Source organism: Marixanthomonas spongiae, from assembly GCF_003095375.1.
GTDB classification, from domain to species: Bacteria; Bacteroidota; Bacteroidia; order Flavobacteriales; family Flavobacteriaceae; genus Marixanthomonas; species Marixanthomonas spongiae.
In genome coordinates this window covers 230,687-288,357 of record NZ_QEHR01000003.1, presented here as the reverse complement: position 1 = coordinate 288,357, position 57,671 = coordinate 230,687, and the positions used below count along the sequence as shown (strand labels likewise).

Below are 57,671 nucleotides of genomic sequence, written 5' to 3'. Positions count from 1 at the left end.
TAATGTAAAACTCTTTGTCCACAGGCTCTAAACCGCCATTGGGTTCGACCAAAATAAGGCCATACATACCGTTGGCAATGTGCATGCCCACAGGAGCAGTTGCACAGTGATACACATAAAGACCTGGGTTTAACACCTTAAAGGAAAATACGGTTTCGTGCCCCGGAGCGGTCAGTGACGATACAGCGCCTCCGCCAGGTCCATTGACTGCGTGCAAGTCTATATTGTGTGGCAGTTTGTTTTGTGGATGGTTTTTAAGGTGGAACTCAATTTCGTCCCCAACTACGGTGCGGATAAAGCTACCAGGAACATAGCCATCGAAGGTCCAGTACATATACCGTACGCCATCGGCCAGTTCGCCTTCCAATTCCAAGATTTCCATATCCACGATCAAATTCTTCGCTTTACGCCTGCCTACTGGGGTAGGGACATTGGGCGGAGCGGTGAGCTCGGCACGCATGGTTTGGTTCACGGGAATATCAACCGCATCTTCATATACTTTTGGGGATTTGTCATTTATGCATCCTGAAGTACCGAGGATGACACCGATACCACACATTACTTTAATGGCAATATTTTTGTTTAACTTTAGTTTCATTATTTATTTTTTTAAATAATTAATTTTCATCAATTTTTACAATAAAAATATCTTTTTAACACAAAAATTTCCTCGTTTTGTATTAAAAACATAAAAACAACCTAAAAATCAAAGCTACAAAAATACTCATCGATTGCAAAAAACTTTAAACAAAGTCCAGCCTCAACCTCACTATTTAAATTGATTAAAAAAAGGAAGCTGAATATTACTTCAACTTCCCTTTCTAATTAAACCAAACTTTAAGTGTTAACCCATAAAGGGCGGTACTTAATTCCTTAATGCCTTTTCCAGCTTTAATGCTTTAGGGTGCAAAATGTTATTCTCTAAATGGATGTGGGTATGCAGGTCTTGCTCAAATTCTTCCAGTTTATCGTACAATGCCCTAAAGGTGTTGCAAGCTCCCTCGGGTGGAGTGTAATTGTTGGTCAATCGTGCGATTTCCTTGAATATATCGCCTGCGTCTTCATGTTCGCTTTCCATCATGGCGATGGGGTTTTCCACAGTCCTGAAATGTGGTGTGTCCAGTTTACCGCCTTCTTTTTCGGTCTGTACCATGTTTTTTATGAACGGGAAAAGCACCATTTCTTCTTTTTTCATATGGGCCGAAAGTTCTTCGGAAACTTCTATAAAGAGGTCCCGTATCTTCAGCAGTTCGGTATAGTGGTGCCCGTGCACTTTTGCCACTTTTTTTACATATTGCAACAATAGTGGGATGCTTTCTGCTACATATATATGGTGTACGGCCACAATGTGGTCTATCAATACATCGAGCGGCCAATTAAGGTAATCGTAATCTTCTTCCACATTCATGTCAAAACGGTGGAGTTCTTCGGCCAAGATATTGTAATCAATGCCTTTTTTCTCACAGGCCTTTTGCACGGTTATCCCACCCCCACAACAGAAGTCGATTCCGTGTTTTTTGAATATATGGGAGGTTTTTATGTTTTCAGCAACGATATCGGCAATCGTTTTTTCTTCGGATATGCTCATAATTATAGTTTTAAATGTTATACGGTCATGGAAAATAGTTGGGTGTCCGGTTGCTTACGCTGCAACAACAGATCGAATGCCATACAAGCATTGCGAACAAAAGGCCTTCCTTTCTCGGTAATGTGCAGTGCATTGCGTTCTATGTGCAATAGCCCGTCGGCTTCCATTTCTTTTAAGTTGATCAATACATCCGCTAGTTCGGCAAACCAGCCTTGTTCTTTGCTCCAAGTGGTAGTTAGTTTGCACATCAAATTTAAAATGTGTTTGCGGATTGTTAGGTCTTCTTGGGTTAATATGTGACCTTTGAATACTGGGATTTTGCCTTCTTCCACCTGTTTTTGGTATGCTTCCACCGTTTTTACGTTTTGTGCAAAACTGTACCAGCTATCGCTAATGGCCGAAACGCCCAGACCGATCATGGCTTGGGTTTTTGAAGCGGTGTAGCCCATAAAATTACGGTGTATGGTCTTGTTTTCAACGGCTTTGTAAAGGCTGTCGGTCTTTAATGCAAAATGGTCCATCCCAATTTCCACATACCCCGCTTCGAGCAGCATTTGTTTGCCAATTTCATATTGTTCCCTTTTTTCTGAAGCAGTAGGCAGGTCGGCCTCTTTAAACCCGCGTTGGCCGTTGCCTTTTATCCATGGCACGTGAGCGTAGCTGTAAAAGGCGATACGGTCTGGCATGAGTACTTTGGTGCGCTCAATGGTGTGGATAATATGCTCTTTTTTCTGAAACGGAAGCCCAAAAATGATATCGTGCCCTACCGAAGTATAACCGGCCTTTCTTGAATTTTCGGTTGCTTTTTTAACATTTTCGAACGGTTGAATACGGTGAATGGCCTTTTGTACCGTTTCATTATAATCTTGAACCCCAAAACTTACCCGGTTAAACCCTAACGAAGCGAGCATATGCAAATGGGCCTCGGTGGTATTGTTGGGATGGCCTTCAAAGCTCAGTTCGGCGCCATCGGCTTTAATGGAATGTTCAAAAATACCGTCGAGCAAGGATTTTAAATTTTCCGCAGAAAAAAAAGTGGGGGTACCGCCACCCAAATGCAGTTCTTTTATTATCGGCTTTTCGTTAAAAAGGGCGCGGTAGAGCTGCCATTCTTTTAAAACAGATTGCAGATAAGGAATTTCTACGCCATGGTTTTTGGTTATGCGTTTGTTGCAACCGCAAAAGGTGCACAAACTTTCGCAAAACGGTAAGTGGATGTAGAGGCTGATTCCTTCGGTGGCATTGGTTTCTTTAAAACTTTGCTGAAGGGTTTGGGTCCAAGCGTCACTGGTAAACGATTCGTTTTTCCAATAAGGAACGGTGGGGTAGCTCGTGTACCGCGGTCCCGCGACATTATATTTTTGTATTAGGTTTGACATACAAAGAAATTTACTTCGCAAAAATAACAAGCAAGCGTTTTGTATAAAATGACAATTATCAGTTATAAAAGACTAAAAGGTCTGTTATTGTTAAAAAACTGATTTTAAGCCTATTTCAATAAAAAGGGTCTGGGTTTTGGCATCCCTATCCTTATTGTTAGTTTTGCAGCTGTTTAAAAACCAGTGTTAAATACTATTAAAATAGTTGACCTTTTTTATGAGAACTTTATGGCTTTTTATTTTTATCCCTTTTTTGTTGACTTCCGTTTGCAATGGGCAGGATTTGATAGAACCGGATCCTAATCTGAAACTGCTTGTGGAGGTCAGTAACCCTTCAAAAGAAATAAATAACGGTGTAGCTAAGGTTCGTGTTAAAGGAGGTAAAGCACCTTTTATATATAAATGGAGCAACCAAGCCACTGCTTTGGATGCAAAAAAATCGGTGAACTTGATTGAAGGGATGGAACATTCGATTACCGTTACCGATGCCAATGGAACCACAGCTTCAAAAACATTTATCATCCCTTCGGAATCCATTCCTGAAATTTTCAACAGCAATGTGCAACCGGCCGTGGATTTTTTGGGCAACGTCCTGTTCTGGGATCCTTTTTCAACTTTCGGAATTTATGACCCCGTGGTCTATACCGACAATAAACAGGTTCCCATTCCCAATTGGGATGCCACTACTAACGAAAAGTATGTTTTAAAAGAATGGGTGGTGCCCGAACATGAGCGTGTGGAAGAAGGGCAGAAAATCGCCATTGTAAAAAGCACCAATGGAAAACCTAAAGCTGTATTTGCTTCGGCTAACGGAACCCTAAAACACTTAGTTGCTGAAGGTGGTGTTATTTTCAATCCTGAAAACACCACCGATGTCATAGAACAAGGCGCCCATTTTCTCGCTCAAATAGATTTTGACAGTCCGCAGCCGTTGCTGTACCCTAATGGCGATATAAAGACCAATACCATTCCGTTTATTGTAATTTGGTTAATACTGGGCAGTATCTTTTTCACCTTTAGGTTGGGTTTTGTTAACATTCGCGGTATTCGCCATTCCATAGACTTGGCAAGGGGGAAGTTTGACGATCCCAATGCGCCGGGGACCATAACGCATTTTCAGGCGATGGCCACGGCTGTTTCGGCCACCGTGGGCTTAGGGAACATCGCCGGGGTTGCAGTGGCCATCTCGTTAGGTGGCGCCGGGGCGACTTTCTGGATGTTTATGGCGGGATTTTTCGCTATGTCGCTAAAATTCGCTGAATGTACCTTAGGGGTTAAATATCGCTTTATCAACAAAGAAGGCCGCATTTTTGGCGGACCGATGAACTATCTACGCTACGGCTTGGAAAAACGGAACATGAAAGGATTGGGTAAGTTTTTGGCGGCGCTTTTTGCTGTTTTGGGCGTAGGTGCTTCTCTGGGCGGCGGAAATATGCTGCAATCCAATCAGGCGTTTAAAATAGTGGCCGAGCAATTGCCGTTGCTGGAAGGACAAGGATTTTGGTTTGGGATTATTTTTGCCATATTGATTGGAGCTGTAATTATAGGCGGTATCAACAGTATTGCACGGGTTACCGGAAAAGTAGTGCCTTTTATGGCCGTTGTATATGTTTTGGGCTGTTTGGTCGTTATTGGAACAAATATCGAGAATATTGGTGGGGCCTTTGCCGCTATTTTTAACGGTGCTTTCTCTGCCGATGCGCTAAAAGGCGGTTTTATTGGCGTATTGATCATAGGGCTGCAACGTGCTGCCTTTTCCAGTGAAGCAGGCGTGGGTTCTGCGGCTATTGCCCACAGTGCTTCCAAAACCAATAACCCCATAGCCGATGGCTTTACCTCTTTGGTAGAACCTTTGATAGATACCATGTTGGTGTGTACCATGACCGCACTGGTATTGATTTTCACGGGTATGCACGAAGTAGGCGGTTTAGGAGGGGTCGAGCTTACCTCCGATGCTTTCGGGAGTGTGATTTCATGGTTTCCGGCCGTGCTCGCTTTTGCTGTCTTGCTGTTTGCTTTTTCTACCATGGTTTCTTGGTCGTATTACGGTATGCGCTCTTGGACCTATTTATTCGGCAGGAGCAAGCAATCTGAAATGGTTTATAAAGTCCTGTTTTTGGCATTCGTTGTTCTTGGGGCTTCGGTAAGCTTGGGAGCTGTGCTCAGTTTTTCAGATATGATGATCTTGGCCATGTCCTTCCCCAATATTATAGGCCTCTATATTATGTCGCCAGAAATACGGGCCGATATGATAGCCTATTGGGAAATGCTCAAAAACTCCCAGTTGTACATTAACCCGAAGTTTAGGGAAGCTAAGGCTGAAACAGGAGCAGATTGAGAATAGCTGGTATTCAAAATGCAATCATGGAAAGATCGCCCAAACTTGTCGTAAACTGAAACTATTGACAGATACGTGGATTGCGGTTGTGGTTTCTTCGGAAATATTAAGAAATTTACAACTTTAGCACTTCATTGTTTCAATTGTGCAAAAAAGCCTGCTGAACTAAACCCAACACAATCCAATGCGCAAACAGGTGTCGTCGTAGGCGGGAGTATTTCTTAAAAAATAGTTGAAGATTGAAAATGTCTTTGACCTTAGCGATACGATGCAAGGGTCTAAACAGTCACAGTTTTTCACCAAAGGCCAAATCGCCGGCATCGCCCAATCCTGGCAGGATATAACCACGGCTGTCTAATTTTTCATCTACAGCGGCTATCCAAAGATGGGTGTTTTCGGGAAATTTATCCTTGATATATTCAATTCCTGGTTTTGCGCCTATGATGGAAAGAATATGGATTTGCTTTGGGGTACCGTGACTTTTAAATGCCTTTAAAACATTTTCCAAGGTTTTTCCTGTTGCTAACATTGGGTCGGTTAGCAGTAACGTTTTACCTTCAATAGATGGCGATGCCAAATAATTAACGATCACTTCAAAATCGTCACCGCCATCAGGGTGGTGCCGATAGGCCGAAATATAAGCGTTTTCTGCTTTGTCAAAAAAGTTGATAACGCCTGTATGCAAAGGTATTGCCGCCCGTAAAATGGAACATACCACTACGTCGTTTTGGGGTATTTTCATTTCTTTCTTCCCCAATGGGGTTTTCACAACTTCGGTTTTAAAGTGCAATGTCTTACTCATTTCATAACTGAGTATTTCGCCAATACGTTCTATGTTTTTGCGAAAGCGCATGGCATCTTTTTGGATGGAAACATTGCGCATTTCCATAATAAATTGGTTGAGAATGGAATTTTCGTTGCTGAAGTCGTGAACAATCATAATTTTATAGAATTGTTACGAAGTTATCATTTCTTATTGATGAAAGATATAATGAAGCATTATTTTTTCTTCGAACCTTAAATTAAACACCTTTATTATCCTATCATAAACGGGCTTTTACTCACAGCATACAATTTGGTGTGGTATGATTTATATCAGCTTTTAAGTCAGAATTTTGGGTTAGTTTTGATAGCTGTTAATTTTTCTTAATAATGAAAACAATACTCATTCCGGTAGATTTTTCAAAAGAATCTGAAAAAGCACTTTCGGTAGGCGCTATTATAGCAAACCGTATAGCTGCCAAATTGGTGCTGACGCATATGACTGATTTAAATAACAATCAGGAACGTGAAGGAGCAACCGATGTTATTTCCAAAAAATCTTCATATTCAAAATTGGTCGCCAAACGTTTCGATGATTTTTTACAAAAGGATTTTTTAACAGGCGTTTTGGTGGAGCCGCTTATGCAACACCATATCGATTTCAACAGCATAAGTTCGCTCGCAGAAGATATTTCAGCAGATTTGATCATTATGGGCTCAAAAGGCAAAAAAGAGCTTGCAGAAGGAGTGACAGGGAGCAATACCGAAAAGGTAGTGCGCAGCTCGAAAGTGCCGGTATTGGTGGTTAAAGGGAATGAACTTAATTTTTCATCGGACCGAATATTGTTTGTTAGCGACTTTAATGAAGAAAGCATCGATGCCTACAAACGGGTATGTGGTATTGCCGAAATGTTACAATCTAAAATGAACTTTTTATACATTAACCTTCCAGGAGAAGCTTTTAAAAGCACTACGAAAATGGATGAAGTATTGTTCCACTTTTTTTCTAAAGCCGAGCATCCAGATCCTGTGGGAGCTATAAAACAAGTTAACAGAATTGCAGATTACTCCATAAAAGAGGGGATTTACAATTTTTCCAATTTAACTGCAACTGATATCATTGCCATCCCCACTCACGGAAGTAACGATATCTCGAATACATTTCATGAAAGTATAAGCGAAGATGTGGCAAACCACTCGATAATCCCTGTGCTTACGTTGCGGATTTAGTTTTTTCGGTTGGTGATCATACAATTATTTTATCGTTTTTTATAAAATGAATGTTGAATCATTTAAACCTTTTAAACGTCCAATGATTCAAAATTTGTTGAATGGCCAACAGGTAGTTTTCAATACTATTTCATGTTTTTTGGAATAAATCCGTATAATGGAATATTCCCTATAAGTAATTTTATTTTTTACTTTTGTAGTAAATAAATAAATAAACTAATGGAAGACAAAATTTTCTCCATTGTCGATGTAGAGACTACGGGTGGTGGGATGCGAGGTAATAGGATAACTGAAATTTGTATTATAACCCTTCAGAATGGTGAAATTTTAGATAAATACACCACACTTATTAACCCCGAAAAGATAATTCCTCACCACATAACAGCGCTAACAGGTATATCCAATGAAACGGTTGAAGATGCGCCACTATTTTATGAAGTTGCTGTAAAAATTCAAGCAATTACCGAAAATACCATTTTCGTTGCCCACAATGTCCATTTCGATTATAATGTGTTGCGAAACGAATTTCGACGATTGGGAATGGAATTTGACCGAAAGAAGCTTTGTACGGTTCGGTTATCAAGAAAATTAATACCCCATCTTTTAAGTTATAGTTTGGGTCGCATTTGCAGTTCCATCAATATACCTATTGAAAACAGGCATAGGGCCGAAGGCGATACCGATGCCACGGTAATTTTATTCCAAAGACTGATGCGTTTGGATGATAACCATGAAGTTTTCGATCAATTTTTAAACCCTAGGTCAAAGGAAGCCTCTTTGCCACCGCACTTAAATTCAAAACAGATAATAGATTTGCCCAATTCCGCAGGAATCTATCTTTTTAAGAATAAAGATCAGAAGGTTATTTATGTGGGAAAAGCAAAAAACATTAAGAAAAGGGTATTGTCTCATATCTATAATAAAAAGAATAAAGGATATTTAATGTGCCAAGAAACATTCTTTATTGAGCACGAGGAAACTGGGAGTGAACTTACCGCGCTCTTATTGGAATCGGAATTAATCAAGAAATACTATCCTAAGTTTAACAGAGCGCAAAAAAGGCCGCAAAGCTCTTATGAAATCATTTCATATAAAAACCAACGGAACATCATCCAATTAGCCATTACCAAAACTAAGACTGCGAATGATTCTTTAATGACATTCTATAACAGAACACTGGCACGCGAACGATTGGAATATATATGTGAAACATTCTATTTATGCCCACGTTATTGCAGCCTGCAAAGCAATGTGGAGATCTGTTCACATTATAAAATAAATAATTGTGAAGGTATTTGTGAGGGGACGGAAGAAATAGACGATTATAATAAAAAGGTTCTTGCGGCAATAGCCCATTTAAATGATAATAAACCCACCTTTATTGTTTATGGCAATGGAAGAAATGATACTGAAAGAATCCATTGAGATTACCAACGGTGTTTTTTAACGCATCAACTTTGAAAGGTTTAAGCACTAATACCGGTTTTTTTTCTTGTGTTCAATTCCCAATCCCAATGAGACCGCTTTAACCATTGGATTGTTTTTTAAAAAAAGTGACGGCATCGAGTATAGCAGTATCGATTTTGGCGTAATGAAGGTTTAACTTCTTTTTTGACTTCTCATTGGAGTAATAATTGTTGATACAGAGTGTCTTCATGTTTGTGGAACTAATACTGGTTTTTATATTGCAATACCTTAAAAAATCCCCTAAATACCCCAATGAAATTAAAATTGTTTTTGGTATTTTAATAAGTACCGGTTTTTGGCCTGCTATTGAATTCAATTTTGTGAAAAATGCTTTATAAGTAAGGTTTTCATTTGCAATTAAATAGTTATTGTCTTTAACCCTTAATTCTATACTATTTATTATCCCTTGGGATACATCTTTTACATGAACAAAATTTTTCCCGCCGGGCGGAAAAAACAGCAGCTTTTTCCTCAAACCAAATAAAATTATTTTACCTGAACTTGGTTTGTTGTCATAAGCTCCTAACATAAAAGTTGGGTGTATAACAATTATATTCATTTTGTCTTGTTGAGATAAAAGATAATTCTCTGCTTCTAATTTACTTTTGGCATACAATGATTTTGTGAAAGGTTCACGAATAGGTGAATTTTCATCTCCGGGATTTTTAAGGGAACCAAAGCCCACTGTATTGGCCGTGCTTACAAAGATGAATTTTTTAACACCACATTCTACACTGTTTAAAAATAAATGTTTGGTAGCCTCAAAGTTGATTGTTCGATAAGCTGTGTATTTCATTAGATTTTGGCTGGTTTCAGCTGCTGTATGAACAAAAACATCAATTCCCAATAAATGAGGGGTAAGGTCATCGTTCAGGTTTCCTTGTATCAGTTCAAGATTGGGGTGCGTAATCCCTTTATACGCATTTTTGTTCCGAAGTATTGCTTTTACCCGATATCCTTTCTGCAATAGATCGATTGCCAAATTACCTCCAAGTAATCCTGTTATACCTGTAATAAATATGTTTTTCATTATTGGATTTCACGTTTCATAGTACTTGTTAGTATAGAGCATGTTATCCTTGTGGGTACTATTTGTAACAATAACCAGCTTAACGGGTTTACCAATATGACTTTTTTTCTTTTAAAGATGTTGTCAATGGATTTTTTGGCAACTTTCGCAGAATCTGAATAAGCTAACCTGCCAAATAAGCTTTGTTTTTTATTTCTCACAAATACATCTTCGTTTGTAACCATGGGGCCAGGGTTTACGACACTTACAAAAACATTTGTGTCTTTTAATTCCTGACACAATCCTATAGAAAAAGAATAAATAAAAGACTTTGTTGCAGGGTATATTGTCTTGTAACCTATTGGACTATAGGCCGCCAAGCTTGATACGTTTAAAACATATCCTTCTGGTTGCTTAAAAAGGTTTGGTAATAGTTGTCTCGTTAAAACAGTTGTTGCCAAAATATTGATTTGAACCATTTTTATGATATATGTTGAATCTACATCCGTAAACTTTCTTGACCCCCCAATTCCTACATTGTTTATTAAAATAAATACATTGAATTGTTTGTTGATTTTTTCGGCGACAGAGATTACATTTTGGGTATTCGAAAGATCTGTTTCTAAGCAATGAACATCAATACCATATTCAGAAGCCATTTTTTTGCCAAAACTTACAAGGCTTTCATTAGGCAAACTTATCAATATCAAGTTTATCTGTCGCTGAGCTAATTCACCGGCAAATGACTTTCCTAAACCCCGACTTGATCCAGTTACAACTGCATATTGTTTCATACTCTATTTAAATTTTATGTCTTGTCTTGAATCTGTTAATCATGTAAGGGCTAAAACTTTTTATTTATAAATATCGAATAAATAACGACAAATCAATTCAACTTATCAAAAAAATAATATTTAATTACTATAATTTACCATAATTAGTTGTTGTTTATTTAATATTTTAACATTAAATATACTTAGCAAATAACAAAATAGACTTTCTTTTACTAAACATATTAGGTTCAGCACCGGGACGGGTAATTCCCAGAATAAATATTGGTTTATGGAGAACAAGAACCTATGGTTAATTGTCCAGGTCAAGCGCGTTTTGGAGAAGAAAACCAATTGAACGCACGAAATGAATTTGAAATTATTTTGTACTACCTGTAATACGGAAATTTAAAAAAGATAAAACCCGCAATTTGAAAAGATATCGCTTTTTTTGGCGGTCGTATTTAAATCAATACAAAACCAATAGCGGTGTTAACAGTATCTTTCACAACATCCAGAGCTGCGTTTATAGCTTGCTCTACAGCAAGGATGCCCAAACCTTCAATGGTAAGCAGCACGATTTTTACACTGCTTTTGTGGATGTCCAGATACAGTTTGGCTTGCTCCTCGGTTATTTTGTTCTCGGCCCGCAACCTGATGATAAGCTGTAGGTTTTCCGATAGGTTTTTAAATTCTTGCTCGGCATAGGGTTTTACATCTTCCCAATTAGCTTCCATCACGCCTTTTGCAGCGGCGAGCATATTTTTAAAGACTTCCTGAACATCTATTGTTGCCATGGGTTTTTGATTTTTAAGGGTTCTCGTTTCCTCTTTTTAGGGCGAGTTGCAGTTTGGCAATCGCTGTAAATGCCGTGTTGAATGAGCTTAAGGGCGGGGTGATCGCTTCGGCCGACTGAAACCCTATTTTATGCGCTTTTTCAAGGTTGTCGAAGATAGACGCCAGTTCATTAACCTGTTGTTGCACGATGCTGTTCTTTTCTATAGCACCGGTTCTTATTTTTAGGGTGTTTAGTGCTATTTGTGCCTTATCAAAAAAACCAGTGTAATCGTCGTAGTTTGCAGTACCGTCTTCATCGTTTAGGTCTCTTTTCAGGGTAACAAAATAGGTGGCGGTGCGCTGTTGCAGGTCGTGCAGCGCTTGGTCGGTTAGCTCGTCGTAATCTGAGATAAGCTTTACCGTGATACAGCTATTGAAAAAAAAGACGGCTGTAAGCAACAGCATTGATACAAACGTAGCTTTAGAAGAAAACAATTTCATGTGGTCTATGGTTTTTAAGGTTGTTCCACCCGGCTTAGGGAATGCCCTTCGCTGCTGAATATCGCTGGATCAACGGTTTCAGAAAGGTTTTCGACGCGCAGCACTACATCGGCGCGGCCAGTTTTGCTGGTCAAATGCATGAGCAAAGGCAAGCCTTCTACTCCAAATTGATCAAATAATTCAACTGCTTCAGTGTCTTTTCCCGCCCCGACCGATTGATAGGCCAGTACGCTTCCCATATGGAGTTCTATAGCTTCTGGAAGCCACAAACTTGCGGAATATGCTTCATTTTCTGCCAAGACTTCACGGGTTTGATGGCCTTCTATTTCCTTGGTCTTTCCGGTATAGTTCAATGTAGTGCGGGGTCCCGTACCATAATCGCGCATTGCCACGTCCATTGCTGGCCAATATGTTGAGTTCATCGGCAAGATGTAGCCGCCTTTTTTACCCTTATGGTCAAACAAACCGGTAATAGTGGAATCTTTTGAATTGAAAACAAGCCGCAAATCGGGCTGGTTTCTTTTAGTGTGGATTACAAGCGCCGTTTTGGTTTTTCCGAACGTATAGGAAAGCGTATCACTGCGTTGGTTTTCATTTTTATAATGTAGCGAAATAATCAGGTCAAAACTTCCAGTAAAAGATTGTGCTTTTATAGTTGTAGAAGCACAAAAAATCAAAATACAGAAAAAAGCACCTAACTTCATACCAAGCGTTTAACCTTTAAATATAGTGCTTTTTATTGGGTTTTAGATAGTAGGTAGTGTCATAAAACCCTTACAGGTAATGTGTTAACTGAGCAAAAAAAGAACGGCCCTTAGTAGAGAGCCGTTCAAACCAAATAAATCAATTAGCAACTAAACTAATTAATCTTTGCAATAGTACTCATTAAATATTCTTTAACAAAGTGCTTTAACGATATTTTCTGATTTTTACCGATATGCTTTTTGCACATTATTCCGAAAATTCGTGTTAAAAAAACAACTGTGTTTATTCATCTTCATTTTTTTCAATGGCAATGATACTGTTGGCTGGCGACGTTAAAGCAGTTTTTTGGTTAAGGTCCAGTCCAGCCCCAGAATTAGACAACAACACTATGGAAAAAAGTTCAGGGTTCGAAAAATTATTCTCCGCAACCATAAACTCTTTTATGTTGTCGTTTTGGGCCAAATCGGTTGGTAATTCTCCGGTCAGGTTATTGTCAAATACATTAAAGATTTCTAAATTTTTTAATTTCTTTACCGTTGTTGGTACCGTTCCTGACAATTTATTGCTACTGAGGTGCAACTGCTGTAATTTGTTGAGTTCGCCAATGCTGCTTGGTATCGAGCCTCTTAAATTGTTGCCGTTAAAGGCCAGTATGTTCAGGTTTTTAAGATTTCCGATAGTAGCAGGCAGTTCACCGGATATGTTATTGAACGAAAGTTCTAAGGTTTTAAGATTGGCAAGGTCTCCTATGGAAGCCGGGATCGTTCCTTCAACATTGTTAAAGAGCAACGTAATGCCGGTTACCTTTTTGTCTTCTACTGTTACGCCTTTCCAAGCTGAAACCGGTTGGTCCAATTGCCACGTATGGTGCCATTTTTCGCCATTGGTGGCATGGTAAAAGTCGATAAGGGCTTGTTTTTCTTGGGTGCTCACTTGCGCAAAAAGTGCAGTACAAAAGACCGCAAAAAATAGGGTAAGTAATGGTTTTTTCATAATTCGGGGCATTGAAATTCTTACAAAACAGTATAAATAAACCACATTTTTTGCTTAAGTACAAAAAAAATCGATGAAATGCACTATTTTTTTGAATTCACGATATAGCCAGTTGTTGGAGAAAAGCCGTGTTCATTTCGTGAATGCCTTCAAAAACCGTAACCTGCAACCGGTTCCCGAACAGAGCATCTCCTTTTAGCTGTTCTTCGGTTTTGCGTGCTTCGGTAATATACGGGTCTTTGTTTCCGTAGAGATAGGTGACCTTGGTTTCAGGTTTCAGAAAAGAAAAATCCTTTGGTTTCAATTCTTTTGGGATGCCTCCAGAATGAAGCACCAAATGGTCACAAATTATGTTGCGGCTGGCCAACCACCGTGTGGCAATGGAAACCCCTTGTGAATAGCCCAATACGATAAAGTTGGTCATCACTGTTGGTTTTTCAGCTTCCCAAACCGCATCGATATAGGCTAATACGTTTTTGGTTTCTTGCTTGGTATTTTCCTTGGTGAGCCAGGACGCACCCACGTGTTTAAAGTCGTTTCCTTGGTAGTATTTAGAAGGAGCTTGGGGTACGATAATGTAATTTTCTTCGGGATTTAAGTGTCTAAAATACCTGGCAAAATAGCGACTTAAATATCCTAATCCATGAAATGCTATCCAAATGTTTTTTGTTTTAGGAGTAAGGGTGTTTACAGTGGTGTAGGTGTTTGTTGAAGTATAGGAAACCGTTTTTTCGTTGGCCATTTGTATTTTGTATTTTTACAAAGTTAAAAGAAACAGATGAAGTACACCAAAGAAGAAGTTTTGGCAGGTTGCAAAAAAATGTGCCAAAACACCCTTATGCAAACCTTGGAAATCGAGTTTATCGATGTTACCGAAGATACATTAATAGCCAAAATGCCCGTAACGCCAAAAGTGCACCAGCCAGACGGCGTATTGCATGGCGGGGCATCGGTGGCATTGGCCGAAAGCGTAGGCAGTGCCGCAGCATTTATCTTTATGGATGCCGAAAAAGTAACGATACGCGGAATTGAGATTGCCGCAAACCACGTTAAAAGCGTACGCGAAGGCTTTGTGTATGCCCACGCGAAAGTGTTGCACCAAGGCCGTACCACACAGCTTTGGCAGATTAAGATCGTCAATGAGGAAGGGCAATTGGTTTCCTTGGTAAAATTGACTACCTTAAGCCTTGAAAACTAACCAAAAATGAACTTAAAAATAATACTTCAACAACTAACCGAACATTACAAACAGAAAAAACCCTTTGTGCTTTACGCGCACCCTGAAGGCGATACGGTTGAGGTATTGCTTCAAGAAAACACGGTAAAATACACTTCGGAAAAATTTGATGAACAAGGTATTGTCATGGCGCCATTTAAATATGAAGGCCAAACAATATGTATTCCTTTTAAAGCGTCTCAACAACTATCCTGTGATCTTTCAGAAGCTTTTCAAAACCAAGGGAAAATAAAGCCCAAGACCGTAGAACTCGACTCCAAAACAATAGAAAAGGAAGAGCACATGCGGCTCGTTTCAAAAGCACTTAAGGCCATTAACCGAAAGCACATCCACAAGGTTGTTGTTTCACGGAAAAAGGAAGTGCCTATAGAACATATCGATTTCTCAAGTCTTGTGCCCCGGTTATTGCGGTTGTACCCAACGGCTTTTCGCTATGTTTGGTATCATCCTGAAACCGGTTTGTGGTGCGGCGCCACGCCCGAAGTGCTTTTGGTTACCCAAGGCGGTTCTTTTACTACCATGGCCTTGGCAGGAACCAAGAACATAGCAGACCAAGCCGAACCAGACTGGACACCCAAGGAACTGAACGAACAACAGGTAGTGACCGATGTGATGAGCAATTGCCTGCAAAAAGTGACGTCGGTATTGCGGGTCTCAAAACCTTATACCCACGAAGCAGGATCGCTTGCGCACTTGCGAACCGACATTACCGGAATGTTGAAAAACAAAAAAACCACCTTGACCACCATTACTGCCGCTTTGCACCCAACCCCAGCGGTTTGTGGCACGCCTTTAAAAGAGGCCACCGACTTTATTGTCGATAACGAAGGCTATGATCGGGAATATTACACGGGGTTTATAGGCTCCATAAACGATAAGGATTCCAGGTCGTGCCTGTATGTCAACCTTCGTTGTATGAAACTTGAAGACGACAAAGCGTATCTATATGTAGGAGGCGGGATTACCTTCGATTCACAGCCGGAAGACGAATGGGAAGAAACCCAAAACAAATTGCAAACTATGTTGCAGGTACTGCAACCAATGCTTTAAAATTGACACGGCAGTTTGTACCTTTGCAACAATGAACTATTCTGCAAAACACCTCTCGCAAACCCTTACCCAATTGTGCCTTTTAAAAGGGATAGACCACATTGTGATCTCCCCAGGTTCACGAAACGCGCCGTTGACCATTGGCTTTACCGAAAATCCCAGTTTCAACTGCTTTAGCATTGTCGATGAGCGCTGTGCTGCTTTTTTTGCTATGGGAATGGCACAGCAAACCAAAAAACCCGTGGCTTTGGTATGCTCTTCCGGTTCGGCATTGCTGAATTATTTCCCGGCAGTGGCCGAAGCGTTTTACAGCGATATCCCCTTGGTTGTCCTTTCGGCCGATCGTCCACCAGAATTGCTCGAAATAGGGGACGGGCAAACCATACAACAAGAAGAAGTGTATGGAAAGCATATTCTTTATAACGCGAATTGCAAAGAAGGGACCGAACACCAAACTTTTAATGAAACCGAAATAAACATTGCGTTGAACACAGCATTCGAGCTGCAAGGCCCGGTGCACGTAAACTTACCTTTTTCTGAACCGTTGTATAACACCTTAGATACATTGGAAGTTCATCCGCAGCACGTTCCAGCGAGAGTTATTGCTGAAGAAAGTCCCGAAAATTTAAATGAATTTGCCAAAACGTGGAACAACAACACTAAAAAAATGGTTTTGGTGGGCGTCTTGCCGCCAAACAGCATTGAAGAACAGTACATCAAAGCTTTGGCAAAAGACGAAAGTGTTTTGGTGTTGACCGAAACAACGTCCAACCTGCATCACGAAAATTTCATTCCGGCTATCGACCAGCTCATTACCGCTTTGGACGAAGACGGTTTTAAAGCCTTGCGACCAGATATTTTACTTACGTTTGGCGGGATGGTGGTTTCCAAGCGCATTAAAAAGTTTTTACGAAGCTATAAACCAAAAGCACATTGGCACGTGGATGTTAAAAAGGCATACGATACCTATTTTTCTTTGAGTGCGCACATAAAAACAACCCCCAATACATTTTTACAATCGTTCATGCCCAAAACCCACACGGTGGCGAGCACCTATCAACGCGATTGGCTTGCTGTTAAAAACAAACGCACGGCCTTGCACAAAGAGTATGTTGCCACAGCACCGTATTCAGATTTCAAGGTGTATTCCGAAATTTTAAAAGCCTTGCCCAATCCTCTTCAATTGCAAGTGGCCAACAGTGCAGCGATACGGTATGCACAATTGTTCGATATCCCAACGTCCGTACACGTGTTTTGCAATCGTGGCACCAGTGGTATTGACGGAAGCGTGAGCACGGCCGTAGGGGCAGCGTATGCTTCAAAACTGTCTACGGTGTTGATAACGGGCGATTTGAGTTTCTTTTACGACAGCAATGGGTTGTGGAACGATTATATTCCAAAGGATTTCAAAATTATCTTGATCAATAATAGTGGCGGTGGCATTTTTAGGATTTTGCCGAATGCAAAGAATACCCAGCATTTTGAACGCTTTTTTGAAACACAGCACCAACTTTCAGCAAAACAATTGGCCATGATGTATCAGTTTGATTATACTCCGGTTACTGATGAAGTTGCGTTGAAAGAACAATTGAATGTGTTTCTTTCTTCTTCTGAAAAACCCAAAATCTTGGAAGTGTTCACTCCTGCTGAAGTAAATGACCGGGTCTTACTGGATTATTTTAAGTTTATTGCGTGATATTTTCAAGCATCTAACAGTTCCCTAGCCCAGTTGTATGCTTCGGTAAGGTTTGAAAAGGAGGCGAAAGGCTTGTTGAAGAATTTGGCTTCCATTTCGGCGTTTTTTTTTCCTATTTCGGACTCGTAAACAACGGCCAACCCTTTGAGGGTAGGTATTTTTTCTAAATATCGGTAATCTTGGGGGTTTAGGGAATACGAATTCAACCGGTTCGAAATATACACCCAAGAAGAGGCGCGCAAATAATTTAAACCGCTTATAAGAAGCGAAAAAGCCGTTTTGTATGAAAGGGTTACACCTTCTTTTGCTTCAACTACAGCAACATCGTCATAAAAATACACCGTGGCAATCTTGCTTTTTAGCACGTCTTTCAACACGGCACTTTCTGGCAATTGGTGGTGAGGAGGGGTTGGTTTCATGCCACGTGAAGATACTGAATTAATTAAAAAGGGTAAAAATTTTTTTTCTGATATTTCAATGAATGCTTATTGTAGTACCTTTGCAACTATGATCAATATAGGACAATACCAAACACTCACCATTTTAAGGGAAACCGACCCCGGTTTATTTTTAGGAGATGGTGAAAAAGAACAAAATGAAATTTTATTGCCGCACAAGTACAAGCCCGAAACGTACGAAATAGGGGATAAAATTGAAGTATTTGTCTATCTGGACAATGAAGAACGTCCCATTGCAACCACTCTCGAACCCTACGTTACATTAAACGAATTTGCCTACCTGCAATGCAGCGATGTAACCAAATACGGCGCTTTTATGGATTGGGGACTCGAAAAACAGTTGTTTGTGCCTTTTAAGGAGCAAGCAAGACCCATGACCGCAGGAAATTGGTACATCATTTATTTGTATCTGGATGAAAAGACCGACCGCTTGGTGGGTTCTAGTAAAACCAACTGTTTTGTTGACAACAGTACCGTGACCGTTGAAAAATATGAAAAGGTCGATATTTTAGTAACGCACCTTACCGAAAAAGGCGCCAATGTAATTGTCAATGGCAAACACCACGGCCTTATTTATATTGATGATATTTTTGAAGACATCCGTACCGGTGATCGTTTAAAAGCCTATGTTAAAAAAGTGCGCGAAGACAATAAAATAGATATTGTTTTGCAAGCACCAGGCTACCGAAGCATTGAACCCAATGCCAACTACATTTTGGACGAGCTAAAAGCGGCCGGAGGTTTTTTGCCCCTACACGATAAAAGCGATCCCGAAACCATTAAAAACGAATTGGGCCTCAGCAAAAAAAGCTTTAAAAAAGCCATTGGCAGCCTGTACAAAGACAAACAGATTGTCATTAAAAGTGATGGGATAGAATTGGTTTGATAGTTGGGTACTAGACAAAAGTGACAATAGTAGCTTAGGGATGTTTGAGTGAGTTCGATAGACCGGCAGGAATCACGAATTTGAATTTTTCATACCTCACTGGCTTGACGAAAGAGTTCTTATTAATATTCCCGTACTTGAATCTGTATCGAACTTTTGTTCTCCTTGTTTTTATAAAGATTGATGCCCGATTGCCTGTAATACGGTGTATAGTAGTAAGGGTTCCCATATTGTGAGCCTCTGTAATAAGGATTCCCAAAGTAAGGCATGGTCTGGTTTTCATAAACCGAATTGTTTACCCGTGAATATTCATCATCGGCATAGACCTTAAACCGGTTGTTGCCGTTTAAGCCAGGTTGAGCAAACTGATTGTTAAGCCGTGCTGCAAAAGGATTGTCGCCAGTAGCTTTGGCATCAATAAAATTGTTGTTTTTAGTGGCCGCCGAAAACATATCGACAGGTTGCCAATAATCCTTCCCGGAAACAGCAACAGGAGCCAAGTTAGGAAGATAGGCTGGGAGGGCCCCAAATTGGTGCCGTTCACCAAATACTTTATAAGGCATCAATTCCAGCCCTTTTATTTCTACCGAAGGGGTTGCTTCAATGGAAATATACCGCGTGTCAAAATCACGTTGACCTATTCCGAATACTGGAAATAACAATAGTATGAAAACAAGTTTTTTCATCGGTACAAAATTAGCAAATTTTAAGCCAAATTATAATGCTAATTTTTTTGAAGTGTTTTTCGGCACGGCATCTTTGTGTACCATAATGCTTATGGCCTTCAATTTCATATAGGCTTCGCTAAAGTAAACATATCCGCCATTGGCGTTTCGTTTTTCATCAGTCCCCCAACTGTTTTTCACTTTGTAGTATTTGGTGCCGTTTTGGTCGCGCACGATTCCGGTGATGTGCATTAAGTGGTCATCGGTGGTGTTGTAATTTTCAAATTCGGCTTGGCGGTAGGCTTGGGTAATGCTTCTTTCTGGATACACACCTTGCAATGCCTTAATGGTATTTTTTGAATCTTCAGGAATCACCGCTACTCCGTCTTTTGACGAAAAACTGCGTTCGCTCACATCGCAATCCAGCTCAACCGTAAAACCGTTTTCAAGAGCATGGACAATGGTTGCCATCATTTCATCTAATGGAACATTGTAAAAACTGCCGTTGCTCCAATTATCTGGGATGTTTAGGATGAATTTGGAATAAAACGGTGCGTGTGTAAATGAGGTAATGCTCGCATAATCATCAGGAATCAATTTCGTCATTTTCAAAAATGATTGTGGCGTATAGCTTTTACCCTCATACTGAAAGGTGGAAGGATTGCTCCCTAAATACACATCCAAAACGCTGGAAACCGCTTTTTTCCATTTTGGACTCAACTGCTGGGCGGGATTGTCGATATAGGTTTCGAGCATGGATTGCAATACGGTGACCAATTCGGCGTGGTTGTGTTTTTCTTCCGAAGCAATCAAACCGCTGTACGCTTCTTGCGGTACCAACCCATACGCACGAACCGAGTTGATTACGTCGTGTGCCAGCCCACCTTCGCTAAACTGCGCTTTGCCTTGGCGCATCACGAAATTTTCAGCCTTTTTGGGATAGGTATTTCGTACCGTGTACATTTCAGAAAGATCGATTTTTTTTCCGGTGAGCCTTATTATTTCAGACTCTAAAAAAGAGGAGGTGGAAAAGCTCCAGCAGGTACCGGTACGGCCTTGGCTTATCACAGGTGTAGTTTCCAGATCAATTTCCGTAGTAAACTTATAGGCCTCTTGAGCAGTTGTAGTTAATGTTGTTAAGAAAATTCCGAAGAAAAAAAGTAGCTTTTTCATAAGGTTAAAAAATGTTTGGTTTTGTCATGTTATTCATTGTTCGATACAATTAGTTAAATACTTCGTCTCACGAAATTTCGAAACTAATTGTGCATTTTTTAAGACCGTGCTATTTTTTTACTCGTTATTTTAAAAGCAATAGTTTGATCTATTTTTAGCTATTAAAAAATATATATCGAATGGATTATCAATTTAATCTCAAGTCTAATGTCTAATAGCTCATAGCTTAGTGGGACACGACTAAATTAGTATCTTTACCGTAAAAATATAAAATATGGACACACCCAACTGGAAAACAGCCAAAGAATATACCGATATCACCTATAAAAAGTGCAATGGCGTGGCACGGATCGCTTTTAACCGCCCCGATGTGCGCAATGCATTTCGACCCAAAACCACTTCCGAATTGCTGGACGCCTTCCACGATGCACAGGAAGATACCAGCATTGGCGCAGTGTTGTTGTCTGCCGAAGGACCTTCGTCTAAAGACGGGGTGTATAGCTTTTGCAGTGGCGGTGACCAAAAAGCCCGCGGACATCAAGGTTACGTGGGCGAGGACGGCTATCACCGGCTAAATATCCTGGAAGTTCAGCGACTCATCCGGTTTATGCCCAAAGCGGTTATCTGTGTGGTTCCCGGCTGGGCCGTGGGCGGTGGCCATAGCTTGCACGTGGTTTGCGATATGACGCTGGCCAGTAAAGAACACGCCATATTTAAACAAACCGATGCTGATGTAACCAGTTTCGACGGTGGTTACGGAAGTGCCTATCTCGCCAAAATGGTAGGACAGAAAAAAGCGCGCGAAATCTTTTTCCTTGGAAGAAATTACAGCGCACAGGAAGCGTTTGACATGGGAATGGTAAACGCTGTTATTCCTCACGATGAATTGGAACAAACTGCTTACGAATGGGCACAAGAAGTATTGGCAAAATCACCAACTTCCATAAAAATGCTTAAGTTTGCGATGAACCTTACCGACGACGGCATGGTTGGTCAACAAGTATTTGCTGGCGAAGCGACTAGGTTAGCGTATATGACTGAGGAAGCGAAAGAAGGCCGTGATGCATTTTTAGAAAAAAGAAAGCCTAATTTTGATAAAAAATGGTTGCCCTAAAATATTTTAAACCTACGTATTTGTTTTTTGGCTGTATACGCGCTAAACTCAAAATTTATGTTCAAATCCAGTAAAGAATTTGTTGAAGACATTCAGAAAACCTTCGGCTATTCCAAAATGGAAGCTCTCGATTTTACAAAGGTCAAAAATTTTCCTTTAAATGTAACGCAATGTTTGTATGTAATTGATTGGCAATCGAGTAGTGTAGTGTACCAACGAAACGTGGATAAAATTCTTGGCTATTCGGAAGAAGAATTCACTATGGAGAAAATCTTGGAAATTGCACACCCCAATGATATTCAAATTGTACGTAGGGCAACGCAAGCAATCGTAAACCATTTGGTTGAAAATAAAAAAATGTCCATGCGGGATACTTCCCTGAACATTACCTACAGATTTCGAAAGAAAGATGGTACGTATATAAAACTGTTGCGACAATCTTCGTTTTATTCTAGGACCCCCGAAGGAAAATTCAGGTCAAATATCTCATTGCTAACAGACATATCATTTTTTGATGATTCTGAAATCGTTCAATGGGATTTTATCACGCCTAAAGTTGATCAGGACGAACTGAAGAAGCGTGTATATGAAGAATTCTCATCCTTATTTACGGTAAGAGAGCTTGAGATAATTAAATTGCTGGCAATAAATCTTACTTCAAATCAAATAGCAGAAAAATTATTTATAAGTCCACATACCGTAATCACACACCGAAAGAATATGTTGCAAAAAGCACAGTGCTGCAATACAGCAGACCTGCTTACATTTTGCCATAAAATAGGGGTATTGTAAAAATTTTTTAATAAAAAATGGAGATTAAAAATTGTATTGTAAACAATCATCGCATAAGCTATCTAGAGGTTAATCCATCTAGTGAAAAAATAATTCTTTTTATCCACGGAAATTCTCTTTCTAAAGCCATTTTTACAAAACAACTGGAAAGCCAGCAGCTAAAGGCATTTAGAATGTTGGCGTTGGACTTGCCCGGACACGGTGATTCGCAGTGGTTGGAAACATACTCGGTACATCAGATTGTAGATGATCTTGCAACTTTTTGCAATCAATTAAAACTAAAAAACTATACAGTTGTTGGTCATTCTTTCGGTGGGCACATGGCCATTCAAGCGCTCCCTAAACTGAAAAACTGTTCAAGTATTTTTTTAATAGGTACGCCTCCTTTACAATTACCCTTAAATATTGAAGAAGCCTTTATGCCACATACCGCAATTCCGTTACTTTTTAAAAAAGAGTTGACAGAAGAAGATTTGGACATTTTTGCTACATCCTTAACGCATAAAGAGCATCAAGAATTTGTAAAAGAAAATCTTAAGAATACCGACCCACATTTTAGACAAAGCCTGTTGAAATCCATAAAACTGGGACAAATGCTAGATGAAGTGAAAATTTTGAGTGAGAGTGGCATATCCGTCAAGTTAGTTTTTGGGGAGGATGATGTGTTGGTCAATTTTGAGTATCTTAAAAAGCTCGAAAAAAATGATTTAATGAATTTTACTTTTCAGAAAGTAGAGGGTGCGATGCATCTTACTCATATAGAAAATATCAAATTTTCTGTCATTACTTTCAACCCATTATTCTCTGACCATAACAGCTGAACCACTACAGTAAATGGCTTGGTTTATTTCCTCACAATTAGGATTTGAGGTTTCTATGAAATTAAAATTATAACTACCTTCGAAGCGATTTTTTGCTTCATCAAAGTTAAGAGATAGGGATAGGGTTTCATTTAAAAGAGTGGAAACTTTTTCCATTGGATCACTACAGAACCAAGTATTGGTCTCACTGGCTTGCATATCAATAGAAAGCTCCAAACCATTAAATTCAATACTGTATGTTGCCTTCGGAATATTAAATTCAACAGTATCGTCTAAAACTGTAAATTTATTTCCATTACTAAACTCGAATAATATATATTCCCCAGGGCTTGCAAGTGTGCAATTTGAGGTCGTATAGGTCATTTTCCATATACCAGTAAGATCGATAGTACATTCTTCTACGCCTTCATTGGTTTTTTCAAAACAAAAATCAATTTCGGTATCATATAAAGTCAAATCAAACATATAGAAAAAAAGTACTGCTCCATTTTCAAGATTGCCAATAATCGAGAGTTTCTTGACCATTTTTTTGAAAGCAGCAGAGGTTGTGTTTAGATTAGAACATTCTGTAACGATCTTATATAAATTTTGGCTATTATCGAACATCAAAGTAAATATTTGGGTGAGCGCTTCACCTATGGTTATATCCCCATTATTGAGTTGTTGTATTATAAATGAAGCATATCCAACGAATAAATTGCCAATTTCAGCCCCACAAGCTAGGGAATTATAAACCCCTGCTAAGGATGTTGAAAAAATACCTATAAGCTTTGACGTAATATTATTTCCATTTATCCAAGCTGCATCTCCCTGCCAAGGGTCAGCACGTAATGAATATTGCTGTGTAGCGGTGGGTGTAGGAAATGAAATCTCTGTCGGTTGGAAAATATCGAAATTACCTTGTAAAAGGCTAAGAGTTGTATTCCAAGATATTAGTTCCTTGTTAATTCCGTTCAAGACATATGCGTCACCAACATTCTCTATATTTTCATCCGTGATTATTAAATTGTATGCTAAACTACTTTTTTTGTTTGTAATCGTAATATTGTCGCTGTTCGCAGAAAATATAAGCGGAAGTTTGTTGATTTCTAAATCCCTATTCAGAATAGTACCTTGAAAATCGTCGATTGCACTTAATACTTCATTATTTTCTAGAATATTTGTTTCTTGGTAGTTGTTTATATAGCTTATAATTATATTATGATAAGCTTCAAAACCTGGCATCATAGCGATTTCTTCAAAAGCCTCCTGTTTTGCTTGAGCCGATAAATGCATGGACCAGGGATGAAACATAGCTACTGTCTGCGCAGTTGTTTTAGAATCTATTGTAAATTCATCACCTTCTGCAGGATTTATATAGCGCATCATGATCAAGTTATCTTCATTATCAGTCACCAGAACTATTTCCATGCCATCATTGACGAAAACTTCTACTTCACCTTTTCCGTCTGTTATGGATTCACTTTCAGTAAAAAGAGAGGATAAAATTAGATTGTCTGTGTTCAAGGTAGAGTTTTGCGGAAGAATGATATTTATTGTTACCATTTTTGTATCGATTGATACTTCTTCATTGGTTTCATCTTGAATTGTATCATCTTCAGAGCATCCAATTATTGAAAAGAAGGCTAGAAGCAAAAATAACTTTCTCATAATGATTAGTTTGAAATCAAATCTATAGCAAATTGAAAATCAAAACAATACCTAGTGCTAGGTATTTTATGTATGGATTGATCTTACTTAAATTGAAAAAAAAATGAAATCTTAAAGGGTGTATTCTTTGGCTTACAGGTTTTTGCTGGAGAAGCCACACGTTTAGCGTATATGACAGAAGAAGCAAAAGAAGGCCGTGATGCTTTTTTAGAAAAACGCAAGCCTAATTTTGATAAAAAATGGTTGCCTTAAAAGTTAGGCAACCCGTAACTCTTTTTCCTTTTCCGCTTCTTTAATTTCCGCTTCCAGCTTTTCCTCAGCCATTTCTTTACGAATTTGCTTTACGGTCAAGGTACTTCCGTCATGGCTCCAACCGGGAGGGCCAAAAGTGTACATGAATTTGTGATACCAATTGCTGGACTTTTTCATATCCTGCCAAATGTTTTGGTATTCGTGCATTAAAATCACGTAAAGATTATAGGAATTTGGAGGAGTAGAAACACCGTACTGAATATCAACATCATCGTCCAATTCTTTCCAAGTGCCGAAAATCCTGTCAAAAACATTTAAAATGCCCCCGTGGTTTTTATCCATATATTCTATGTTGCAAGCGTGATGTACTTGGTGCATAGTATGGGTATTGACGAATTTTTCAAAAACTCCCAATTTTTTAATGTACTTGGTATGCAGCTGAAATTGCCATAATGCCTCGATTCCCAAACAAACCACTAACATTTCCGGAGGAAAGCCGATGATGACGATCCAAACATAGAAAAACGGTTTGTACAATATAGTAAACCAACCGTTTCTAACTGCGGTCCCCAAATTAAAATTATCGGAAGAGTGGTGCACAATATGCGCGGCCCATAAAAAGCGAACCATGTGGTTTTGCCTATGAAACCAATAGTAGGTGAAATCGTCCAACAGCATGCAGATAATCCAAACGTACCAAGCATAACTAAACGATTCCCAGCCCATGATGTTGGTGCGGACGCCATCGACCACTGGGTTGAATAAATCGTACGCAAAGTTAAAAACAAGGATTATGGAAACCGTTTTGATCAATGCTCCCAAAATAGCTGAACCAACGCCAAGGGACAAGCTTGAAATAAAATCCCTCCAGTTGTAGAGGTCTTTATCGTCAAAAACCTTACTGTACGATAGTTCTAAGGCGATAAAGCCTAAAAAGCACGGCACTCCATAAACCAACGGGTTTGTAAAATCCATTTTGTAATGTGTTGAAGTTAGTATTCAGAAAAAAGCTGAAGAGTGCAATATAAAGGTTATGTGCTCATTACAAAGGATTATCTATAATTTCTCAAGCAAAGAGCGTTTTAAACCTCTTTTACTACAAAAAAACCATCATTTCCCTGCTTTTGGTACAGCGGCATAAAAATATATGCATCCCAATCACTTTTAACGGGATTGCCATTTTGATGTGCCAATAATTCCCCTTTTTCTATGGGTTGGAAATTTTTATAGCCGGGTTCCATTTTAAAGGTGTCGTCATCGTCCAGACCGTGTCGGTATTCAATTTCAAAGGTTTTTTGGTATGCCTTTTGTTTCTGAAGAAAAGTAACTGATTTTGGAAATGTAGAAAGTGTTTCTAGATCCAAACCACACGCTTCTTGTAAAGCAATCCAGATGGTGCCTTCGTGATAGATGACAGAGTTGGGATCGTCGTGCTGCCCGGCTTCCAGTACAAATCCGGTTAAGCCCTGTCGGCTCATATAGCCATCGGTGGTGCCATCGACTATATCTGAGAACCCACGGATGATATACGTTGGGAAACGGTGCGCCCAACGGTCATTATCGTGAACATCCTGTACCGAAGCGTAGGGCAAACTATCTGATGAAGTGGTGTGGCAGTCCAAAAAATAGCGTTTATTAAATTCCGAAGCTGGGTATTCTTTTAAAACCTTGATAATCTCGAACATTTCCTTTTTTTCATGGGTATCGGTTACCTGTTCTTTTATGTTTTTTTGGGTCCACGTTCGGTTTAAATCTTCATCGATAAACCGTACTCCTTTATTGAGGGCTTTCTTATTGCCAGAAACGCCAACGAGGGTTCCCTTCATCTCAGGTTTGGATTTTGAAAGTTCATCAAACACATTCTGCAGTGCTATAATACCACTGGGCTCGTTGCCATGTATTCCTGCAGTTACAAATAGCAAAGCCTCTTTCTTGCCACTGCTGTATGTTCCTATTATCCTTGGGATGTCTTTTTTCAAAATAAATAATTTTTCAGTTTATAATGCATTTAATAAATTTTGTCTCACACCTGCTTGCCATCAGGCAGGTCTCATATCTCACATCTAATTAATCCATCGTCGCCAACACCCTGTTGGAAAGGCTGTTTTTATAAAGTTTGCGGTATTCAATTTTGCGTTCAATGGCTTTTATGGTGGTTTCGGTAAAGTTGGGCAGGCCAATATCTTCACAATAATCCAGTCCACCGGGGCTTAAAACGTTTATCTCAATCAACTTATCCTCCACGATGTCCAACCCTACGAAAAACAGGCCGTCGCGTATCAATTTTGGGGCGGCAATGTCAACGATGCGCTGCATGGCGTCGGTCAATTTTGCTTTTTCGGCTTTGGCGCCCAAGGCAAGGTTGCTCCTAAATTCGGTATCATCCTTATTTACCCTACGTATGACGGCTTTTTCACCATCTTCTTCCAAAATTTTCCCGTTCATTAAAATGACCCGCACATCGCCTTTTGAAACTTCTGGCAGAAACTCTTGGGCAATTACGTAGCCCTTTTCGCTAATGGTTTCAATAATTTGGTTGAGGTTTTTTTTGTCTTTGTCAATTAAATAAACATCTTGGCCACCAGAACCTTCCAAGGGTTTCAACACCATTTTTTTTCCATTGTCTTTCCAAAATTGCAACAAATCTTCTTTGCTACGGGTAATTAAACTGTTGGGCTTTATGGTGGAAGGCAGTTCTTCAAAATAGAGTTTGTCGATAAAGGCATGCGACATGGCGAAAGCATCGTTTAACACCAAGACGCCACTCTGTTGAATCATCCTGGCAAAGGCTATTCCGCTGTGTTCCGCCCAATGCCTATCATCGGTTTCTTCTGTGGGGTTGTTGCGAAGAAAGAGTACATCCAGATCCGAGCTGCTTATCACTTCATACGGTAAGGCTTCATCTTGAACGCGCTCCCAAAACTTTGTTACCGTTCGGGATTTTGGGGTTTTGGGCACTTTTTTGCACCGCAGGCTAATGGGTTTGTCGTGATGGAATATAAAATCGCCCACGCTCATCACATAAAGATCGTGATCCCGTTGCTGCGCTTGTTTCATTAATACTACCGAGGTGCCTATGGCTTCGGTTTCTATATCGCTAATTACAAAACATATCTTCATTTTTATATCATTTTAGAAAGGGCCAACCCTTGTTTTATATGGTCTATTTTTTTGTTGAAACCTGGAGATGTGAGATACCTTGGTTTTAGTTTTGGAGGGGTCAACAATCCCCTATCGGTCAAATCTTCGATGACTTCTACGTGCTTTAAAGCGAATTTTCCCGCCAGTAACGGCTCCAGTTCGCCATCATCTATTAAATAATCACGCAGCTCTACCAGCCCCTTGAGATAAATAATATCTTTTAAAAAGCCGCCACCTTGAAACATCCTAGAGGTAATATTAAAAGCATTTTCTTTTGAAAATCCATATTGCGTATGCAATAAGCTAAACACCTGCTTAAAATCGGCTCCATCCAAAAGCGCATCGCCTGCGACCACGCGCCCGGCCAAGATTCTAAGCCGGTTTCCCGAAAGTCCGCCAATTAAATACTCTGAGAGTACGGCAATCCCTTCTTGCAGGGCATCATAATCGGCAAAACCTGCTGCCATCTGGCTTAACGATTGTTGACTGCCGTTGTAGTATGTTAAGGCGTGGGTACCTATTTCGTGCTGTAATAAAGCGGCTGCCCCATTTTTTGTCATGGTGTAATCGGAGGGCAGGTACAGTTCGCCTTGCGAGACCATCATAATGTTCACATCGTCTCGAATGTGGATGTTTCCATTGTAATCAGGGCTTTGCTTTTTAAAATATTCAAATTCCCTTTCGGCCATTTTTGCAAATGCCTTGGCATCGATGTCTTGCCGTTCTTCTTGTGAATGGTCTTCATCGATATTCTGAAGTATCAGTTTGGCCTCGGTCAATACATTTGGATCAATTCCTTTATACAAACGGACGCTGCTGTAAAAGAAGTTTTTTGAACCCCGTTCTTTTAGCATGGTAAGCTGTTGGTCTATTTCTTCTCGTTTTTCGTCAAAAAGGTAGGAGAGGGCGGGGTCGTCTATTTCGTCTATCCTTAAATTATAGAGTTTGCGTTTCAAAATATCCGGATCTACCGGAAGCAAACGGTAATGGTAGGCGCCTATTTCTTCAAAATTGGTTTCAAAAAAACGTTTGCGAAGTGCTTGGATGTTCACGGGGGCAATCAACAATAAAAATTGATAGCTCAATTGAATTTCAGTAAGCTGTTTATCTATTTTAAATACTTCGGAATGAATATCACGTTTTCCCAGCGCATGAAAATTGGTGAGTTTTGAAGTGGTCTGTACCCGTATAAATTCAAAAATGGCTTTTTGGATGGCTTCAATTAAACTGTCCCTAAATTTTCTGAAATAGACCGGATAAACATTATCGTCCGCGTCGCGGTAAACAGGTGGCACTTCAAGGCCAATCAAAGTTCCACCTTTGGCCTTGATGTCTTTAATACTGAAAAGCGGCGTTACGGCTTCCAGTTGGCGTTGTTTGGTCTGCTCGATACGTGCGGTAAGCTGAACATTGTATTTTCGGCTGGGGATCTTGCAAAGTTCATCTTTTAGAACGTCCAAGGAAACCGGCAGTTTGTGTGAAGGCCCACGGATGACAAATTCGTGGCTGTTGGTTTCCCCACTGAAAATTTCCAATAAAATGAAAGAACCGAATTTAGCCGCCATTTTTTCGGTCAACACCGAAATAAATTCCTGGAAAAAGTCGAAATGCTCTTCCCCAATAATCAAATAAGAGGCTCCGCTCCGGGCCAAACGCAATGTGGCCTTGTCATTTGGTTTTTTTCTGTAGATAAGCAAAGAAGGCACATCGTGCTCCAAAAATAAATAACCGTCATGCGGTAATGGGCAAACAGTGCGTTCGCCGGGAGTAAGATCGTTTAAAATCTTGTTTATTTTAGAGGTAGTTTTAGTTGTTTCGGTTGTGGTTGTCATTTTGTATGGAAATTTAATGGTAGTAAATGCTTCCATACCTCAAGATAAAAAAACACCCCGGTGCAATCGGGGTGTTTAAAAAATGTTTAACTGTAAATTAGCAAGCAAAACGGTATTTGTTAAAATTATAAGGCATTAGTGATGAGTTAATTGCTATACGCATCACTATGCACATTGGCAACGGCCCGTCCGCTGGGGTCGTTCATGTTTTTAAAACTCTCGTCCCATTCTAACGCCGCGGGACTGCTGCACGCCACTGATGGGACCGATGGCACGCTCAACGCCGCCGTATCACTGGGAAAATGCTCGGCAAAAATGGTTCGGTAATAAAATTCCTCTTTGCTGGTGGGCGTTTGGATGGGGAATTTATAATGGGCGTTCTCCATTTGATCGTCGCTTACTTGCTCGTTAACCATTTCCTTTAAGGTGTCGATCCAACTGTAGCCCACACCATCACTGAACTGTTCTTTCTGGCGCCACGCCACGCTTTCGGGCAACATGTCTTCAAATGCTTTTCGCAGCACCCATTTTTCCATAGCCCGTTTCGAACGCTCATCGAGAGAATCACCATTTATCATTTTATCTTTTGGGTTTAAGCGCATCGCCACATCCATAAATTCTTTGTCCAAAAAGGGCACCCTGCCTTCAATGCCCCAAGCAGCCAAGCTCTTGTTGGCCCGCAAACAGTCGTATTGGTGCAGTTTATCGAGCTTTCTAACGGTTTCTTTATGAAATTCTTCAGCATTGGGCGCTTTGTGAAAATAAAGGTAGCCCCCAAATATCTCGTCGCTGCCCTCACCGCTCAACACCATTTTAATCCCCAACGATTTTATGGCCCTTGCCATTAAAAACATAGGCGTTGATGCTCTAATGGTTGTAATATCGTATGTTTCCAAATGGTAAATGACGTCCCGAATGGCATCGATCCCTTCTTGGATGGTAAACTTGATTTCATGGTGCACGGTATCTAAATGCTCGGCTACTTTTTTGGCAGCAGCCAAATCTGGGCTGCCTTCCAGCCCAATGGCAAACGAATGTAGCCTAGGGTACCAAGCATGTTCGGTATCGCCGGTTTCAATGCGTTTATCGGCATATTTTTTTGCCAGAGCAGAAGTGATGGAAGAGTCCAAACCGCCCGAAAGCAACACGCCATAAGGCACATCGCTCATCAATTGGCGGTGAACGGCAGCGTCCAAGGCCTCTCGTAGTTCTTGAATGTTGGTTTCATTGTCTTTTACAGCATCGTATTCCATCCAGTCGCGGGTGTACCATCGTGTCAGTTCGCCTTCCTTACTGTACAGATAATGTCCTGGAGGGAAAAGTTCGATTTTGGTACAGATGCCTTCTAAGGCTTTTAATTCGGAAGCCACGTAAAAGGTCCCGTTTTGGTCCCAGCCCATATACAATGGAATAATGCCCATGTGGTCGCGGGCAATTAAATATTCATCTGCTTCTACATCGTAGATGGCAAAACCGAAAATACCGTTTAAATCATCTAAAAAACCACTTCCTTTTTCCTTGAAAAGCGGTAAGATGACTTCACAATCCGATTTTGTTTGAAACTCGTAGTTTTCAGTAAGCTGTTCGCGCAGTTCCAGATGATTGTAAATTTCGCCATTGGCGGCCAATACCAATTTGTTGTCTTTGCTGAAAAGCGGCTGTTTTCCCGAAGTTGGGTCCACAATGGCCAAGCGCTCATGCGCCATAATGGCTTTGTCATTGTCGAAAATCCCGCTCCAGTCCGGCCCGCGGTGACGAATACATTTACTCATTGACAATAGCTGTAAGCGCAAGGCTTCAGCTGGTTCTTTTAGTTTAAAAGCACATACAATTCCACACATAATAATTCCCGCAAAGGCCGGAACCTTTTAAGATGCCCAACCCCTTTAGCGGTCTCCTTGATTTAGTTAGTATTTGATTTAGTTGATTTCATATTGTTGGTATTATTTTCCTCTTTCGCTAGAGGTTCAGAGGACTTTTTACAGACAGCCATAAAAAGAAAAACCCGTCAAGTTTCAAAAACCTGACGGGCGGAATATCGCGACAAGTTTTTGCTACGGCAACGGGTTATTATTGTTGTTATTTACGTTGAAAAGTATCATAAACTTGTATTTTTCTATTTTGGTTGTTTGTAAATATTCATTAAAAAAAATGTAAAATCCAAATTTAGTGGCCTGTTTTTTTTGAATTAATTGGTCAAAATGAACGATAAACGCAATTAAAACAAGACCTTAACGGTCAAATAAAATAAGTTCTACAGGAAGCGTTTCTTTAGGAATTTGATTTCCGTTTATATCGTAATAGGTATGTAATACGGCTGTATTTTTCCGTAAATGGATGCGGTATATTTCTCTTTTTGGTGCATAGAGCGTAATAAAATCGGCACGTTCCACGTCATAGTCTTTATAGTCAAACTGAAGTTTCAGCCGGACGGTTTCAGGAATGGTTTCGGCTAACATAAATTCTGAATGGAATATTAATGTGCCATTGGGAAGATAGGAAGCCGAAGACCCAGGTCTTCCGTCTTCTTCAAATATTGAAATATAGCGTACGACCTTGTCATCGGTGGCATCAAACCCTTTTTGAAGCTGCCATTCTGAAATAAATCCACCGGGGAATAAAGTATCTTGATTGGACAAAACAGCTTGCGGAACATCAGATTCTGCAATGGTCGGTTGATTCCGATTTACATCCTGAGCCTTTGCGAACAAAGGAAAGCAAACCAACAGGATAATCAGTAGTGTAGTGTTTTTCATGGTCATTGTTTTTTATAAATTCAATATAATATACAAAGACAACAGGTAGAAAAACAGTACTTTATGACTATCTTAACTTTGGAAAATCTTCTGGTTTCGCTTCATGAATAATGGCATAGACCTTTTCAAACACATCTTCTACCGATGGTTTGGTAAAGTAATCCCCATCGGTTCCATACGCCGGGCGGTGGGCTTTGGCGGTCAAAGTTTGTGGTTTGCTGTCTAAATAACGATATCCATTCTGTTTTTCAACAATAGTATTCAAAATATAAGCCGCGGCTCCTCCCGGAACATCTTCATCTATCACCAACAACCGGTTGGTCTTGGCCACGCTTTTTACCATATCTTCATGAAGGTCGAGCGGTAGCAGGGACTGAATATCGATAATTTCAGCATCGATACCAACTTGCTGTAATTCTTTGGCTGCTTCCTCAACCACGCGCAAGGTACTTCCGTAGGAAACCAAGGTAATATCTTCCCCTTCTTTAACCGTTTCCACAAACCCGATTGGCGTCCGGAAATCTCCCAGATTGCTCGGCATTTTTTCCTTTAAACGATATCCGTTTAAACACTCAACAATTAAAGCGGGTTCATCGGTTTCAAGCAACGTATTGTAGAAACCTGCGGCTTTGGTCATATTTCTGGGAACCAACACGTACATGCCGCGCAATAAGTGAATTAAACCGCCCATTTGTGAGCCACTGTGCCAGATGCCTTCCAAGCGGTGGCCACGGGTACGCACGATCAACGGTGCTTTTTGCGTACCGTTGGTGCGGTAACGCAAGGTGGCTAGATCGTCGCTCATTATTTGTAGGCAATACAAGATATAGTCCAAATACTGTATCTCGGCAATGGGACGAAGGCCTCGCATCGCCATCCCGATGCCTTGGCCTAAAATAGTGGCTTCGCGAATCCCGGCATCGGCAACGCGCAATTTTCCATGTTTGTCCTGCAGGCCTTCCAAGCCTTGGTTTACATCGCCAATCTCGCCGCTGTCTTCCCCAAATATGAGGGAATTAGGGTGGTTGCTGAAAATAGCATCAAAATTATCCCGAAGCACCACACGACCGTCAACTTCTTCGGCCTCATTGTCGTATTCTGGTTTTATTTCGGCGATGGTCTTGGCGTTTTCTTCAGCTTCGGAATAAAGGTGGGCACTGTATTTCGGCTGAATGGTTTCGTAATAATTTTCAATCCAATCGATCAATTGCCTTTTTTCTGCGCTATCTTCTGAAGTTACATAGCGCAATGCTTTTCTGGCGGCTCCCAATATCGTTTTTCGAAGGGGCTCCGTATCGGATGCCAAATCGTTCTTTATCTTTTCAATGAAATTTTTGTTCTGGCTGCTTTCGGCGAGATTGCCCAATAAGGTTACCGCCTCTTGCTGTTCTTTCTTTTGCGGTGCCAAAAAGGCTTTTAAGGCTGCTTTTTTGCCATCCCGAACCTCTTTTTTGATGTTTTTTTCAATTTCTGAAAGCTCCTCATCGGTTGCGATGTCGTTTTCGATCATCCACTGGCGCATTTTTGCGTTACAGTCGTGCTCGGCTTCCCATTCCAACCGCTCTTTGCTTTTGTAGCGTTCGTGGCTCCCGCTGGTACTGTGGCCTTGCGGTTGGGTAAGTTCCTGAACGTGGATCAACACCGGTACGTGCTCTTCCCGGGCAATGTTCCCGGCCTTTTGGTAAGCTTCAACGAGTTCGGGGTAGTTCCATCCTTTAACCCTTATAATTTCGTAGCCTTTTTCGTCTTCGGTACGTTGAAAGCCCTTTAATATTTCAGAAATATTCTCTTTGGTGGTTTGGTACTTGGCATGGACCGAAATACCGTATTCATCGTCCCAGATATTGATGACCATCGGCACTTGCAACACCCCGGCCGCATTGATGGTTTCCCAAAACAGCCCTTCACTGGTGCTGGCGTTGCCAATGGTGCCCCAAGCGACTTCATTTCCGTTGATGGAAAAATTGGTCTTGTCCTTAATTCCCTTAACATTTCTGAAAATCTTGGAAGCCTGTGCCAATCCCAATAAACGTGGCATTTGCCCGGCAGTGGGTGAAATATCGGCACTGCTGTTTTTTTGTGCGGTAAGGTTTTTCCAGCTTCCATCCTTGTTCAAACTATGCGTAGCAAAATGCCCGCCCATTTGGCGACCAGCGCTCATAGGGTCTGCCTCAATGTCTGAATGCCCGTAAAGCCCTGCAAAAAACTGTTGTATTGTCAACTGGCCAATGGCCATCATAAAGGTTTGGTCGCGGTAGTACCCACTTCGCCAATCGCCATTTTTAAAAGCTTTAGCCCATGCCAATTGCGGTACTTCTTTACCATCGCCAAAAATCCCGAATTTTGCCTTTCCCGTCAATACTTCGCGGCGCCCCAAAAGGCTGCATTCGCGGCTGGTGACCGCAATTTTATAATCGGAAAGCACTTCGGCTTTAAAATCTTCGAAAGAAAGGTCTTTGTTGGTTTTTGGGTCTGTTTGCATAGTCTGGGTTTTGAGTTGCAAAAGTAGCGAAAATCAAGGGATTTTGCAATCTAAGATTCGTATTGAATTGTTAACAAATCGCTTTAAATGATGTTGATTACATAAAATAAAGCTTCGTTTTAACAAAGTTGGTGAAAAACCCTAAGTCAAACGGAGTCGATCAATACCATTTTCTCGTAAACAACCCTAACAAGGTACGTAAATCCAAGGTAACGATAAAACGGATGCGCTGGTCGTAATTTTCAAGTCCGGGCTCCCAGCCGAGGTTTGAATATAACGGGAAGTAGAGTTCAAAATAATCGGCCACCAAACTTAAACGGATTCCCGTATCAAAAACCCCTTGCGTGCCTTTGTCCGTATTGTGGATAAGCCCTGCATCGCCATAGGCATAAATCCATTTCCAAATATTGGTGCTGGCATTCACGGTGGTTATCCAACTGTTGGCATATTTTGGTGTCAATTGCGATTTAAAGCCACCTTCGGCAACAATCAATTGCTGGCTGAACAGGCCGCTTTGTTCGCTTCTTCCGTAGTAATTATAATCAAAAAGGTAATCTGTGGGTCTGTCCAATGCAAAACTGAAGAAATCTTCGTCTTCCCGTGTATCATTGAACAGAAAGGCTCCCGCAAAAAAACGGAGGTTCAACTGGCGGTTGTTTAAAAAGAGTTTTCGGTATTCCAAGGTGGTGGAAATCTTACTGAATTTCGCTGAAATTTCATAATCCATAACCCCTTTAAAATAATTGATCAAATTAGGGTTTGAATACACGTACTGAAGATTGAACACACTGTAATTGGGGTCTTGATTTGGATCGTTTGGGTTTTCGTCCCTAATAACGTTTACGCTCCTTAAGTTGATAAACTGCTTTTCGTTGTCGCGTAAATCCTTATTTCGGAAAGCAAAGGTCATAAACGGGGTGAACCTTCGGTAAAACAAGTCGCGGTCGTACGAAAAATAGCTCCCGGAAAACCCGTACCGCATAGAGTACAACGATTCTTTGTCCAGGTTTTGGGTATAGACAAGTGAGCCGCTCCCGATAATTGTTTTTGACCTAAGCCCAATTTGTGGTGTAAACTTATAATGAAACCCTTTGGCTAGCACCGTTTTATTATAGACTTTCGGCCCTAATACAAAACCATCGTAGAGGTTGTATTGAAACTCTGGCATAAAAAACACTTGGTTGTACCGCGAATCGCCCACATCTTGAAACAACCTAAATTGTAACGGACGGTTTAACAACCCTTTCACCGCCTTGTAATTGTTGCGCTGGTTATACTCAGGGATGGTTTTTTCGTAATTGAGCACCAACTTCCTTACGTCTTTTTTGGGTACGGTTACCGTAGCGATACTATCCACGGGCAACAACCACTTTTTAAAAACAATACTGTCATTGTTGATTCCGTAAAGCGAAACGGGCATCTTGTTTTTACGGGTGTTCTTAACGGTTACGCTTAGCGAATCACCTTCCTTCTCCACGTTTTTTATTCTGAAATCAATAGTGGTGCGGGTGTCAATGTAATCTGTGAAGAACCAATTGACGGGCAAGCGGGTGTTTTTCTGAAGTGTTTCCTGAAAAGCCTTCGGTTTAACGGGTTTCAGTTTGTATTCGCTATAAAATTCTGAAATGCTTTTTGAAACGGTTTCTTTTCCCAAATAATCTGAAAGATATTTAAGCCCAGCCCCTCCGTAGTAGTCGTTTGCGATATTTTTATTGAATTTCAGCAACGAGTCACGGGAAGTCGTCAAAGCTTGCTGTAAATTGTTTCGGGCCATGTTTTGGTACAGCAAGGGGTATTGATCGTTAAATTCCAAATCGGCTGCGTGGGCCCAACGGATGACCCAAAAATCGCTCAAACTGCCCAGTATCTTCATTTTAGGGTAATACGTGTCCACATAGTCCATCATTAAATGGATTTGCAGCGCGCCGGTTAACCAACTATCCTTCCTGGGGTTGAGCGGCAAAGTGGTTTCAAGGTATTTTCTTGTTATGGTTTTAAGCTGCTCCATATCGTACTCAAAGCCGGCAGGGAAGGGGCTTATGAAATCTGGGAGTTGATTAAGGCCGTAAACAGGGCTGTTGCGATAGTCTGCTTCGCTGATCACCATTTTTTTGAAAGGATATTCCCCAAGTTTCCGATCTAAAAAATGAACGATCCGGTCCACCGCCAAAGCACTTATCTGCGGTGATATTTTCTCGTCCCGCAAGTTGGTGATAACGGTGAATTTATCGGTTTCAATCGTTTGAAACGAGGATTTTTTTTCAAGATAGATTGTTGCCTGGTTGCGATTATCGCCCTGTAAGCGGATGGTTTTTTTACCTTCTGAAACCGTTTCAGAAAGTACATTGAAATCTGAAACAAGCCTATATGCTTTCGGCACCTCAAACGCAATAGAAAAAGAAGAGGGCGTTAAAAAAAGATCGTTGGTGTTTTTATTGCTGTAAGCTTGCCAGCCATTATCGAAAACGGCGGGCGCAATATACCAATAGCGTAATTTATAATCACCGTTGCCAGTTATCCCAAAACGCGTGAACTTGCTGCTCGGTAACTTCACGGTGTACATCAGGTTGATGGTAAAAGTCGCGCCGGGCATAATTGGTTTTTTGGGACTCACTTTTATAATATCCACAGCCTCTCCCCGTTCCCAATCCAAAGGGGTATTTGTGGTATCAGTAATGCTGTAAACTGTTGTTTTACCGCGGTCTTCTTTTTTTTCAAAATGAAAAGAGCTGTTGTAATTTTCGGCAAAGCGTTTGGCCAAGGGTGTGGTTTTGCTCGAAAAACTATTGCCCCAATCGTTCAAATACACTTCGTGCCACGCAATGGTGGAATTGTTTTTAAAAACTATCTGTTGGGTGATATTGATGCTTTTCGCTTCCGGTTTTAAGGTCGCGTTTATGGTAATATCAAACTGCGCCCCTGCGGAAACTGCAATCAACAACCCAAGTACCGTTATGAAAAAGCGTGTCTTCAAGAAGTCTTCACAAATTTTAAGGGTTTGTCTTGCAGCCCGGTTTGTAGGTAGTAAATACCATCTGCCAAATGGGAAACAGGAATGAAAATGGTTTTTTCTGAAGTGTTTATAGGGTGTTCCAGAACTTTCTGCCCTAAAACGTTATAGATGGAAAACATGCTGTTTTCAAGAATTTGTGTTTTTACAAGTACTTTTAACAATGTTTTTGCCAAGGTGTTCTCAATTGAGATAGTTAATGCATTCCCCTCAAAATCCGTTCCGCTCAAGATGATATCTTTGTTGGTTTGCAGCTCCATTACCACCGGAAGGTGATCGCTCATATTGTAGAGATCGTTCCGTAATGTTTCTGAAAAATCGCCAGTGCAATCGGGGCTGTTAACACTGTTATTGAAACAATTTCCGTTATTTCCAAAGGCTTGGTAGCTGCCTTCCACATACTTCAGTTTAGGATTGGTTTGCATGTTTTCAGAAATCAAAATAAAATCGAACCGATCGTCCATCCCGCCACCGGCACCGGCCCCAAAAGGCCCTGAACTTAATCGGGTGCTTTGGGTGTGCACTTGCTTAAAGTTACTGTTGTTGTGCCACAATCCCGGGGTATCCGCAGGATCGACCATGGTAATGACATTGGTGGGGTCCAATAATTCTTGATAGGCCGGTTCGGTAGAGCTGTACAGGTTCAGGTCGCCCGAAAACACAACAAACGAATTGGGGTTCAATTCTTCCAGTTCATTGGTAAACCGTTGTACCATCTGCAACCGTTTTTGTTCGTTTTCCCCACCTGAACTTGCTTTTAAATGGGTTACAAAAAGCTCGACCAACAAAGGATCGCTTCTTTTGTTTGCGGTATTCGCTTGTAAGGTGTAATGGTTGATGTCGCGTACGTTTGTTGTGATTATTTCATTGCCGAGAAGTGTAAACTTTGATTTCCTGAAAAAAATAAGCTGTTGTAGATCGGCGTAACCTGATTGGTTTTCAAAATACGCGGCCCTTTCGTAATTGTTGCCTTCGTCGTTCAAGGAAGTGTTCAAAATTTCATCGGCTCCCGCTTCACTTTGCAGTTCGCACACCATAAAGATATCGGGCTCGTATTGGTCTATAATGTTTTGTAGGATTAAAGACCTGTTTGGCGGTAAGGCCTCGGGAAATTCCAGAAGATTATAGAACATGATTTTGATCGTGCTTTGCGATAAAGCAGCAAAACTGACCAAAAAACAACTGAATACGATTAACTTTTTCAGCATATAGGGGAGGCGTATCGATTAAAAGTTAGGACTAAGGTTGTATTCGTCGTAAAACTGGTTCAAAATGTCGAGCACTTCGTCTTCGTGATCCACAATGTGAACGAGGTCCAAATCTTCAGCACTTACATTGTTGTTTGCATCGAGCAAGGTTTCTTTAACCCATTTCCACAAACCGCCCCAAAATTCGGTGCCTACCAAGATCAATGGGAATTTATCTATTTTATGGGTTTGTATTAAGGTAAGGGCTTCAAAAAACTCATCTAAAGTCCCAAAGCCACCGGGCATGACCACAAATCCTTGCGAATATTTGACAAACATGACCTTTCGCACAAAAAAATAGTCGAAATCAATACTTTTATCGCTGTCAATATAAGGATTGTCATGCTGCTCAAAAGGCAGTGTGATGTTAAGCCCAACTGAAGTTCCGCCAGCCAAATGTGCGCCTTTGTTACCGGCTTCCATAATACCGGGCCCACCACCGGTAATCACGCCATAGCCGTTGTTGGTTATTTTTTCGGCAATGCGCTCTGCCAGTTTATAATATTTATGGTCGGGTTTGGTACGAGCCGAACCAAAAATGGACACACAAGGGCCAATCCGGCTCAATTTTTCATAACCGCCTACAAATTCGCCCATGATCTTGAAAATGGCCCAAGAATCATTCGTCTTTACTAAGTTCCAGTTTTTATTTTTTTGTTCGTTTCTCATGCTATGTCTATTGTATTTTCTTTCTGGCTTATTGTTTTTTTAATTACATATCAGTTCGAGTGAAATTGCAAGCGCATTAGCGATTGGAATTTAGTATCGAGAACCCATCAATTTTCCTATCACGAAAGTAATTCTTTTTTAAGAAACCGCGCCGTATGGCTTTTTTTGTTATTCACAAGTTCTTCAGGCGTACCTGTGGCAATTACTTTTCCTCCTTTTTTTCCGCCTTCGGGCCCTATATCGATAATGTAATCCACGGCTTTAATAACATCTAGATTATGTTCTATAATAAGTACGGTATTTCCTTTTTTAACCAACTTGTTCAACACCAGCATCAATACTCTTATGTCCTCAAAATGAAGGCCTGTAGTGGGTTCGTCCAAGATGTAAAGAGTGTTGCCGGTACCGCGTTTTGACAATTCTGTAGCCAGCTTCACCCGTTGCGCCTCACCCCCCGAAAGTGTAGTGGACTGCTGTCCTAACGTTATGTAGCCCAAACCTACGTCTTGTATGGTTTTGAGTTTCCGGTAGATTTTAGGGATGTGTTCAAAAAACACGCAGGCTTCGTTAATGGTCATGCTCAACACATCGTAAATGGAGTTCCCTTTGTACCGAATTTCCAAGGTTTCGCGGTTAAACCGTTTTCCTTGGCAGGTCTCGCATTCCACATACACATCGGGCAAGAAATTCATTTCAATGACTTTTACGCCAGCACCCTTGCAGGTTTCGCAACGCCCGCCCTTTACATTGAAGCTGAAACGTCCCGGTTTATACCCCCGTATCATCGATTCGGGTATTTTGGCGAACAGGCTTCGTATTTCAGAAAAAACCCCGGTATATGTCGCCGGATTGGAACGCGGCGTACGGCCAATGGGCGATTGGTTGATGTCGATCACCTTGTCCAAATGTTCCAGCCCTTCAATTTTTTTGTACGGCATCGGCTTTTTAACCCCATTATAAATTTCGGCGTTTAAAATAGGGTAGAGGGTTTCGTTTATTAAAGTGGATTTCCCGCTTCCTGAAACGCCTGTGACGCCAATCATGGTACCCAACGGAAATTCCACCGTCACGTTTTTCAAGTTGTTTCCTGTGGCGCCAGAAAGCTTTAAGATTTTACCGTTGCCCTCCCTTCTTTTCTTTGGGACTTCAATTTCCTTGGTTCCGTTCAGGTAATCGGCGGTGAGCGTGCTGTGTTTCATGAGTTCTGAAGGTGTTCCTTCTGAAACAATCTCACCCCCGTGTTTTCCGGCTGCGGGGCCAATGTCGATCACGTAATCGGCACGTTCTATCATTTCTTTGTCATGTTCCACCACGAGAATGGAATTGCCAATGTCCCGAAGGGAAACCAAAGAATCAATTAACTTGTTGTTGTCGCGTTGGTGCAGGCCAATGCTGGGCTCATCGAGTATGTAGAGCACGCCCACCAATTGCGAACCAATTTGCGTGGCCAGCCTGATGCGTTGCGCTTCGCCACCGGATAACGATTTTGAACTTCGGTCGAGGGCCAAATACGTCAATCCCACATCGACCAAAAATTGAATGCGGGTGCGTACTTCCTTGATGATTTCCGAACCGATTTTAAGCTGTGTTTCACTTAAGTCTTTTTCTATGTTTTCAAACCATTTGGCCAATTCGATAATGTCCATCTGGGCCAATTGGGCGATGTTTTTATCGTTTACTTTAAAAAACAGCGACTCTTTCCGCAAGCGGCTTCCTTCGCATTCAGGACAGGTTACTTTGTCCATGTATTCCTTGGCCCAACGGCGTAGGGAACGGGATTCGTTTGCTTCAAAAGTATTCTGAAGGAACGTGGCGACCCCTTCAAAATCTATTTTGTACTTTCGGGTAATGCCTAGTGTTTTCGAATCAACTTCAAAAGCCGAATTACCTCCGTGGAAGATCATTTTTTTAGCATCTTCTGGGATGTTACTGAAGGGGTCGGTCAATTCAAAATCGAACTTCTGGGCGATGAGTTCCAATTGTTTGAATACCCAATTTTTCTTTTGTGGGCCATGCGGTGCCAGAGCGCCTTTTTTAATGGAGAGACTTTCATCCGGAACGATTTTCTTCAGGTTTACTTCATATAAAGTTCCCAATCCCTTACAGTTAGGACACATTCCTTTTGGCGAATTAAAGGAGAAATTGTTCGGTTCGGGGTTGGGGTACGATATCCCGGTGCTGGGGCACATGAGTGACCGGCTGAAAAAACGGGCTTTATCGGTTTCATGGTCCAAAACCATAAGCACATCATCGCCGTGATACATGGCGGTATTGATGGTTTCGGCAAGGCGTTTGCTGTTTTCTGTTTCGGGCGAAACCTTCAAGCGGTCGATAACGATCTCGATGTCGTGGGTTTTGTAGCGATCGGTGCGCATTCCTTTAACAATGTCCTTCACTTCGCCGTCCACCCGTACCTTTACAAATCCCTGCTTGGCAATTTGCTCGAACAGTTCGCGATAATGTCCTTTTCGGGAGCGGATAACGGGGGCCAAAACGCTTATCTTTTTTCCGTTGAATTCTTCAATGATGAGGTTTTTTATCTGTTCGTCGCTGTAACTTACCATCTTTTCGCCCGTATTGTAGCTGTACGCATCGCTGGCACGGGCGTAGAGCAACCGGAGAAAATCGTAAATTTCGGTAATCGTGCCCACGGTAGAACGCGGGCTTTTGCTGGTGGTTTTTTGCTCAATGGCGATAACCGGGGAAAGGCCGTCTATTTTATCGACGTCCGGCCGTTCCAAGCTCCCCAAAAATTGACGGGCATAAGCCGAAAATGTTTCAATATAACGGCGTTGGCCCTCAGCATAAATGGTATCGAAGGCCAAAGACGATTTACCACTGCCTGACAGCCCAGTAATGACCACCAAGTTGTCTCTTGGAATCGTAACATCGATGTCCTTTAAGTTGTGGACGCGCGCTCCTAAAACTTCAATAAAATCCTCATTTTTCGACATAGTTTGCAAAGGTACTCATTTGCATTGAAATTTTAAGCTCTGCATGAATCGGCTCTTTTGTTCTTCTGAAATTTTAAGAAAGAAAAACCGTAGTTATTTACTTTCCAAAAGTTGTGTTATAAACCTAAAAAAGGTGGTGCTTATGAAAAACACCAAACTAATGACAAATGCATAGCCAATGATTAAAATTACTATCGAGAATTTCAAAAGCAAAAAGGTCAAAGGCAACAACACGCCAAAAAAGACCAACAATAAAAAGAGAAGATACAGGTAACGGGTTGACGTGGGTATTTTTTTGGATGTCTGTTTTTGAAGTTGATATAGCTTGGGGATTAACTCTTTCGTGGCGTATTCCCCTAATTTGGACAAAAACACTTCGTTGAAAGAGGAGTCCTCAAAAACTTTGGTGTCTATGGAATTGGCAAGCAACATGATTTTTTCTTGGTGCCGCTCAAAAACCGCCTCGAGGTCCAAAGCATCTTTGTACGTCCCATATTTGTACCCAAAATAATACCATAACCCCGAGCCGCATTTGTGCTCCAACCATTTTTTAACGAGCTCTTTTTTATAGAAACTTGGGGCGACCACGCTTTCAGGGAGCTGTTTCTGTTTAGGATCGGTAAGCAACAGGGATTTTAGCTCCAAATACAGGTTTTCGGTATCGGCAAAATTGTTTTTTTCCTGAAGGAATTCAATCGCTAGTTTAGATTTTCCTTTGTAAAATTCCTTGACCTGAAAAAAAGTAAGTCCTGCAAATTCTACGTCTATGTATTCTTTCAATCCCGGCAACCATATTTTTGATTGCACTAAAAGTTCCACGATTTCCCTGAAATAGTTCATTTTTTGGATAAGCTGGTCTAAGCCGTCCATACCTGTTTTCCTGCTCTTCTTTAATCCCATGACAATTATTAGCAAGTATAGCATGATGAATAAGGCGAGAAATCCGCTTATTCCAATAAACAAGGAAGAAAGCTCAATGAGTTCCTGCTTAAACTGCAAGTCCCTCGTTGTTTTCTGCCAAAGCAAAAAGATAAGCCCAATACAAAGTAACCCACTAAACACCAAAGGAATAAGGGTGTACAAATCTTTCAAAAAAGATTTTTTTCTCATAGGTACTTTAAAAAATAAAACAATGTTCAGAGGTTATGGAGAAGAAGTGCCCGTCAAAATGACTTAGCAAGCTGTGTGTTCAAGAATAAGCGTAGAACAAAACAAGAAACTCCCCAGCTCTTGAAAATTGTTTAACATGCTCAAAAATAGTTAATTTTCCTACAAGATGTAGTATAATACTTACATTTCGATATAAGGTGTAAAAGAGCCGATTAAATGTAGCGGTAAATTAGGATCAAAATCCTACGGCAGTATCATCGCCCCGTATATCGGCACCGCCTTGCAGTTTTCCATTCGTGAGCCGTAAGATGGCGTCCACTTTACCTATTACGGGAGTTTCCTTTTTATTGATTATATAGCCTTTTTGTTGCAGGCTGTCCAGTGTTGCCGCTGAAAATCCTTTAGGTTCAAAAACAATCTCGTCCGGCAACCATTGGTGATGAAAACGCGGGGCATTGACTGCTTCTTGCATATTCATATCGAATGCAGAAACATTTAAAATAGTCTGCAGTACCGATGTGATAATGGTAGAACCACCCGGTGTGCCAACGCTCATATAAAGACTGTCGTTTTTCTCGACTATGGTTGGGGTCATAGAACTTAACATCCGTTTTTGAGGTTCAATAGCATTGGCTTCGCCACCAATAAGCCCAAACATATTGGGTTCGCCGGGTTTGGCACTGAAATCGTCCATTTCATTGTTCAGGAAAAATCCCAAGTCTTTAACGTACAACTTTGAGCCATACGCAGCATTCAAGGTGGTGGTTGCCGCTACGGCATTGCCAAATTGATCCACAATGGAATAATGGGTGGTCTCGGTGCTTTCACGGCCCAAAACACTGCCCGGGTCAATTTGGGCAGACGGGGTTGCCGCTTCAAATGAAAAATCCTGCATCCTTTGTTTCGCATAGTTTTTTGACAATAACGAGTCGGTAGGGATGCTTACAAAATCAGGGTCGCCTAAATAATGACTTCTATCTGCATACGCGCGACGTTCTGCTTCGGTAAGTAATTGAATGTACTTTGTTGAATTGTGCCCATACGTTTCAATAGGATACGGTTCGATCATGTTTAAAATTTGTCCCAGCACAATGCCCCCGCTCGATGGCGGCCCCATGGAAATCACCTTTAGGTCTTTAAAGGTAAACACTACGGGTTCCCGCCATTCGGCTTCGTAGCTTTTTAGGTCTTCCAAGGTGATAATCCCTCCTTTTTCCTGAATGAACTCACTCAATACTGTTGCCGTTTTCCCTTCATAAAATCCTGCCAACCCTTTTTTTACGATGCGCGATAAGGTGCTGGCCAAGGCCTTGTTTTTTAGGGTGTCGCCAACCGCGTATTGCTTGGTGTAGATGGATTCCTCGCCATTAACATCTTTAAAAACGGAACCGTATTCATTAAAACGCGCTACTTGATCTTCGGTCAGCACAAAACCTGTTTCCGCAAGATCGATTACGGGCTGCAAAATGACTTCCATAGGTAGCGATCCCAGTTTTTCGTGCACGGCAAAAATACCGGCGACGGTGCCTGGAACACCTACGGCCAACCCTCCAATTTTGCTTTTTTCGGGCAGATAGGTGCCGTTTTCGTCTAAATACATATCCCGTTTGGCCGATTTTGGAGCTTTCTCGCGATAATCGATACTGCCTAATTCGCCATACTGGGTTCTATAGACGATAAATCCGCCGCCGCCCAAATTACCGGCATAGGGATAGGTTACGGCCAGCGCCATTTCGGTGGCAATCATGGCATCGAAGGCATTTCCGCCTTTCTTTAAGATTTCAACGCCTATTTTTGAGGCCTCTTCCCGTGCCGAAACCACCATGGCGCTATCGGCCTCAACAGGAATTACTGGCTTTTGTATGGTGTCTTTTTTTGTTTCTGGTTGGGGTTGGTGCGTCTCTGGAGTGTCTTTGCAGGCAACCAGTGCCCACAATAGTATGAAAAAGGGGAGTGCTCTCATAATTGGTCTAATTTTTCTTTTGAAAAGATAATCAATTCATCAAAAAAGGAGGTGAATTCTGCTTCAAATTCATCATAATACTGCTCCAGCTCCAAGACGGCAAAATTCATTTTCGATTTTCCTTTGGTACGAACGTTCATCTGGTCCAAGATAGTGCTGATGCCCCTAACGGTAGCATAGTTCAGCAACCAGTTGTCGGCTATCATGTAAGGCATCATGCGTTGAATGCGGGCAGGGAGGATTGTAAAGTTATTCCGAAGCAACTCGTAAAAGTTATCCACATAAACATCAAGCGGAAGCTCGTGATAGTGCTTCCAGTTTTTGGCCAAAAAATGGTCGTACAGAATATCGACGATCACCCCGCTGTAATGGCTGTAGTTTTCGTGAAGCCTTGCCGTGCTTTGGCGTACCGTAGGGTGGCTATCGGTATAGGTGTCTATTTCGCGGTGCAACAAGATGCCTTTTTGAATTTGGAGCGGAAATTTCCTGTATTTCTTGCCTTTGATGCCGTCGGCTATAAAATTGCCTATGGTGATGCCGTCGTCTTCTCCTGAAAGATAGATATGTGCCAGAAAATTCATTGCCACAATTTACAAAATCATGAGGTAGTAAAGCCTTTTAAAAAAAGTATATTTGCTTAAAATTTGAATCCATGACTTTAATAAAATCCATTTCGGGAATACGGGGCACCATTGGTGGCCAGCAAGGCGATAATTTAACGCCCATCGATGCCGTAAAATATGCAGCGGCGTATGGCAGTTGGGTAAAACAGCAACGCGACAAAGAGGAATACCGTGTGGTGGTAGGCCGCGATGCGCGTATTTCGGGCGAAATGATTCAACAACTGGTCATGAACACCTTGGTGGGGATGGGCATCCATGTAATCGATCTGGACCTGTCCACAACCCCAACAGTGGAGATGGCGGTGATGATGGAACATGCCGATGGCGGAATAATCTTAACCGCAAGCCATAACCCAAAACAATGGAACGCGCTGAAATTACTAAATAAGGATGGTGAGTTTTTAAATGCCGAGGCCGGACAGGAAATCCTAAATATTGCCGAAGCGGAAAACATTGATTTTTCTGAAGTGGACCATCTTGGAAAAATCACCACCAACGATGCGTATATCGATTTGCATATTGATGAAATACTGGAATTGCCCTTGGTAAATGTTTCAGCTATAAAAAAAGCAAATTTTAAGGTAGTGGTAGATGGGGTAAACTCAACCGGAGGTATCGCCGTTCCGTTGTTGTTGGAGGCATTGGGCGTAGAAACGGTTAAGTTGTTCTGCGAGCCTACAGGCGAATTTCCGCATAACCCAGAGCCCTTAAAAGAACATTTGACCGACCTTATGAAAAAAGTAACAGACGAACAAGCCGATTTTGGCATTGTGGTGGACCCTGATGTGGATCGCCTGGCGTTTGTGGATGAAAATGGCGATATGTTTGGCGAAGAATACACCTTGGTCGCCGTGGCCGATTATGTATTGCAGCACAATCCAGGGAATACCGTGAGTAATATGTCGTCTTCCCGTGCCTTGCGCGACATCACCGAAAAACACAACGGAACTTACACCGCAAGTGCCGTGGGCGAAGTGAACGTCGTGCAAAAAATGAAAGATACCCACGCCGTTATAGGCGGCGAAGGTAACGGCGGTATTATTTACCCAGAGTTGCACTACGGAAGGGACAGCTTGGTAGGAATTGCTTTATTCCTGAGCCATTTGGCCGAAAATAAAATCGCGGTAAGCGAACTTCGGAAAAAATATCCAAGCTACTATATGAGCAAGAAAAAGATTGAATTAACGCCACAATTAGATGTGGATAAAATTCTGACATCAATTGAAAGGAAATACGCTTCCGAAGAAATAAATACCCTTGACGGCGTTAAAATAGACTTTGCTGAAAACTGGGTACACCTTCGAAAATCGAACACCGAGCCCATTATCAGGATTTACACCGAAGGTCCTTCACAAAAAGACGCCGATGCGTTGGCAGAACGGTTTATTACGGAGATTAAAGCGATAGCTGGATAAGTTGTGAGTTTTGAGTTGATGAGTCTATGGGTTAATGAGTAGCCTATTGCTAAATCTTAAAAATCGTACCTCGACATTCGTAATTCGAAAATCGTCTTACGGTTGCTTCAATACAATTCCGCAGAAAAAGCGGAATTACTCAGCCACCTTTTTGAAAAATAGCTTTTAAATCGTTATTCCAAGGTGTCTGAGTGATTTTATGGTGAAAGTTTAGAAATAAACCTGCTTAATTTTGATTCCATAAAATCGTACCGAAGACACATTGTACTTCGTCATTCATTATTCATCATTCGTACCTCGTAAATCGAAATTCGTAATTCGAAAATCGTCTTGCGGTTGCTTCGATACAATTCGGCTGAAAAAGCGGAATTACTCAGCCACCTTTTTGAAAAGTAGCTTTTATCGTTATTCCAGGGTGTCTGAGTGATTTTATGGTGAAAGTTTAGAAATAAACCTGCTTAATTTTGATTCCATAAAATCGTACCGAAGACACATTGTACTTCGTCATTCATTATTCGACATTCGATATTCATCATTCATCAATTGAACCTCGTAAATCGAAAATCGTACTTTGTCTTACAGTTGCTTCGATACAATTCCGCAGAAAAAGCGGAATTACTCAGCCACCTTTTTGAAAAATAGCTTTTATCGTTATTCCAGGGTGTCTGAGTGATTTTATGGTGAAAGTTTAGAAATAAACCTGCTAAATTTTGATTCCATAAAATCGTACCGAAGACACATTGTATTTCGTCATTCATTATTCGACATTCGTACCTCGTAATTCGTATTTACAACCGGTGTTTCCACCGTTTATGCGACCATAAATAATACTTCGGCTCTTCTTGTATTTGTTTTTCAATTTCGGTTAAAAAAAGGCGGGTTATTTCAAAATCAGGGAGCTCTTTTGGGTTTTCGGTCAGTAGCTCAAATGTGGTTTTGTAATACCCGCGTTTTACTTTTTTCACTTTTAAATATACGGCGGCAAAGTCCAATCGTTTTGCTATTTCTTCGGTACCGGTAAAAACGGGAACGTCAATGCCCATAAAGGTATCACGGTGTTTGTAGGCGTTTCGCTTTGGGGTTTGGTCTGATAATATAAGCGTAACGGTTTCCACGTTGCGTTTTGATTCCCTGAACAGCTGGGGAACGATTTTTTTATTGCTTACAATGTTTCCGCCAAAGCGTTCCCGGGTTTCTTTTACCAAGGAATCAAAATAAGGGTTGTCCAGTTTTTTGTAAACCGCGTAGCATTTATAGCTGGTTTTTTTGTTTAAAATCCCCATCCATTCCCAGTTGGCGTAATGCCCGCTCATGAGCAAAGTGCTTTTTCCTTTGGCTTTCAATTCTTCCAACAACTCCAGATTTTCAAACTGAAACCGTTTACTTATTTCTTTTTCAGAAATGGTCAGGCTCTTTATGGTTTCAAAAATCATATCGCACAAATGCTTGTAAAACCCTTTGGCAATACGGTTTAATTCTTCCGAAGAACGCTCCGGGAAAACCAGTTTTAAGTTGTTTTTAACTACTTTTTTTCGGTAGCCAATTATATAATACGTAATTATGTACAGCGCTGACGATTTGATGTACAACACCCACATAGGCAAGATGGAAACCAGCCAAAGTATAGGGTATAACACATAATAAAGTAGCCGTTGCATAGGTAGATTTACCACAAAACTAACTAATTTTATCGCATAAAACCGTTTAATTTTATTGAATAGCTATGCCACAACTCCACATTGCGACCATCATCATTATTGCAGCTAATGTAATTGTTTCGTTAAAAGGCTTTAACGATTTTTCTTTTTTTGAAAAGTACAAGTTCAACATTGCGGGGATACGGCGTGGCGAACAGTTGCGGATGCTCACTTCTGGTTTTTTGCACGTGGACTGGGCACATTTGTTTTTCAATATGTTCACGCTGTTCTTTTTTGCCAATGTGGTAATAAGCTCGGTAGGGACCGTTAAATTTATATTGATTTACTTGGCGAGCCTTATCGTGGGCAATTTATTGTCGTTCTTTTTCCATAAGGACGAATACTATTACAGTGCGGTGGGAGCCAGCGGTGCGGTTACTGGCGTATTGTATTCGGCTATTTTGTTCTATCCCGATATGGGCTTGTACCTGTTTTTTATTCCAATCGCCATCCCTGCCTGGATTTTTGGTATCTTGTATTTGCTCTATTCGATCTACGGAATGAAAAGCAGATTAGGAAATATTGGCCATGATGCACACTTTGGCGGGGCTATTGCAGGGTATGTATTGACCATTGCCTTTGCACCCATTTTATTGCAAACGCAATTGTGGATTGTTGCCGTACTGGCGATTCCCATTATATTATTGTTTGTCTTGCACAAACTCGGAAAAATTTAAAAATAAAAATTATGAAAAAGACAGTTCAAATTTTAGTGATCCTTTTAACCACAACAATAATGACACACGCTCAAAACACCCAACAGCCTACCGTATCGGTCTCTGGCGAAGGAATTGTAAAAACCGTTCCAGATGAAGCTAATATCAATATCCGGGTAGAAAGCAGCGGGAAAGATGCTACCATCATTAAACAGGAAAACGACCGGACGGTCTCTAAAGTGCTTTCATTTATCAAGAAAATGGGCATTGATGATAAAGATGTAAAAACACAGTACATCCGGTTGAACAAAAACTACGATCACAACAGTAAAACCTATAATTACAGTGCCAATCAGGCTATTTCCATCAAGCTGAAAGACCTGTCAAAATATGAAGATTTAATGAACGGATTGCTGCAAAGTGGCATTAACCGTATCGATGGCGTGAGTTTTTCGGTCTCTAATGAAGAAGCGTTGAAATCGCAAGCCCGAAAAAAAGCTGTTGAAAACGCTAAGGCGAAAGCCGAAGAATACGCCAGTGCCTTGGGCCAAGCCATTGGAAAAGCAGTGATGATCAGTGAATTTCAAAAACCAGATTATCCACAGCCACCCATGTACAAAACGGCCATGATGGAAAGCGATGCCTCTGGAGGACAACAACCCATCGCCCCAGGGCAGATTGAAATAAGAACAACAGTCAACGTGAGTTTTTTGTTGAATTAATTTTGCAGCTGAAATCAACTTAAGCCAAAAACAGCTATTATGTTGGTTTATTGCTCAATATAAACAAGTCTTGAAATTGACCTATGATGATATGATGTAAAACCCGCCAAAAAAACAGGCAGGGTTAAGACTGAGAAATGATTATTTTCCTGCATCCTACGTCTTTAAGTCGTATGTCATTTTTTTGTAAAACTAAACCGACCTAAAGATTTGCTTTAGAATCAATACTTATAATCAGCACATAAAAAACCTTCACAATTCAAACTGTTGTGAAGGTTTTTACGTTATAGCAACAAGTTGTTAGTTGGCTGCCCCGTCTCCCAACAACGACTCCATCTTAGCGCCAAGAGCGGCACCACGGAGGTTTTTGTCGATAATCGTTCCGTTTTCATCCAAAAGGAAGGTAGCTGGGATTGCCCTTACGTTATATTCCCTGGCAATGGGGTCTTGCCAAAACTGAAGGTTCGATATGTGGTACCAGTCCATATTGTCGTCGGCAATGGCTTTGATCCATTTATCTTTCTGCCCTTTTCGGTCTAAGGAAACACTGATGATGTTCAACCCTTTGTCATGGTATTTCTCGTACACTTTTACCACATTGGGGTTTTCCACACGGCAGGGTTTGCACCAAGAGGCCCAAAAATCGATAATGGTATAGGTGCCCAGCGCATCTTTTAATGAAAGGGTGTCGCCTTCTGGGGTGGGGCCGCTAAAATTAGGTGCTTTAGAACCAACATCTACTTTTTTGGCGTTTTTTATCATAGCTTCCACCTGTTTTACCATCGGGGAGGCGGCTACTTTGGGCGACAGGTTATCGATCACTTCACTAGCTTCTTGAGCGGTCATTTCTTTGCGGTTGATCATTTCAGAAAGCAACATCACGGCAAACAAGGAGTTTTTATTGTTCTTTATAAACTCTTTTTTATAGCTGGTTTCTTCGTCCATTAACGCTTGGTTTTCTTTTTGAATTTGCTGTACGGCATCCGTATCGCCACTGGATTGTGCCGCTCGGAATTGCGCTACCTGATCCTGCTTTTTTTGGTTCAAATCGCGCATATTTTCTGAAAATTCCCGGAATGCTTCGTTCTGCTTGCCTCCGCTAACGTACGATGCACTAATGCTGTCTTTGTAAAGCGTTGCTTCTAAATCTTTGTTTTCGGGAAAATACACAATATTTGCCCGTACCCCGTCCACGGTAAGGTAATTCACAAAAAGGCTGTCGCTTTTGGGATAAGTGCCCTTAAAAGTACCGTTGGTTATGGTAAGGGTATCGATTACCTTGGGCTGGTTGTTTTCCTTAATGCTGTAAACATATACGTTGGTGCCGTCTTCAAAGTTTTTGGCCGTTCCTTGCAACGTGTAGGTATTGCTGTCTTCGGCACAGGAAATTAAAAGGATGGTTGTAAGTAAAGTAACTAATATTCGTCTCATAATAGGTATATTTGTAGGCGCAAAAATAACAGTATTTGTTGCCGAAAAAAAAAAGCGGTTCTCAAATAAATGTTAATTTGTCACAACAAGGGTTTTAAACAGGAAATATACCATAAATTAGTAGTTACACAGCGGCGTAACCATTTGAAAATGAAAGCAAAAAATAACGATTTTCCATTTCAGGTACAGATAAGTTTCGCTAAACTTTTCGAGAAGTACCGCCAACAATTAAACGCTTCCAACAGTGTTGAAAAGGAGCGTGCCCAAGCGGTAATGGCCATTGCTGAAGCATATCCAAAGCTTTCAACCGGTTTTGATGATAAAAAAGAACTGGAAGCATATGCTCCCCAGATCGATGTCATCCTCAGTGACCTGTTTTCGCCCATCCTTCAGGAAAATGAAATACGGGCAGCAACCATCCCATTTCAAAACTTGGTTTTTAAGTCCACAAAACGGTATAAACACATACTTTCAGAAGCTGTAACCGATTACGAACCGCACTTCAACAACCTCGACGAAGACCATATGTACATCATGGCCTGTTGCATCATCCTGAGTGTGCATTATGGCTATCAAGTGGATTTTAAAACGCCTTGGCATTATAAAATTCCCGATAAACACGGGATAGAGCACAATTATAGGGTCATGTACAATGGCGATTTCGTGGACTTCATAAAAACAGATAAAGCAAAGGAGATTACCAAAAATGATTTTGAAGAGTTGATCGACGGATTTACCAACATTGCCCTTTGGAAAGAAAAATTCCCGCCGGGAAGCTGGGTTTTCAAAGGCTTTGTAATTGCCAACCTGTTTGATGTTACCTTGGACGTATCCATATCGAACTTTAAATCGAATTTGCTGCGAAACAATCTTGAAAAAGATAACATTTCCGAAAGTTTTGAAAGCATCTTCAAATCCATTTTCCAACTAAAGGAATTGCAAATCGGTTTTTCGGAATTTAACGAGGAAGATCAATTGTTCGAGAAATTCATCTTTAAGGATGTGGACAGTTATATTTTAAATCAGAAAGACAGAGAGCACTGCCAAACGGCGCTTTGTGAGGCATCGTATTACAAACTTTTTAAGCAAAAAGAGTTTTATTGCATATCGAATGTGCCCAAATATCATAAACGGTATCCGGACAATAAATTGTACAAAAAACTGCTGAACCAAGGCATAAAAAGTGCCATTTTGGCGTCCATTATCAATAAAGAAGGCAAGGTGTTGGGTGTTTTGGAGCTGGTTTCCCCAAACATAAACCACCTAAATTCAATCAATGCCAATAAGCTTAAAACCATTATGCCATTTTTGGTCGATTCGGTAATAAGGAGCAAAAAACAAATAGAAAACAAGCTTGAACTCATTATCCAAGAAGAGTGCACCTCGCTGCATCCCAGCGTACACTGGAAATTCCGTAATGAAGCAAAACGCTATTTAAAATCCATTGCGCAAGGAACCCCTACTTATTTTAAGGAAGTGGTTTTTGAAGATGTATTCCCGCTCTATGGGCAAATCGATATAAAAAGCTCTTCGGAAGTGCGGAACCAAGCAACGATAAAAGACTTGATCCTTCAGTTGGAACACATTCAGGAGATCATTAAACAAATCCATACCTTAGAACCTTTGCCTATATATGAGCATTTACAGTTCAGGATTTCAAACTACCTCACCGAACTCCGGGACGGTCTACAAGTGGATAGCGAACGCCAAGTGCTGAAGTTTTTGCATTCTGAAATAATACCGCTCTTTAAACATTTGGCAACTAAAAACGAATCTATAAAAAACCTTATTGAAGACTACGACCAACGAATAGACCAAAACAGCGGCTTGATCTATAAACACCGAAAAGACTATGACGATGCCGTGATGATCATCAACAAGCGCATGGCATCCATAATCGATAAAAAACAGGTCGAAGCTCAGGCCATGTACCCGCATTATTTTGAGCGCTTTAAAACCGATGGGGTAGAGCACAACCTCTATATAGGCGAGGCCATCACCAAAAATAACAGCTTCGATAAAATTTACCTTTACAACTTAAGGTTATGGCAGTTGCAGGTTATGTGCGAGATGGAAAACAGTTACTACAAAATAAAAGACCAATTGCCCGTTCCATTAACCGTGGCGTCCATGATTTTAGCGTTCAACAACTCCCTGTCGCTGCGTTTCCGGATGGACGAAAAACGTTTTGATGTGGACGGCACCTACAACGCCCGCTACGAAGTGGTAAAAAAACGGGTGGACAAAGCCAACATAAAAGGGACCGAAGAACGCGTTACCCAAGAAGGGAAAATCGTGATCATCTATTCGCAAAAAGAAGACGAAAAAGAATATTTGAAATACATCACCTTTTTGCAACACAAAAAACAATTGGACACCGATGTTGAAATTGTTGAACTGGAAGACCTTCAAGGCGTCACGGGCTTAAAAGCCATTCGGGTAAGTGTGTTGTATTCCAAACAGAAAGATAACAAAAAAGAATACTATACCTACGACGATTTAATTTCTGAAATAGCCAACTAAGCCAACCGCGAGCCACCGAAATAAAAGGAGATGGCAAAAGCCAAAATCGAGATGATGGTGCCGGTCACGAAAATGGTATAGGTCCACCGTAAAATACGGTACTTTCTGTCCAATACCTTTCCTAAAAAGTACAAGTCCTTGGTAAGTGCGGTATAAACGTAGTCACGGTCTTTCAGCAATTCTTCGATGGCCCATTCGTATTCCTTGAGTTCCATTCTATGAAAATTTCCGAAGAAAGCCAGGTTCACGCTTTTATTGTCAACATCTTCCTTGGTAAACTCGCCCCGCGTAACATTGGGCCGTGTGGCAATAACCGAAAGGATCATCGTAACCGTACTGAAAATAACAAAAATAGCCGTTGGGATAATTAAATAATCGTTGGAGGGGTTGTCCAACTTAGAAAGCAAATTGGAAAGCACCAACGAAATGATAATGGCATTTACCGAGAGCAGGATATTCGCCTTGGTATCGGCAATATCGCTCAATTTTATGTGGTTCCGCAGTGCCGTACGGTAAAACGTCTGTATGCCGCGGTCCACGCTTTTGTCTTTGTATTTGGCCTTCAGTTTGGCCTTGTATTCTTCTTTATTTCTTTTTTTACTTATTTTCTTGTTCTTCTTTATTAAATCGGCCAAGTTTTCCTGCTTGGTATGTTGCCAATTTTTCAATGCATACGAGGTGTAGAATTTGTGCTCGTTGATAAGAAGGTCAATGTTTTCGTCCCGCCATTCTTGGGGAGTGAAATTTTTGATGTTTTGGGCAATGTATTCCTGCCGTAAAAATTCGCTGGCTTCTTGAAAGTAGTCTTTGCCAAAGTGGGACGAGTCGGCATCGCGCATAATTTCTTCCATATGATCCTTGGGCGTAGTGCCTTTGAATTTGGTGGCCATAATACATTTTTCCACCCCATCGATGATGTCTTGGTCCACGTCTTTCGATTCTAAAAACTCACGGGCTATTTTTACGCTTTCTTCTTCGTGGCCTTCGCGTTTTACAATATAGCCAGTATCGTGCAACAAGGCGGCAAGCTTTAGTATGGTTGCATCTTTAACAGAAATTTGGGAGTCTTCAATAATTTCGTTTATACTTTTATAGACGCGATTTGTGTGCGAATAGTTGTGATAAACAAAGGTATTGGGTAGTTTTTCCTTAAAAAGGTTAAGCACAAAATTGTCTGTAACTTCAACGATGTCGCTCATAAAAGGTTGAATTTAGATTAACCAAATTACTAAAAATACTACGCTTTAATTTGCTTATGAAAAAAATTAACATCTTTATAACTATTGTAGCTTCCGTGCTTTTTAATTCGTGTGCTACTTACCATCCACAATACACATCCAATTACCAATCCACCGATTTTTCTGATACGGGCAAAGAAATTGAAAAAACATTTTATCTCATTGGGGATGCCGGTTATATAGGCGAAACGGAGAAAAATTTGTCACTGCAATCGTTTAAACAGTACATTGCCGGTAAAAACACCAAGAACGATCATCTCTTGTTCCTCGGAAACAGCTTTTACCCCGCCGGAATGCCTGAAGATGACGGCCCAGAAAAGGCACTAGCAAAAAAAGTGATTAACAAACAATTGGAAGCCATTAAAGGCTTTCAGGGTACTGTAAATGTACTGCCCGGAAACTTGGACTGGAAATCGGGGGTGGACGGCCTCGAGCGGGAAGAGGACCTATTAAAAGAAGCCTTTAATTCAGACTCCGTTTTGGAACCAAACAACGGCTGTCCGCTGGAAGAGGTAGAACTCAGCGATGCAGTGCATTTAATTATGATCGATACCCAATGGTATATCGAAAACTGGAACAAACATCCAAAAATGAACGATAAATGCCAGATAAAGAACAGGGATAAATTTTTGGAGGAGTTGGAAGGCGAGCTCAAAAAAGCCAAGCAGCGCACTATCGTGTTAGCGATGTATCATCCTTTATATACCAATGGCAAATACGGCGGCAATTACCCAGCATGGAACCACCTATTGCCCGTCCCCGGTTTGGCCTCTTTAATCACACAGGTTCGCAGCCAAGGCGCCATCTCGCCACAAGACCGCTTTAACGAAAGCTACCATAAGCTAATGAGCCGTATCGAGGTGCTGGTCAAAGACCATGAAAACCTAGT

Annotated in this window: 47 protein-coding genes and 1 pseudogene (2 of these 48 running past the window's edge); 16 read left to right on the top strand and 32 right to left on the bottom strand. The window is 41.0% G+C overall.

The window, feature by feature from the left end:
* The 3 genes from nirK to hemN all read right to left on the bottom strand — a co-directional run.
* Positions 1-598, bottom strand: partial view of a copper-containing nitrite reductase gene (gene nirK / locus DDV96_RS05955; RefSeq protein WP_116693840.1) — the start only. The gene continues 875 nt to the left of window position 1, outside the view; only the first 598 of its 1,473 coding nucleotides appear in the window; its start codon is at positions 596-598; the stop codon falls past the left edge of the window.
* A gap of 267 nt (positions 599-865) precedes the next feature.
* The gene (gene ric / locus DDV96_RS05950; RefSeq protein ID WP_116693839.1) at positions 866-1,588 is read right to left on the bottom strand and encodes an iron-sulfur cluster repair di-iron protein; all 723 of its coding nucleotides are present in this window, start codon (positions 1,586-1,588) and stop codon (positions 866-868) included.
* A 17-nt stretch (positions 1,589-1,605) separates the two neighbouring features.
* Complete coding sequence (hemN, locus tag DDV96_RS05945; protein WP_116693838.1) at positions 1,606-2,967, bottom strand: oxygen-independent coproporphyrinogen III oxidase; 1,362 nt, start codon at positions 2,965-2,967, stop codon at positions 1,606-1,608.
* Positions 2,968-3,184: 217 nt separating this feature from the next.
* Here hemN and DDV96_RS05940 point away from each other — a divergent pair, with 217 nt between their 5' ends.
* A complete protein-coding gene (locus DDV96_RS05940; protein ID WP_116693837.1) occupies positions 3,185-5,305 on the top strand; it encodes an alanine/glycine:cation symporter family protein in 2,121 nt (706 codons plus the stop codon).
* Positions 5,306-5,591: 286 nt separating this feature from the next.
* On the opposite strand, the gene upp is transcribed toward DDV96_RS05940, so the two are convergent.
* Complete coding sequence (upp, locus tag DDV96_RS05935; RefSeq protein ID WP_116693836.1) at positions 5,592-6,245, bottom strand: uracil phosphoribosyltransferase; 654 nt, start codon at positions 6,243-6,245, stop codon at positions 5,592-5,594.
* 212 nt (positions 6,246-6,457) lie between these two features.
* On the opposite strand from upp, the gene DDV96_RS05930 reads away from it, so the two are divergent.
* Entirely contained in the window at positions 6,458-7,297 is an 840-nt protein-coding gene (locus DDV96_RS05930) for a universal stress protein (RefSeq protein ID WP_116693835.1), read from the top strand.
* A gap of 219 nt (positions 7,298-7,516) precedes the next feature.
* Positions 7,517-8,722, top strand: a complete 1,206-nt coding sequence (locus DDV96_RS05925; RefSeq protein WP_116693834.1) for an exonuclease domain-containing protein — start codon at positions 7,517-7,519, stop codon at positions 8,720-8,722.
* Positions 8,723-8,822: 100 nt separating this feature from the next.
* Here the strand turns inward: DDV96_RS05925 and DDV96_RS05920 are convergent, their stop codons facing one another.
* The 7 genes from DDV96_RS05920 to DDV96_RS05890 form a co-directional block, all read right to left on the bottom strand.
* A complete protein-coding gene (locus tag DDV96_RS05920; RefSeq protein ID WP_116693833.1) occupies positions 8,823-9,794 on the bottom strand; it encodes an NAD-dependent epimerase/dehydratase family protein in 972 nt (323 codons plus the stop codon).
* Positions 9,794-10,567, bottom strand: coding sequence for an SDR family NAD(P)-dependent oxidoreductase (locus DDV96_RS05915; RefSeq protein ID WP_116693832.1), 774 nt, complete (start codon positions 10,565-10,567; stop codon positions 9,794-9,796). The genes DDV96_RS05920 and DDV96_RS05915 overlap by 1 nt, the downstream gene beginning before the upstream one ends.
* A gap of 440 nt (positions 10,568-11,007) precedes the next feature.
* Positions 11,008-11,340: a hypothetical protein gene (locus tag DDV96_RS05910; protein ID WP_116693831.1), complete on the bottom strand. Its 333-nt coding sequence runs from the start codon at positions 11,338-11,340 to the stop codon at positions 11,008-11,010.
* A 13-nt stretch (positions 11,341-11,353) separates the two neighbouring features.
* Positions 11,354-11,821, bottom strand: coding sequence for a hypothetical protein (locus DDV96_RS05905; RefSeq protein WP_116693830.1), 468 nt, complete (start codon positions 11,819-11,821; stop codon positions 11,354-11,356).
* 14 nt (positions 11,822-11,835) lie between these two features.
* Positions 11,836-12,525 carry a hypothetical protein gene (locus tag DDV96_RS05900; protein ID WP_116693829.1) on the bottom strand — a complete coding sequence of 230 codons (690 nt, stop codon included), beginning with the start codon at positions 12,523-12,525 and terminating at the stop codon, positions 11,836-11,838.
* A gap of 283 nt (positions 12,526-12,808) precedes the next feature.
* Entirely contained in the window at positions 12,809-13,519 is a 711-nt protein-coding gene (locus DDV96_RS05895; protein WP_165805972.1) for a leucine-rich repeat domain-containing protein, read from the bottom strand.
* A gap of 97 nt (positions 13,520-13,616) precedes the next feature.
* Positions 13,617-14,261, bottom strand: a complete 645-nt coding sequence (locus DDV96_RS05890; RefSeq protein ID WP_116693827.1) for an alpha/beta hydrolase — start codon at positions 14,259-14,261, stop codon at positions 13,617-13,619.
* Between the two features lie 36 nt (positions 14,262-14,297).
* On the opposite strand from DDV96_RS05890, the gene DDV96_RS05885 reads away from it, so the two are divergent.
* Genes DDV96_RS05885 through menD form a run of 3 tightly spaced genes read left to right on the top strand, consistent with a single transcriptional unit; the run spans position 14,298 to position 17,502 of the window.
* Positions 14,298-14,717, top strand: a complete 420-nt coding sequence (locus tag DDV96_RS05885; RefSeq protein ID WP_116693826.1) for a hotdog fold thioesterase — start codon at positions 14,298-14,300, stop codon at positions 14,715-14,717.
* A gap of 6 nt (positions 14,718-14,723) precedes the next feature.
* Positions 14,724-15,806 (top strand): isochorismate synthase, encoded by a 1,083-nt coding sequence (locus tag DDV96_RS05880; protein WP_116693825.1) that lies wholly within the window; start codon positions 14,724-14,726, stop codon positions 15,804-15,806.
* 31 nt (positions 15,807-15,837) lie between these two features.
* On the top strand, positions 15,838-17,502 hold the full coding sequence (gene menD / locus DDV96_RS05875; protein WP_116693824.1) for a 2-succinyl-5-enolpyruvyl-6-hydroxy-3-cyclohexene-1-carboxylic-acid synthase: 1,665 nt from the start codon (positions 15,838-15,840) through the stop codon (positions 17,500-17,502).
* A gap of 5 nt (positions 17,503-17,507) precedes the next feature.
* On the opposite strand, the gene DDV96_RS05870 is transcribed toward menD, so the two are convergent.
* Positions 17,508-17,921: a hypothetical protein gene (locus DDV96_RS05870; RefSeq protein WP_116693823.1), complete on the bottom strand. Its 414-nt coding sequence runs from the start codon at positions 17,919-17,921 to the stop codon at positions 17,508-17,510.
* A gap of 88 nt (positions 17,922-18,009) precedes the next feature.
* Between DDV96_RS05870 and DDV96_RS05865 the strand changes: the two genes are divergently transcribed.
* Positions 18,010-18,846 carry a CvfB family protein gene (locus DDV96_RS05865; protein WP_116693934.1) on the top strand — a complete coding sequence of 279 codons (837 nt, stop codon included), beginning with the start codon at positions 18,010-18,012 and terminating at the stop codon, positions 18,844-18,846.
* 122 nt (positions 18,847-18,968) lie between these two features.
* On the opposite strand, the gene DDV96_RS05860 is transcribed toward DDV96_RS05865, so the two are convergent.
* A complete protein-coding gene (locus DDV96_RS05860; protein WP_116693822.1) occupies positions 18,969-19,532 on the bottom strand; it encodes a hypothetical protein in 564 nt (187 codons plus the stop codon).
* 30 nt (positions 19,533-19,562) lie between these two features.
* On the bottom strand, positions 19,563-20,684 hold the full coding sequence (locus tag DDV96_RS05855) for a C1 family peptidase (RefSeq protein WP_116693821.1): 1,122 nt from the start codon (positions 20,682-20,684) through the stop codon (positions 19,563-19,565).
* A 274-nt stretch (positions 20,685-20,958) separates the two neighbouring features.
* On the opposite strand from DDV96_RS05855, the gene DDV96_RS05850 reads away from it, so the two are divergent.
* From DDV96_RS05850 to DDV96_RS05840, 3 genes are read left to right on the top strand one after another with little or no spacing between them, the layout of a single operon-like run.
* Complete coding sequence (locus DDV96_RS05850; RefSeq protein WP_116693820.1) at positions 20,959-21,798, top strand: 1,4-dihydroxy-2-naphthoyl-CoA synthase; 840 nt, start codon at positions 20,959-20,961, stop codon at positions 21,796-21,798.
* A 57-nt stretch (positions 21,799-21,855) separates the two neighbouring features.
* Positions 21,856-22,590 (top strand): LuxR C-terminal-related transcriptional regulator, encoded by a 735-nt coding sequence (locus tag DDV96_RS05845; RefSeq protein WP_116693819.1) that lies wholly within the window; start codon positions 21,856-21,858, stop codon positions 22,588-22,590.
* A gap of 17 nt (positions 22,591-22,607) precedes the next feature.
* Positions 22,608-23,411 (top strand): alpha/beta fold hydrolase, encoded by an 804-nt coding sequence (locus DDV96_RS05840; RefSeq protein WP_116693818.1) that lies wholly within the window; start codon positions 22,608-22,610, stop codon positions 23,409-23,411.
* Here DDV96_RS05840 and DDV96_RS05835 read toward each other — a convergent pair.
* Positions 23,388-25,061 carry a hypothetical protein gene (locus tag DDV96_RS05835; RefSeq protein ID WP_116693817.1) on the bottom strand — a complete coding sequence of 558 codons (1,674 nt, stop codon included), beginning with the start codon at positions 25,059-25,061 and terminating at the stop codon, positions 23,388-23,390. The genes DDV96_RS05840 and DDV96_RS05835 overlap by 24 nt on opposite strands.
* Before the next feature lie 129 nt (positions 25,062-25,190).
* Between DDV96_RS05835 and DDV96_RS05830 the strand changes: the two are divergent.
* Positions 25,191-25,313 (top strand): annotated as a pseudogene (locus DDV96_RS05830) (1,4-dihydroxy-2-naphthoyl-CoA synthase); the annotation flags it as partial.
* A 3-nt stretch (positions 25,314-25,316) separates the two neighbouring features.
* On the opposite strand, the gene DDV96_RS05825 reads toward DDV96_RS05830, so the two are convergent.
* The 14 genes from DDV96_RS05825 to DDV96_RS05760 all read right to left on the bottom strand — a co-directional run bounded on the left by DDV96_RS05825 (position 25,317) and on the right by DDV96_RS05760 (position 47,058).
* Complete coding sequence (locus DDV96_RS05825; RefSeq protein WP_116693816.1) at positions 25,317-26,288, bottom strand: sterol desaturase family protein; 972 nt, start codon at positions 26,286-26,288, stop codon at positions 25,317-25,319.
* A gap of 107 nt (positions 26,289-26,395) precedes the next feature.
* Positions 26,396-27,292 (bottom strand): M14 family metallopeptidase, encoded by an 897-nt coding sequence (locus tag DDV96_RS05820; RefSeq protein ID WP_240607681.1) that lies wholly within the window; start codon positions 27,290-27,292, stop codon positions 26,396-26,398.
* Between the two features lie 88 nt (positions 27,293-27,380).
* A complete protein-coding gene (locus tag DDV96_RS05815) occupies positions 27,381-28,433 on the bottom strand; it encodes an ATP-grasp domain-containing protein (RefSeq protein WP_116693814.1) in 1,053 nt (350 codons plus the stop codon).
* Positions 28,434-28,435: 2 nt separating this feature from the next.
* Entirely contained in the window at positions 28,436-30,286 is a 1,851-nt protein-coding gene (locus DDV96_RS05810; RefSeq protein ID WP_116693813.1) for a flavohemoglobin expression-modulating QEGLA motif protein, read from the bottom strand.
* A 146-nt stretch (positions 30,287-30,432) separates the two neighbouring features.
* Positions 30,433-32,127: an asparagine synthase B gene (gene asnB, locus DDV96_RS05805; RefSeq protein ID WP_116693812.1), complete on the bottom strand. Its 1,695-nt coding sequence runs from the start codon at positions 32,125-32,127 to the stop codon at positions 30,433-30,435.
* Positions 32,128-32,517: 390 nt separating this feature from the next.
* Entirely contained in the window at positions 32,518-33,042 is a 525-nt protein-coding gene (locus DDV96_RS05800) for a hypothetical protein (protein ID WP_133240818.1), read from the bottom strand.
* 67 nt (positions 33,043-33,109) lie between these two features.
* Positions 33,110-35,524 (bottom strand): alpha-ketoacid dehydrogenase subunit alpha/beta, encoded by a 2,415-nt coding sequence (locus DDV96_RS05795; protein WP_116693810.1) that lies wholly within the window; start codon positions 35,522-35,524, stop codon positions 33,110-33,112.
* A gap of 160 nt (positions 35,525-35,684) precedes the next feature.
* Complete coding sequence (locus tag DDV96_RS05790) at positions 35,685-38,498, bottom strand: gluzincin family metallopeptidase (RefSeq protein ID WP_116693809.1); 2,814 nt, start codon at positions 38,496-38,498, stop codon at positions 35,685-35,687.
* Positions 38,495-39,667 carry a hypothetical protein gene (locus tag DDV96_RS05785; protein WP_133240817.1) on the bottom strand — a complete coding sequence of 391 codons (1,173 nt, stop codon included), beginning with the start codon at positions 39,665-39,667 and terminating at the stop codon, positions 38,495-38,497. The genes DDV96_RS05790 and DDV96_RS05785 overlap by 4 nt, the downstream gene beginning before the upstream one ends.
* Positions 39,668-39,760: 93 nt before the next feature.
* Positions 39,761-40,450 carry an LOG family protein gene (locus DDV96_RS05780; protein WP_116693807.1) on the bottom strand — a complete coding sequence of 230 codons (690 nt, stop codon included), beginning with the start codon at positions 40,448-40,450 and terminating at the stop codon, positions 39,761-39,763.
* A gap of 119 nt (positions 40,451-40,569) precedes the next feature.
* Positions 40,570-43,404 (bottom strand): excinuclease ABC subunit UvrA, encoded by a 2,835-nt coding sequence (gene uvrA / locus DDV96_RS05775; RefSeq protein ID WP_116693806.1) that lies wholly within the window; start codon positions 43,402-43,404, stop codon positions 40,570-40,572.
* 93 nt (positions 43,405-43,497) lie between these two features.
* Entirely contained in the window at positions 43,498-44,496 is a 999-nt protein-coding gene (locus DDV96_RS05770; protein WP_116693805.1) for a hypothetical protein, read from the bottom strand.
* A 253-nt stretch (positions 44,497-44,749) separates the two neighbouring features.
* Entirely contained in the window at positions 44,750-46,477 is a 1,728-nt protein-coding gene (ggt, locus tag DDV96_RS05765) for a gamma-glutamyltransferase (RefSeq protein WP_116693804.1), read from the bottom strand.
* Positions 46,474-47,058, bottom strand: coding sequence for an acyl carrier protein phosphodiesterase (locus DDV96_RS05760; protein WP_116693803.1), 585 nt, complete (start codon positions 47,056-47,058; stop codon positions 46,474-46,476). The genes ggt and DDV96_RS05760 overlap by 4 nt, the downstream gene beginning before the upstream one ends.
* 71 nt (positions 47,059-47,129) lie before the next feature.
* Here DDV96_RS05760 and glmM point away from each other — a divergent pair, with 71 nt between their 5' ends.
* Positions 47,130-48,515, top strand: coding sequence for a phosphoglucosamine mutase (glmM, locus tag DDV96_RS05755; RefSeq protein ID WP_116693802.1), 1,386 nt, complete (start codon positions 47,130-47,132; stop codon positions 48,513-48,515).
* Positions 48,516-49,303: 788 nt separating this feature from the next.
* Here glmM and DDV96_RS05750 read toward each other — a convergent pair.
* Entirely contained in the window at positions 49,304-50,173 is an 870-nt protein-coding gene (locus DDV96_RS05750) for a lysophospholipid acyltransferase family protein (RefSeq protein ID WP_116693801.1), read from the bottom strand.
* A gap of 65 nt (positions 50,174-50,238) precedes the next feature.
* On the opposite strand from DDV96_RS05750, the gene DDV96_RS05745 reads away from it, so the two are divergent.
* Both DDV96_RS05745 and DDV96_RS05740 read left to right on the top strand, forming a co-directional pair.
* A complete protein-coding gene (locus DDV96_RS05745; RefSeq protein ID WP_116693800.1) occupies positions 50,239-50,889 on the top strand; it encodes a rhomboid family intramembrane serine protease in 651 nt (216 codons plus the stop codon).
* A gap of 11 nt (positions 50,890-50,900) precedes the next feature.
* The gene (locus tag DDV96_RS05740; RefSeq protein ID WP_116693799.1) at positions 50,901-51,590 is read left to right on the top strand and encodes an SIMPL domain-containing protein; all 690 of its coding nucleotides are present in this window, start codon (positions 50,901-50,903) and stop codon (positions 51,588-51,590) included.
* 300 nt (positions 51,591-51,890) lie between these two features.
* Here the strand turns inward: DDV96_RS05740 and DDV96_RS05735 are convergent, their stop codons facing one another.
* Entirely contained in the window at positions 51,891-53,021 is a 1,131-nt protein-coding gene (locus DDV96_RS05735) for a TlpA disulfide reductase family protein (protein ID WP_116693798.1), read from the bottom strand.
* A 150-nt stretch (positions 53,022-53,171) separates the two neighbouring features.
* Between DDV96_RS05735 and DDV96_RS05730 the strand changes: the two genes are divergently transcribed.
* On the top strand, positions 53,172-55,544 hold the full coding sequence (locus DDV96_RS05730; protein ID WP_116693933.1) for a GAF domain-containing protein: 2,373 nt from the start codon (positions 53,172-53,174) through the stop codon (positions 55,542-55,544).
* Here DDV96_RS05730 and DDV96_RS05725 read toward each other — a convergent pair.
* Positions 55,541-56,743, bottom strand: a complete 1,203-nt coding sequence (locus DDV96_RS05725) for a Pycsar system effector family protein (protein ID WP_116693797.1) — start codon at positions 56,741-56,743, stop codon at positions 55,541-55,543. The genes DDV96_RS05730 and DDV96_RS05725 overlap by 4 nt on opposite strands.
* Before the next feature lie 56 nt (positions 56,744-56,799).
* Between DDV96_RS05725 and DDV96_RS05720 the strand changes: the two genes are divergently transcribed.
* On the top strand, positions 56,800-57,671 hold the start of the coding sequence (locus tag DDV96_RS05720) for a phosphoesterase (protein WP_116693796.1). It continues 2,809 nt past the right edge of the window; 872 of the gene's 3,681 nt are visible here — the first part of the coding sequence; its start codon is at positions 56,800-56,802; its stop codon lies beyond the right edge, outside the window.

Coding starts and splice junctions, on each gene's coding strand:
- ric (WP_116693839.1), bottom strand. CDS start 1,588: ATGAGCATATCCGAAGAAAAAACGATTGCCGATATCGTTGCTGAAAAC.
- hemN (WP_116693838.1), bottom strand. CDS start 2,967: ATGTCAAACCTAATACAAAAATATAATGTCGCGGGACCGCGGTACACG.
- DDV96_RS05940 (WP_116693837.1), top strand. CDS start 3,185: ATGAGAACTTTATGGCTTTTTATTTTTATCCCTTTTTTGTTGACTTCC.
- upp (WP_116693836.1), bottom strand. CDS start 6,245: ATGATTGTTCACGACTTCAGCAACGAAAATTCCATTCTCAACCAATTT.
- DDV96_RS05930 (WP_116693835.1), top strand. CDS start 6,458: ATGAAAACAATACTCATTCCGGTAGATTTTTCAAAAGAATCTGAAAAA.
- DDV96_RS05925 (WP_116693834.1), top strand. CDS start 7,517: ATGGAAGACAAAATTTTCTCCATTGTCGATGTAGAGACTACGGGTGGT.
- DDV96_RS05920 (WP_116693833.1), bottom strand. CDS start 9,794: ATGAAAAACATATTTATTACAGGTATAACAGGATTACTTGGAGGTAAT.
- DDV96_RS05915 (WP_116693832.1), bottom strand. CDS start 10,567: ATGAAACAATATGCAGTTGTAACTGGATCAAGTCGGGGTTTAGGAAAG.
- DDV96_RS05910 (WP_116693831.1), bottom strand. CDS start 11,340: ATGGCAACAATAGATGTTCAGGAAGTCTTTAAAAATATGCTCGCCGCT.
- DDV96_RS05905 (WP_116693830.1), bottom strand. CDS start 11,821: ATGAAATTGTTTTCTTCTAAAGCTACGTTTGTATCAATGCTGTTGCTT.
- DDV96_RS05900 (WP_116693829.1), bottom strand. CDS start 12,525: ATGAAGTTAGGTGCTTTTTTCTGTATTTTGATTTTTTGTGCTTCTACA.
- DDV96_RS05895 (WP_165805972.1), bottom strand. CDS start 13,519: ATGAAAAAACCATTACTTACCCTATTTTTTGCGGTCTTTTGTACTGCA.
- DDV96_RS05890 (WP_116693827.1), bottom strand. CDS start 14,261: ATGGCCAACGAAAAAACGGTTTCCTATACTTCAACAAACACCTACACC.
- DDV96_RS05885 (WP_116693826.1), top strand. CDS start 14,298: ATGAAGTACACCAAAGAAGAAGTTTTGGCAGGTTGCAAAAAAATGTGC.
- DDV96_RS05880 (WP_116693825.1), top strand. CDS start 14,724: ATGAACTTAAAAATAATACTTCAACAACTAACCGAACATTACAAACAG.
- menD (WP_116693824.1), top strand. CDS start 15,838: ATGAACTATTCTGCAAAACACCTCTCGCAAACCCTTACCCAATTGTGC.
- DDV96_RS05870 (WP_116693823.1), bottom strand. CDS start 17,921: ATGAAACCAACCCCTCCTCACCACCAATTGCCAGAAAGTGCCGTGTTG.
- DDV96_RS05865 (WP_116693934.1), top strand. CDS start 18,010: ATGATCAATATAGGACAATACCAAACACTCACCATTTTAAGGGAAACC.
- DDV96_RS05860 (WP_116693822.1), bottom strand. CDS start 19,532: ATGAAAAAACTTGTTTTCATACTATTGTTATTTCCAGTATTCGGAATA.
- DDV96_RS05855 (WP_116693821.1), bottom strand. CDS start 20,684: ATGAAAAAGCTACTTTTTTTCTTCGGAATTTTCTTAACAACATTAACT.
- DDV96_RS05850 (WP_116693820.1), top strand. CDS start 20,959: ATGGACACACCCAACTGGAAAACAGCCAAAGAATATACCGATATCACC.
- DDV96_RS05845 (WP_116693819.1), top strand. CDS start 21,856: ATGTTCAAATCCAGTAAAGAATTTGTTGAAGACATTCAGAAAACCTTC.
- DDV96_RS05840 (WP_116693818.1), top strand. CDS start 22,608: ATGGAGATTAAAAATTGTATTGTAAACAATCATCGCATAAGCTATCTA.
- DDV96_RS05835 (WP_116693817.1), bottom strand. CDS start 25,061: ATGAGAAAGTTATTTTTGCTTCTAGCCTTCTTTTCAATAATTGGATGC.
- DDV96_RS05825 (WP_116693816.1), bottom strand. CDS start 26,288: ATGGATTTTACAAACCCGTTGGTTTATGGAGTGCCGTGCTTTTTAGGC.
- DDV96_RS05815 (WP_116693814.1), bottom strand. CDS start 28,433: ATGAAGATATGTTTTGTAATTAGCGATATAGAAACCGAAGCCATAGGC.
- DDV96_RS05810 (WP_116693813.1), bottom strand. CDS start 30,286: ATGACAACCACAACCGAAACAACTAAAACTACCTCTAAAATAAACAAG.
- asnB (WP_116693812.1), bottom strand. CDS start 32,127: ATGTGTGGAATTGTATGTGCTTTTAAACTAAAAGAACCAGCTGAAGCC.
- DDV96_RS05800 (WP_133240818.1), bottom strand. CDS start 33,042: ATGAAAAACACTACACTACTGATTATCCTGTTGGTTTGCTTTCCTTTG.
- DDV96_RS05795 (WP_116693810.1), bottom strand. CDS start 35,524: ATGCAAACAGACCCAAAAACCAACAAAGACCTTTCTTTCGAAGATTTT.
- DDV96_RS05785 (WP_133240817.1), bottom strand. CDS start 39,667: ATGTTCTATAATCTTCTGGAATTTCCCGAGGCCTTACCGCCAAACAGG.
- DDV96_RS05780 (WP_116693807.1), bottom strand. CDS start 40,450: ATGAGAAACGAACAAAAAAATAAAAACTGGAACTTAGTAAAGACGAAT.
- uvrA (WP_116693806.1), bottom strand. CDS start 43,404: ATGTCGAAAAATGAGGATTTTATTGAAGTTTTAGGAGCGCGCGTCCAC.
- ggt (WP_116693804.1), bottom strand. CDS start 46,477: ATGAGAGCACTCCCCTTTTTCATACTATTGTGGGCACTGGTTGCCTGC.
- DDV96_RS05760 (WP_116693803.1), bottom strand. CDS start 47,058: ATGAATTTTCTGGCACATATCTATCTTTCAGGAGAAGACGACGGCATC.
- glmM (WP_116693802.1), top strand. CDS start 47,130: ATGACTTTAATAAAATCCATTTCGGGAATACGGGGCACCATTGGTGGC.
- DDV96_RS05750 (WP_116693801.1), bottom strand. CDS start 50,173: ATGCAACGGCTACTTTATTATGTGTTATACCCTATACTTTGGCTGGTT.
- DDV96_RS05745 (WP_116693800.1), top strand. CDS start 50,239: ATGCCACAACTCCACATTGCGACCATCATCATTATTGCAGCTAATGTA.
- DDV96_RS05740 (WP_116693799.1), top strand. CDS start 50,901: ATGAAAAAGACAGTTCAAATTTTAGTGATCCTTTTAACCACAACAATA.
- DDV96_RS05735 (WP_116693798.1), bottom strand. CDS start 53,021: ATGAGACGAATATTAGTTACTTTACTTACAACCATCCTTTTAATTTCC.
- DDV96_RS05730 (WP_116693933.1), top strand. CDS start 53,172: ATGAAAGCAAAAAATAACGATTTTCCATTTCAGGTACAGATAAGTTTC.
- DDV96_RS05725 (WP_116693797.1), bottom strand. CDS start 56,743: ATGAGCGACATCGTTGAAGTTACAGACAATTTTGTGCTTAACCTTTTT.